General features: G+C 42.9%; 51 protein-coding genes, 2 tRNA genes and 1 pseudogene (2 of these 54 only partly in view). 36 read left to right on the forward strand and 18 right to left on the reverse strand.

The genetic code is table 11. The features are described 5' to 3' along the window. The 16 genes and pseudogenes from BGP76_RS02775 to BGP76_RS20120 all read left to right on the forward strand — a co-directional run. Window positions 1–1,848 carry the 3' portion of a PD-(D/E)XK nuclease family protein gene (locus BGP76_RS02775; protein ID WP_139280882.1) on the forward strand. It extends 993 nt beyond the left edge of the window, so 1,848 of the gene's 2,841 nt are visible here — the last part of the coding sequence; the start codon falls outside the window, past its left edge; its stop codon occupies window positions 1,846–1,848. A gap of 280 nt (window positions 1,849–2,128) precedes the next feature. Further along, window positions 2,129–2,698, forward strand: coding sequence for a hypothetical protein (locus BGP76_RS02780; protein ID WP_147407352.1), 570 nt, complete (start codon window positions 2,129–2,131; stop codon window positions 2,696–2,698). Window positions 2,699–2,905: 207 nt separating this feature from the next. Then, window positions 2,906–3,745 (forward strand): helix-turn-helix transcriptional regulator, encoded by an 840-nt coding sequence (locus BGP76_RS02785; protein ID WP_073120572.1) that lies wholly within the window; start codon window positions 2,906–2,908, stop codon window positions 3,743–3,745. Window positions 3,746–3,833: 88 nt separating this feature from the next. After that, a complete protein-coding gene (locus BGP76_RS02790; RefSeq protein ID WP_099597734.1) occupies window positions 3,834–4,388 on the forward strand; it encodes a YbhB/YbcL family Raf kinase inhibitor-like protein in 555 nt (184 codons plus the stop codon). 25 nt (window positions 4,389–4,413) lie between these two features. Further along, the gene (locus BGP76_RS02795) at window positions 4,414–4,605 is read left to right on the forward strand and encodes a hypothetical protein (RefSeq protein WP_119843515.1); all 192 of its coding nucleotides are present in this window, start codon (window positions 4,414–4,416) and stop codon (window positions 4,603–4,605) included. Window positions 4,606–4,607: 2 nt separating this feature from the next. Continuing rightward, complete coding sequence (locus tag BGP76_RS02800) at window positions 4,608–5,054, forward strand: acetyltransferase (RefSeq protein ID WP_119843516.1); 447 nt, start codon at window positions 4,608–4,610, stop codon at window positions 5,052–5,054. A 705-nt stretch (window positions 5,055–5,759) separates the two neighbouring features. Beyond that, complete coding sequence (locus tag BGP76_RS02805) at window positions 5,760–7,460, forward strand: DUF262 domain-containing protein (protein WP_119843517.1); 1,701 nt, start codon at window positions 5,760–5,762, stop codon at window positions 7,458–7,460. A gap of 389 nt (window positions 7,461–7,849) precedes the next feature. After that, the gene (locus BGP76_RS02815; RefSeq protein ID WP_073119510.1) at window positions 7,850–8,206 is read left to right on the forward strand and encodes a type II toxin-antitoxin system RelE/ParE family toxin; all 357 of its coding nucleotides are present in this window, start codon (window positions 7,850–7,852) and stop codon (window positions 8,204–8,206) included. Next, window positions 8,196–8,486: a helix-turn-helix domain-containing protein gene (locus BGP76_RS02820; RefSeq protein WP_073119508.1), complete on the forward strand. Its 291-nt coding sequence runs from the start codon at window positions 8,196–8,198 to the stop codon at window positions 8,484–8,486. The genes BGP76_RS02815 and BGP76_RS02820 overlap by 11 nt, the downstream gene beginning before the upstream one ends. Before the next feature lie 342 nt (window positions 8,487–8,828). Continuing rightward, a complete protein-coding gene (locus BGP76_RS02825; RefSeq protein ID WP_119843518.1) occupies window positions 8,829–9,731 on the forward strand; it encodes an NAD(P)H-binding protein in 903 nt (300 codons plus the stop codon). After that, window positions 9,728–9,931, forward strand: coding sequence for an SDR family NAD(P)-dependent oxidoreductase (locus BGP76_RS20465; protein ID WP_255416041.1), 204 nt, complete (start codon window positions 9,728–9,730; stop codon window positions 9,929–9,931). The genes BGP76_RS02825 and BGP76_RS20465 overlap by 4 nt, the downstream gene beginning before the upstream one ends. 324 nt (window positions 9,932–10,255) lie before the next feature. After that, window positions 10,256–11,167 (forward strand): AraC family transcriptional regulator, encoded by a 912-nt coding sequence (locus BGP76_RS02835; RefSeq protein ID WP_119843519.1) that lies wholly within the window; start codon window positions 10,256–10,258, stop codon window positions 11,165–11,167. Window positions 11,168–11,404: 237 nt separating this feature from the next. After that, window positions 11,405–11,971 carry a Crp/Fnr family transcriptional regulator gene (locus tag BGP76_RS02840; protein ID WP_185146833.1) on the forward strand — a complete coding sequence of 189 codons (567 nt, stop codon included), beginning with the start codon at window positions 11,405–11,407 and terminating at the stop codon, window positions 11,969–11,971. Between the two features lie 148 nt (window positions 11,972–12,119). After that, on the forward strand, window positions 12,120–13,037 hold the full coding sequence (locus tag BGP76_RS02845; protein WP_119843521.1) for an SDR family NAD(P)-dependent oxidoreductase: 918 nt from the start codon (window positions 12,120–12,122) through the stop codon (window positions 13,035–13,037). A gap of 126 nt (window positions 13,038–13,163) precedes the next feature. Continuing rightward, window positions 13,164–13,406, forward strand: a pseudogene (locus tag BGP76_RS20420) (type II toxin-antitoxin system PemK/MazF family toxin). A 228-nt stretch (window positions 13,407–13,634) separates the two neighbouring features. Beyond that, a complete protein-coding gene (locus BGP76_RS20120; RefSeq protein WP_147407353.1) occupies window positions 13,635–13,841 on the forward strand; it encodes a hypothetical protein in 207 nt (68 codons plus the stop codon). 94 nt (window positions 13,842–13,935) lie between these two features. Here the strand turns inward: BGP76_RS20120 and BGP76_RS02860 are convergent, their stop codons facing one another. Then, window positions 13,936–15,732, reverse strand: coding sequence for an acyl-CoA dehydrogenase family protein (locus tag BGP76_RS02860; protein WP_119843523.1), 1,797 nt, complete (start codon window positions 15,730–15,732; stop codon window positions 13,936–13,938). Window positions 15,733–16,135: 403 nt separating this feature from the next. On the opposite strand from BGP76_RS02860, the gene BGP76_RS02865 reads away from it, so the two are divergent. Next, window positions 16,136–17,353 carry a multidrug effflux MFS transporter gene (locus BGP76_RS02865; protein WP_119843524.1) on the forward strand — a complete coding sequence of 406 codons (1,218 nt, stop codon included), beginning with the start codon at window positions 16,136–16,138 and terminating at the stop codon, window positions 17,351–17,353. A gap of 127 nt (window positions 17,354–17,480) precedes the next feature. Here BGP76_RS02865 and BGP76_RS02870 read toward each other — a convergent pair whose 3' ends face one another. Genes BGP76_RS02870 through BGP76_RS02890 form a run of 5 tightly spaced genes read right to left on the reverse strand, consistent with a single transcriptional unit; the run spans window position 17,481 to window position 20,833 of the window. Then, window positions 17,481–18,215 carry an SDR family oxidoreductase gene (locus BGP76_RS02870; RefSeq protein ID WP_119843525.1) on the reverse strand — a complete coding sequence of 245 codons (735 nt, stop codon included), beginning with the start codon at window positions 18,213–18,215 and terminating at the stop codon, window positions 17,481–17,483. A 9-nt stretch (window positions 18,216–18,224) separates the two neighbouring features. Next, window positions 18,225–18,602 (reverse strand): DoxX family protein, encoded by a 378-nt coding sequence (locus BGP76_RS02875; RefSeq protein ID WP_119843526.1) that lies wholly within the window; start codon window positions 18,600–18,602, stop codon window positions 18,225–18,227. Next, window positions 18,599–19,354: a peroxiredoxin family protein gene (locus BGP76_RS02880; RefSeq protein WP_255416043.1), complete on the reverse strand. Its 756-nt coding sequence runs from the start codon at window positions 19,352–19,354 to the stop codon at window positions 18,599–18,601. The genes BGP76_RS02875 and BGP76_RS02880 overlap by 4 nt, the downstream gene beginning before the upstream one ends. A gap of 25 nt (window positions 19,355–19,379) precedes the next feature. After that, complete coding sequence (locus tag BGP76_RS02885; protein WP_119843527.1) at window positions 19,380–20,183, reverse strand: haloacid dehalogenase type II; 804 nt, start codon at window positions 20,181–20,183, stop codon at window positions 19,380–19,382. Between the two features lie 47 nt (window positions 20,184–20,230). Next, window positions 20,231–20,833 (reverse strand): TetR/AcrR family transcriptional regulator, encoded by a 603-nt coding sequence (locus BGP76_RS02890; protein WP_119843528.1) that lies wholly within the window; start codon window positions 20,831–20,833, stop codon window positions 20,231–20,233. Window positions 20,834–20,985: 152 nt separating this feature from the next. On the opposite strand from BGP76_RS02890, the gene BGP76_RS02895 reads away from it, so the two are divergent. Then, window positions 20,986–21,540 (forward strand): DUF2911 domain-containing protein, encoded by a 555-nt coding sequence (locus BGP76_RS02895; RefSeq protein WP_119843529.1) that lies wholly within the window; start codon window positions 20,986–20,988, stop codon window positions 21,538–21,540. A gap of 1,123 nt (window positions 21,541–22,663) precedes the next feature. Here BGP76_RS02895 and BGP76_RS02900 read toward each other — a convergent pair. Further along, a complete protein-coding gene (locus tag BGP76_RS02900) occupies window positions 22,664–23,650 on the reverse strand; it encodes a YheT family hydrolase (RefSeq protein ID WP_119843530.1) in 987 nt (328 codons plus the stop codon). Window positions 23,651–23,739: 89 nt separating this feature from the next. Here BGP76_RS02900 and BGP76_RS02905 point away from each other — a divergent pair, with 89 nt between their 5' ends. The 3 genes from BGP76_RS02905 (at window position 23,740) to BGP76_RS02915 (ending at window position 29,032) form a co-directional block, all read left to right on the forward strand. Beyond that, entirely contained in the window at window positions 23,740–24,696 is a 957-nt protein-coding gene (locus tag BGP76_RS02905) for an ROK family protein (protein ID WP_073119472.1), read from the forward strand. Between the two features lie 40 nt (window positions 24,697–24,736). Then, complete coding sequence (locus BGP76_RS02910) at window positions 24,737–27,154, forward strand: TonB-dependent siderophore receptor (protein WP_119843531.1); 2,418 nt, start codon at window positions 24,737–24,739, stop codon at window positions 27,152–27,154. Between the two features lie 357 nt (window positions 27,155–27,511). Further along, complete coding sequence (locus BGP76_RS02915; RefSeq protein WP_119843532.1) at window positions 27,512–29,032, forward strand: T9SS type A sorting domain-containing protein; 1,521 nt, start codon at window positions 27,512–27,514, stop codon at window positions 29,030–29,032. Window positions 29,033–29,158: 126 nt separating this feature from the next. Here the strand turns inward: BGP76_RS02915 and BGP76_RS02920 are convergent, their stop codons facing one another. The 3 genes from BGP76_RS02920 to pta all read right to left on the reverse strand — a co-directional run bounded on the left by BGP76_RS02920 (window position 29,159) and on the right by pta (window position 33,505). Further along, complete coding sequence (locus tag BGP76_RS02920) at window positions 29,159–30,127, reverse strand: GSCFA domain-containing protein (RefSeq protein WP_119843533.1); 969 nt, start codon at window positions 30,125–30,127, stop codon at window positions 29,159–29,161. 66 nt (window positions 30,128–30,193) lie between these two features. Next, window positions 30,194–31,390, reverse strand: coding sequence for an acetate/propionate family kinase (locus tag BGP76_RS02925; protein ID WP_119843534.1), 1,197 nt, complete (start codon window positions 31,388–31,390; stop codon window positions 30,194–30,196). 9 nt (window positions 31,391–31,399) lie between these two features. After that, window positions 31,400–33,505, reverse strand: a complete 2,106-nt coding sequence (gene pta / locus BGP76_RS02930; protein WP_119843535.1) for a phosphate acetyltransferase — start codon at window positions 33,503–33,505, stop codon at window positions 31,400–31,402. Window positions 33,506–33,632: 127 nt separating this feature from the next. Between pta and BGP76_RS02935 the strand changes: the two genes are divergently transcribed. Together BGP76_RS02935 and BGP76_RS02940 are read left to right on the forward strand one after the other, a co-directional pair. Next, window positions 33,633–34,325 carry an NAD-dependent deacylase gene (locus BGP76_RS02935; protein WP_119843536.1) on the forward strand — a complete coding sequence of 231 codons (693 nt, stop codon included), beginning with the start codon at window positions 33,633–33,635 and terminating at the stop codon, window positions 34,323–34,325. 210 nt (window positions 34,326–34,535) lie between these two features. Next, window positions 34,536–35,273: a hypothetical protein gene (locus tag BGP76_RS02940; RefSeq protein ID WP_119843537.1), complete on the forward strand. Its 738-nt coding sequence runs from the start codon at window positions 34,536–34,538 to the stop codon at window positions 35,271–35,273. 6 nt (window positions 35,274–35,279) lie between these two features. Here the strand turns inward: BGP76_RS02940 and moaA are convergent, their stop codons facing one another. Together moaA and BGP76_RS02950 are read right to left on the reverse strand one after the other, a co-directional pair. After that, on the reverse strand, window positions 35,280–36,287 hold the full coding sequence (gene moaA, locus BGP76_RS02945; RefSeq protein WP_255416045.1) for a GTP 3',8-cyclase MoaA: 1,008 nt from the start codon (window positions 36,285–36,287) through the stop codon (window positions 35,280–35,282). Next, window positions 36,284–36,655 (reverse strand): hypothetical protein, encoded by a 372-nt coding sequence (locus BGP76_RS02950; protein WP_119843538.1) that lies wholly within the window; start codon window positions 36,653–36,655, stop codon window positions 36,284–36,286. The genes moaA and BGP76_RS02950 overlap by 4 nt, the downstream gene beginning before the upstream one ends. Window positions 36,656–36,775: 120 nt before the next feature. Here BGP76_RS02950 and BGP76_RS02955 point away from each other — a divergent pair, with 120 nt between their 5' ends. Both BGP76_RS02955 and BGP76_RS02960 read left to right on the forward strand, forming a co-directional pair. Then, window positions 36,776–37,018, forward strand: a complete 243-nt coding sequence (locus BGP76_RS02955) for a MoaD/ThiS family protein (RefSeq protein ID WP_073119456.1) — start codon at window positions 36,776–36,778, stop codon at window positions 37,016–37,018. Between the two features lies 1 nt (window position 37,019). Further along, window positions 37,020–37,430 (forward strand): molybdenum cofactor biosynthesis protein MoaE, encoded by a 411-nt coding sequence (locus BGP76_RS02960; protein WP_073119453.1) that lies wholly within the window; start codon window positions 37,020–37,022, stop codon window positions 37,428–37,430. Window positions 37,431–37,434: 4 nt separating this feature from the next. Here BGP76_RS02960 and BGP76_RS02965 read toward each other — a convergent pair whose 3' ends face one another. Next, complete coding sequence (locus BGP76_RS02965; protein ID WP_119843539.1) at window positions 37,435–38,568, reverse strand: NTP transferase domain-containing protein; 1,134 nt, start codon at window positions 38,566–38,568, stop codon at window positions 37,435–37,437. Further along, window positions 38,561–39,040: a cyclic pyranopterin monophosphate synthase MoaC gene (gene moaC / locus BGP76_RS02970; RefSeq protein WP_073119450.1), complete on the reverse strand. Its 480-nt coding sequence runs from the start codon at window positions 39,038–39,040 to the stop codon at window positions 38,561–38,563. Before moaC ends, BGP76_RS02965 begins: the two co-directional genes overlap by 8 nt. A gap of 55 nt (window positions 39,041–39,095) precedes the next feature. Between moaC and BGP76_RS02975 the strand changes: the two genes are divergently transcribed. After that, the gene (locus BGP76_RS02975) at window positions 39,096–40,298 is read left to right on the forward strand and encodes a molybdopterin molybdotransferase MoeA (protein ID WP_119843540.1); all 1,203 of its coding nucleotides are present in this window, start codon (window positions 39,096–39,098) and stop codon (window positions 40,296–40,298) included. A gap of 49 nt (window positions 40,299–40,347) precedes the next feature. Further along, window positions 40,348–41,271 (forward strand): mechanosensitive ion channel family protein, encoded by a 924-nt coding sequence (locus BGP76_RS02980; RefSeq protein ID WP_119843541.1) that lies wholly within the window; start codon window positions 40,348–40,350, stop codon window positions 41,269–41,271. A gap of 105 nt (window positions 41,272–41,376) precedes the next feature. Here BGP76_RS02980 and BGP76_RS02985 read toward each other — a convergent pair whose 3' ends face one another. Then, entirely contained in the window at window positions 41,377–42,789 is a 1,413-nt protein-coding gene (locus BGP76_RS02985; RefSeq protein ID WP_119843542.1) for an aldehyde dehydrogenase family protein, read from the reverse strand. Window positions 42,790–43,008: 219 nt separating this feature from the next. On the opposite strand from BGP76_RS02985, the gene BGP76_RS02990 reads away from it, so the two are divergent. Then, window positions 43,009–43,803, forward strand: coding sequence for a hypothetical protein (locus BGP76_RS02990; RefSeq protein ID WP_073119443.1), 795 nt, complete (start codon window positions 43,009–43,011; stop codon window positions 43,801–43,803). A 122-nt stretch (window positions 43,804–43,925) separates the two neighbouring features. Here the strand turns inward: BGP76_RS02990 and BGP76_RS02995 are convergent, their stop codons facing one another. Continuing rightward, entirely contained in the window at window positions 43,926–46,862 is a 2,937-nt protein-coding gene (locus BGP76_RS02995; RefSeq protein ID WP_119843543.1) for a DEAD/DEAH box helicase, read from the reverse strand. A 177-nt stretch (window positions 46,863–47,039) separates the two neighbouring features. On the opposite strand from BGP76_RS02995, the gene BGP76_RS03000 reads away from it, so the two are divergent. Next, window positions 47,040–49,448: a bifunctional UDP-N-acetylmuramoyl-tripeptide:D-alanyl-D-alanine ligase/alanine racemase gene (locus BGP76_RS03000; RefSeq protein ID WP_119843544.1), complete on the forward strand. Its 2,409-nt coding sequence runs from the start codon at window positions 47,040–47,042 to the stop codon at window positions 49,446–49,448. Here the strand turns inward: BGP76_RS03000 and BGP76_RS03005 are convergent, their stop codons facing one another. Continuing rightward, complete coding sequence (locus BGP76_RS03005) at window positions 49,449–49,631, reverse strand: hypothetical protein (protein WP_119843545.1); 183 nt, start codon at window positions 49,629–49,631, stop codon at window positions 49,449–49,451. It abuts the gene before it with no gap. Further along, window positions 49,628–50,293: a tetratricopeptide repeat protein gene (locus BGP76_RS03010; RefSeq protein WP_158584022.1), complete on the reverse strand. Its 666-nt coding sequence runs from the start codon at window positions 50,291–50,293 to the stop codon at window positions 49,628–49,630. Before BGP76_RS03010 ends, BGP76_RS03005 begins: the two co-directional genes overlap by 4 nt. A gap of 58 nt (window positions 50,294–50,351) precedes the next feature. Here BGP76_RS03010 and BGP76_RS03015 point away from each other — a divergent pair, with 58 nt between their 5' ends. The 7 genes from BGP76_RS03015 to BGP76_RS03045 all read left to right on the forward strand — a co-directional run. Beyond that, window positions 50,352–50,849 (forward strand): PaaI family thioesterase, encoded by a 498-nt coding sequence (locus BGP76_RS03015; RefSeq protein ID WP_255416046.1) that lies wholly within the window; start codon window positions 50,352–50,354, stop codon window positions 50,847–50,849. 196 nt (window positions 50,850–51,045) lie between these two features. Beyond that, a tRNA-Gly gene (locus BGP76_RS03020) sits at window positions 51,046–51,118 on the forward strand. Between the two features lie 117 nt (window positions 51,119–51,235). Next, window positions 51,236–51,319, forward strand: a tRNA-Leu gene (locus BGP76_RS03025). A 392-nt stretch (window positions 51,320–51,711) separates the two neighbouring features. After that, window positions 51,712–52,731: a DNA polymerase III subunit delta gene (holA, locus tag BGP76_RS03030; protein ID WP_119843548.1), complete on the forward strand. Its 1,020-nt coding sequence runs from the start codon at window positions 51,712–51,714 to the stop codon at window positions 52,729–52,731. Between the two features lie 66 nt (window positions 52,732–52,797). After that, complete coding sequence (locus BGP76_RS03035; protein WP_119843549.1) at window positions 52,798–55,764, forward strand: tetratricopeptide repeat protein; 2,967 nt, start codon at window positions 52,798–52,800, stop codon at window positions 55,762–55,764. A 7-nt stretch (window positions 55,765–55,771) separates the two neighbouring features. After that, window positions 55,772–57,409 (forward strand): hypothetical protein, encoded by a 1,638-nt coding sequence (locus tag BGP76_RS03040; RefSeq protein WP_147407354.1) that lies wholly within the window; start codon window positions 55,772–55,774, stop codon window positions 57,407–57,409. Window positions 57,410–57,494: 85 nt separating this feature from the next. Beyond that, window positions 57,495–57,671, forward strand: the start of a protein-coding gene (locus BGP76_RS03045) for a hypothetical protein (protein WP_147407355.1). The gene runs 366 nt beyond the window's last position; the window shows 177 of its 543 coding nt (coding positions 1–177); the start codon lies at window positions 57,495–57,497; its stop codon lies beyond the right edge, outside the window.

The following is a 57,671-nucleotide window of genomic DNA, read 5'->3' on the forward strand; positions in this document are numbered from 1 at the left end:
GATAAGCTGCCAGCGTCTGTGAGCAAGGTCAATGTGACCATGGGCTGGTCTATCGGTCATGCGCGCTTCTATATCTTGATGCAAAAGATCATAGCACTAAAACTAAGTCTGACCCACCATCAGAACCGACAGCTCAACTACAAAGAAATCCTGTCGATCTTGGCATTCAATGACCTGCTGGGGATAGACAAGGCCTCAGTAGATGCTTTCGTAGCGCACAGTACAGAGAACAACCGCTTCTATTTCAGCCTTCAGGAGGTGGAGGTATTGCTGCCCGTACTGAGCCAACTGCTTCGGCCTACCGATGAGACCAATGAGTTCTTACAGATACTGGTGGATTATATCCATGGCTTAGACATGAGCCAACTACAGGAGTTGGACAAGTCTGTGGCAGTGGCACTGCATGCGACATTCAAGCGACTGGCGCAGGCCTCTGAGCAGTATCAGGTAGCACTACAGATGGTGTCTCTCCTGCGTTTGTTCAAGAAGCTCGGCAACACGATCAAGCTCCCCTTCACGGGAGAGATCGATGGGGGCTTGCAGGTCATGGGGATACTGGAGACGCGTAACCTGAGCTTTACCAACGTACTCATACTGGGCATGAACGAGGGCTCTTGGCCCAAGGATTCGAGCCAGTCGTCCTTTGTGCCCTACAACATCCGAAAGGCATTTGACCTCCCGACGACCGAGCATCAGGACGCCATGCAGGCCTATTTGTTTTACCGCTTGCTACACAGTACAGAGAACCTATGGGTGACCTACAACAACATCACGGAGTTCAACAAAAATGGAGAACTCAGTCGGTACATCCAGCAGTTGAAACATGAGTCAGCGATCCAGTTCGCCGAAGCATCCGTGATGACACATGTGCAGGCCGAACCTGCGCACGAGATTACCAAAACCAAGGAAGGTGAAGCACTGGTGCAGCTCAAGAGGTATCTATTGGGGAGTGAAAACCCAAGGCGACTTTCACCCTCTGCGCTGAACACCTACATCGATTGCAGTTTAAAGTTTTATTTCAAATACATCGAGGAGATCTACGAGCCTAAGGAGATCAAAGAGGATATAGATCCGTCACTCCTGGGCAACCTGCTGCATACCGCCATGGAGTACCTCTATGAGGGTACAACGGAGCTCACGACCGATACCATCGCGACATTGGAGAATGAAATAGAGACAGCTGTCAAAAGTTCTTTTGTGTTTCATAAACTGGAAGTCGGAGAGGGGCAGCGTACCATAGGAAGACAGTTGATTGTACTCGAAGTAGTCAAGAAATTCGTCGTGGAGATATTGCGAGCAGATGGACGCTATGCGCCATTCGATATATTGGCACTGGAGTCCACAGACTACCTAGTCGACTACCCGATAGAGACCATGGAGGGCAGTGCCAAAGTAGCCCTCAAAGGTGTGATCGATCGGGTGGATCAAAAGAACCAGCACATCCGAATCGTGGATTATAAATCGGGTCGGGACGAGCGAGACTTTAGTGGCATCCCTGAGCTGATAGATGGCGACTCTGCCAATAGAAACAAGGCAGTTTTTCAGCTATTCTACTATGCCATGCTCTACAAGGAGAATCATCCAGATTCGCAGTTGCCGATACAGCCGCTGATGTACAACAGCAAGGACCTCTATCAGCGGGATTTTGATGGACAGATCCGACAAAAGAAAGGCACAGATCGCAAAGCACGAACAATCATGAACTACCAGGAGGTAGAGGAGGAGTTTCGTGAGGTCTTAGAAGGCCTGCTAACCGAGATTTTCAATACCTCCGTCAATTTTACCCAAACCGATGACACGAAGAAGTGCCAATATTGCCCCTACATCCAAATCTGTAGACGAGCCTAGCATCGTCAGGAAATACACGGTCAAGGGAAGCGCGAGATAAGCATCTATTCACCTGACGCACTACTCGAAACCCGAATAGCTCCTCCGTCAGGTTTTTGGAGCGATCAGCGCCTTGTTCGCCTTGTCACTTTCGATCTATTACCTTATTTTACTTTCTAGTATAGTTCAAAGCATTCTCGATCAAGTTCATTGATGGAGAATGCTTTGAGAAGAAAATAATTATATAATGCGGATATGTGACATGGTGTCACATATCCGGTTGTTGGCGATAATTGACTGCATGAAGAAACTGTTTCAACTTCTTATTCTAACACTTCCATTTATTGCCTCTGGACAAGCGAACGAACAAACGAAATGGGTCAACAGAGGTTCGATATCAATTGGCGAACTAACTCTATTTGCTGCTTCGAAATACATTGTTCCAGAAGGAGAATTGAAGCATGATAGCTCATTCTATTACGAAGGTGAATTCGTCATATTGGCTGAACGTTTCGAACAAGAACTCCTGAACAGCAAAGCTTACATTGATATTTATGAATTTGATGACGAAAAGTGCATTCATGAGGCTAGATTAACGTTTATCGACCTAACTAACCAACTTGAATACAGTAACGACAACAGAATAATTCTCCTCCCGATCCACGTTTGCTCTGACTACATTACCGGTTTAACATTCCATGTCACAACAACTGAAATCAATAAGCTGTTTGATTTAGACATGTGGGGTGAACCTGAGATTTCCATTTCACCGATCAACTCCAACATTTACAAGATCAACTACAGAACTGACGAAGGAACCAACAGCGTAGAGTTCAACAAGGAAACGAAAACTATCGCCAACAGACGCTGATCGGGCATATGTCTTGGTGCAACTCGACCGTGAATCTGCCGCTGAGAAACGGCAGTGCTTTCTGCCATCTTTTGCTCGCAGGATTTTTCTCTTTCTTTTCGCAGTGGTTATCTGATACTTTGAGAGCACCGGCAGATTCACTAGTTTAGTGCTGTCCACAGAGTGAGAGCACACGCCTCATACATGGTCGTTAGAGACAATTGCACCTTGAAAACAATCTCCCTTCCAGAACAATTAATTATCAATAAAGGCTCAAGCGTTGTAGCCTTCGATTACCAAGTGGAGCAAGAATCGACCAAACAGCAAGTAAACCTATCTATGAATACCTTCAGTTTCCTGACCGAAGGGAATAAAGAGGTTTACTCAGATACGAAATTTAGTGCCATTTCGAATAGCGAATTCCTTTTAATGAAGTCAGGTAAGTGCCTTATGACGGAGAAATTTACCGATACGCTGAAAAGGTATAGAAGCATTCTTTTCTTTTTCACGGATGAAGCTCTGCTACGCTTTATAAGGAAATACTCAATTGTGCTATCCAAGATGACAGAAAGGAAATCAGTTCAATCCATTAAATATGATGATTACCTACGATCTTTTGCTAAGAGTCTTGCTCACCTAGTCAACCTATCTTCTGTTCACAGGGATAAAGTTCTACAAGTGAAGTTTGAGGAGCTCATGCTGTATCTGATTGATAAGGAGGGGGTGGAATTACTCTCTTCATTCGTAATTAGTACAAACGAACATGAACATCACTTTCAGGAAATAGTAGAAAACAACAAACTCAACCGACTAACAATCAATGAACTCGCCTTCTTGTGCAACATGAGTATATCTACTTTTAAGCGAACATTTGAGAGACAATTTCATACTTCTCCAAGTAAATGGTTTCAGGAAAGAAGGTTAGAATATGCCGCCTTGTTACTTAAAAGCGAGGGAAAAAGACCCACCGATATTTATTTACAAGTTGGCTATGATTCACTGACCAACTTTATTCAAGCCTTCAAATCCAAGTACGGAATGACTCCAAAGCAATATCAATTGGATTGAGCTTTTAGCAATACTTTTTGAGCCAGCTCAACTAACGGCACTGTTGAATTAGAAATGATATTTGTCCACGAATTTAAAATATACAATTATGAAAAAGATAATCTTATCGGTTGCCTTTGGCATCATCACTCAAGTGTCATTTAGCCAATCAACATTTACTTTGTCAAGTCAGAATCTTGGAGGACAAGCAACTTTAACAGAAGAGTTTAATGGTTTTGGTTGTGTAGGCAAGAACGAGTCGCCTCAATTAACATGGAAGAATGCTCCTGCAGGAACTCAAAGCTTTGCCGTGACGATGTATGATCCAGATGCTCCAACAGGAAGTGGGTGGTGGCATTGGGTAATGTTTGATATCCCGTCGGATATAAACGAATTAGTTAGTAATGCTGGAAATGTCTCGGCCGACCTTGCGCCAAAAAATGCTATTCAAAGTATCACCAATTATGGAGCTAAAGGATATGGCGGTCCTTGCCCACCCGAAGGTCATGGACTACATAAATATGTAATTACCGTATATGCCTTAAAAACAGCAAAGCTAGGCTTAGATGAAAACACAAATCCGGCAATAGTAGGATACTATCTATGGAGCAATACTATAGCGAAAGCAAGCATAATCACCTACTATCAAAGAGAGAAAAAGTAAAAGTCTCTAACAAACGATAGGGCACATGGTAGACACTCAGGCTAAATGCCCTCTAACGAAAAACGGTCTCACAGCAGTGAGACCGTTTCATGGTCTGATACTAAACATTGCTGATGATACCGGCCAGTTCCTCAAAACTGACATCATCGCCATTGATGATTTGTGCATAACACTTCTTGGGGAGGGACCCAACACCAACAAAATAGAAGGAGAATAAAAATGATACAATACAAAATTGATAACATCAGAAAAGAAGAATATCAGGAAGTTGTAAATGTTTGGGAAGCCTCAGTTAGAGCAACTCATGATTTTTTGAAAGAGGAGGATATTGAATATTTCAAACCCTTGATTTTAAACACATACCTTGATGCGGTTGACTTGAGATGTGTCAGGAACGAAAAAGAAGAAATAATAGGGTTTAGTGGCGTTGCTGATGGTAATCTTGAAATGCTATTTATACACCCAGATGTAAGAGCAAATGGTATCGGGAAAGTACTTTTAGAATATTCAATCAAAGAACATAAAGTCACAAAAGTTGACGTGAATGAAGATAATAAACAGGCTGTTGGATTTTATGAGAAATTTGGATTTAAAACATATGAACGTTCAGAGTTAGATTCATCAGGAAAACCTTATCCGACTTTACATATGAAACTAGAGAAATAAGAAAATACGAAATACTAACAACTCAAAAACCTTCTAAAAAGGCATTTGAGCAGGGTTTATGTGCTTTGAGCAAAAACTAAGCTTACCTGAGCCTGAAGGTAAGCTTACCAGAGCCCCAACCTAAGCTTACTACAGGGTGAAACTAAGCTTACCTCGACCCTGAGGTAAGGCAACATGGGAGCCGAACTAAGCTTAGTTCGGACAGCTCAGGTCTCATCCCCCTCCCAATCCAAAATATAGCACCCACCTCATTGCATGAGGTAATATTCGAAGGGGTTTGCCTGTAGCCTTGGGAAATATCGACAGGAAATACTAGTTTGGCCTCACCAAGCCGATCAGCAGTCGGCTTCCTGCAGCATAAGTTCGAGAAATAAGTACACGATCAAGGGAAGCGCGAAATAAGCCTTGAACTCTTCGCCTGAGGCATTACTCGGAATCCGAATAGCCCTTCTGTAGGTTTTTGGAGCAAGTAGGTATCAACCTAGGATTGTTGTTTGGTCACTAGACTATCACTATCTTCGAAGTGTGCAGCTATCTCTACCCTGTGGGCTATTCGCCCTATTGAGAGCTGTCACTACGTAGAAAAATAAAGAACAGTATAAAAGACATAGCAGATATATAGTGCACTGTGCACTTTACACAAATGTTGGAGCACATAGCTGCAACTAATTAGCACTTGAGTACTTGGGTGCGTAACTTTACTCCATGAACTTAGATACATCAAATCGAACATATAGACAATTGGTCGGAAACGGTCTCATTTATTCTGTTCCGAGATTTCAAAGAGACTATAGTTGGACACCAACAGAATGGGATGATCTTTGGCAAGATATTGAAGGACTATTCGAAGAAGGTGGAGAAGAGGAACACTACATGGGATATCTTGTATTGCAATCGAAGGATAGTAAGAATTTTGATGTAATTGATGGTCAACAACGACTTACTACTTTAAGTATTTTAGTTTTAGCATTTTTAGGAAATCTAAAGAAACTAATAGAAGATGGCTTAGAACCAGAAAAGAATCAACAGCGACTCGATCAACTTCGCGGTACTTTTATAGGTTATTTGGATCCTGTAACCCTAATTCCAAAAAGTAAACTCAACCTGAATAGGAATAATAACAATCTTTATCAAACATACCTAGTGCCTTTGGAGGCTGCTCCAAAAAGAAACCTTAAGGCAACAGAACATTTGATGAGAAAAGCCTACGATTGGTTTTTTAATGCTGTAAAACATAAATTTTCTAGCAATAGAAGAGGTGATGTGCTCGCCCAATATATTGACTCACTTTCTGATAAATTATTCTTCACAGTGATTACCGTCAATGATGAGTTGAATGCGTATAAAGTATTCGAAACACTGAATGCCAGAGGAGTAAAACTCTCATCAACAGATTTATTGAAAAACTACTTATTTGCAGTTGTTCATAATAACGGTTCTGATGAACGTGAGATGACTGAACTTGATAATCGTTGGGAGAGACTTGTTGGCTTAATTGGTAGCGATAGCCTACCAGACTTTCTGAGAACTTATTGGAATAGTCAGAATAAGTTTGTTAGGCATTCAGAGTTGTTTAAACGAATAAGAGAAAGTATTTCATCCAAAGGTGAAGTGTTTAGTTTGATGCGAGATCTTGAAAGTAGTGCTCACATTTTTGCTGCATTACCGAGTGGTGAGGATGCATTGTGGACTAATGAACAAAAGAAATATATCAAAACACTTCGGATGTTTAATGTTCGTCAACTTTATCCACTTCTTCTATCTGGGTATAAGAAATTTTCCGAAGCAGATTTTACATCCTTATTGAGATCATGTTGTGTTATTTCATTTAGATATAATATCATAGGTAATCTTGCTACAAACGAGCAAGAAAGAGTTTATAACAGATTGGCCGTTGAACTTTCAACTAATTCAAAAAACACTTTACAAGATTTAATAATCGCTCTAGGAACATTGTATGTTTCTGATGATAGATTCAGGGCTGATTTTTCAGAAAAAGAACTTAGAACTACTCAAGCTAGAAATAAACGAGTTGTTAGATATATTTTATTTGAAATTGAAAAACATGTTTCAAATAATGCCTACGATTTTGAGAGTGATTCATATAATCTGGAACATATAATGCCAGAATCAATCCAAGAAGGTTGGGATAACATTGAAGACAGAGATCATGATCAATTTGTTTATAGACTTGGCAATATGACCATCTTAAATAAAAGTGTCAATCGTGACCTGGGGAATGCTGACTTCTTGACCAAGAGAGCTAAATATCAAGAAAGTGAATTTTTCCTTACACTGAGAGTCGCAAACGAGAATAGTGAGTGGAATCCAGAAAGAATTGCCGAACATCAAAAATGGATGGCAAGACAAGCAACTTCTATTTGGAGAATCGCACAACTCAATTAGAAATAACGTGCTCCAATCGAGTAGACGGCTGACGGTCAAATGACCGCCAGTGCGCCTCTCACACCACCCAGCGTACGGTTCTCGTACTGGGCGGTTCATCCTTCATTTACCTCTGACATGGCACTCCAAAAGTTGGTTTACTTGGCCACTAGAAACATTGAAAAGAAATGGACATCACCATTACAAAACTGGAGTTTGACAGTACAACAACTAGCGATTAAATTTGGGGATAGATTACCATTAGATTTAGACCATAAACCTAATGAATAAAAAAAACAGACAGAGTTTACTTTACACTACCTAATTTAACCCGTAACTGACGGTTATACTAAACCGTTACAGTTCATGACTATTTTGCTGATTAGTAACTTTTAAGTTACATTTGTCGTGTGAACAAAATCAGAGAAGTAATAGCATACAAACATTACTTTGAGGACTTTCTTAAGAGCCAGCCAATTAAGGTTCAAGATAAAGTCTTCAAAATAATTGAGGCTATTGAAACTCTGGAACGAATACCAAACCAATACCTCAAGTATCTTGAAAATACAGACGGTCTTTACGAAGCAAGAATTAAGCTGGGCTCAAACATTTGGCGAGTATTTTGCTTCTTCGACAAGGGAAAATTGGTGATTCTATTAAATGGATTTCAGAAGAAGACCCAAAAGACACCTAAGAACGAAATACAAAAAGCACTTAAATTGAAGTCAGACTATTACAACGATAAACCGAAGAATCATGGAAACTAAATCGTGGAAATCAATCAAAGATGACGTCTATGGAGTCGAAGGAACAACAAGACGTGACCAGTTGGAACGAGAAGCCTCAAGTTTCTCTGTTGGACTGCTTTTAAGAAAAGCCCGAGAAGACAAACATCTGACTCAAGAACAACTAGGAGAACTCGTTGACAAGAAAAGAACCTACATTTCAAGAGTTGAAAACGACGGAAGTAACTTAACACTCAAGACTCTCTATGATATTGTTGAAAAAGGTCTTGGCGGCAAAGTGACGATCAGTATTGACGTATAAAAAAGAACTGTAACATGGTCTATATCCCATGGCGACTTAGCGGTGAGGTAAACTTTGCTGCTTTCTGCTAGCCCGGGAAAATCTCCTATTTTCCACATGAGGGTGAAAAGGATATGCGGAAAATCTCCGATTTTCCCTACTTTGTATCCGAAACATTAAATCACTTAAGCGCCACGTGACATAGACAGGCGTTACCTGTAATGGCAACAAAAACAACCCGAATTCAATAACCTATATAAATATTTGATTCCATTCTCATTTTGACTACACAAATCCTCATTTAGAACACATTTCGCAAAACCAGCCATACGACTTTTGTATTTCAAAATTTAAAAGAGAGATATGAAAATAGTATTGACAGGCTCATTGGGCCGTATTGGGAAACCACTAACAAAAAGTTTAGTAAAAATCGGGCATTCGGTAACCGTTATTAGCAGTAAAACCGATAGACAAAAAGAAATCGAAACTCTTGGGGCAAAAGCAGCAATCGGCAGTATGCAGGATGTTGATTTTTTAAGTACAACATTTAAAGATGCTGATGTTGTTTACTTGATGATAGCCTGGGATGCCATAGGTAACATCTTTGACAAAAACATAGACTTCCCTACTGAATTCAGCAAAATTGCCAGCAAGTATAAGCAAGCCGTCAAACAGGCAGGTGTAAAAAAAGTGGTGCATTTGAGTAGTGTCGGGGCACATACTAACCAAGGTATTGGCAGCCTTTCTGTTTATAATGGTGTTGAGGACATAATGAATCAATTGCCTACTGATGTGTCCATCAAATTTATGCGACCTGTTGCATTTTATCCTAATCTTTTCAGGTTTATGGAAAGTATCAAGACCGATGGAGCTATTATGCAAAGTTATGGTGGCGACAAAAAAGAGCCATGGGTTTCACCATTAGATATTGCAGATGCTATTGTAGAAGAAATGGAGAAACCTTTTGATGGCAGAAACTCTCGCTATATAGCAAGTGATGAAGTTTCACCCAATGAGGTAGCTACAATTTTAGGAGAAGCTATAGGAAACCCAGATTTGAAATGGCAAACTGTACCGGCTGAAGAGTTACTGCGTGGTGTACTGGCGTCAGGGATGAATGAGTGGGTTGCTAAAGGTTTTATAGAAATGCAAGCCGCACAAGGAAGTGGCACATTATACGAAGATTTTTATAAAAACAAACCAAACTTAGGCAAGGTGAAAATGACAGATTTTGTCAAGGAATTCGCAGCAGTTTATAAGCAATGACAAAAGCACTAATTACAGGAGCCAATAAAAGTATTGGATTTGAAACAGCTGGACAACAATTGCAACAAGGGTATTATGTTTATATAGGTAGTCGTAGCATTGAAAGAGGAAATCTTGCCATAGAAAAACGGAAAAATGAAGGGGTAACAAATGCCGAATCTATTCATTTAGATGTAAACGATACCGCTTCGGTGGATTAAGCAAGAATCGAATTAGGTAAAAAGACAGATGTGTAGGACGCACTTATAAACAATGCAGGTATTAATGGCGGAATGCCACAACAAGCATTGAGTACAACCATTGACCAATTGCAAACTGTGTTCGACACCAAGCTTGTATGGCGTGGTGAGAGTTACCCAAGCATTTGGAGGTTTATTAGGTAAATCAGAACAGCCTCGCATTGCAAAATATGCCACAATTGACGAAGATGGGCCGACAGGGAAATTCATTAGTGAAGAATATAATCCACAGACAGGCGAATGTCCTTGGTAGAATGCCAGCCAAATACTTTGTAAATTCATAATATGAAAAAAGGGAAAAACAATTTTCAAGTATTTCAATCTTTATCCGACTTGCATCGGGTGCTTGGCTTACCAAAGCCGTTGCACCCGATGATAAGTTTTACAGACATTAAGGATATCAAAATTTTACCAGAAGAATTAGGAAATACTTATATCCTTAACTTCTACAAAATATCCTATAAATCAACCCTTTGCGGACAAGCTAAATATGGACAACATTATTATGACTTTGGCGAAGGCGGATTGATATACACCGCACCAAATCAAGTTTTTGAATTGAATCACCAACCGAGTACAGGTTTTTTATTACTCATTCATCCTGACTTTTTGTTAAGCTATCCATTGGCAAATAAAATCAAGCAATTTGGTTTTTTTGGATATGCGACCAACGAGGCATTACATATTTCAGACAAGGAGAAAGAGACTATATTTTCAATATTCAAAATAATTGATGAGGAATTACGAAGTAGAATTGATGATTTTAGCCAAGATGTAATCATCTCACAGATAGAACTATTATTGAATTATAGCAACCGCTATTACAAAAGACAATTCATCACCCGAAAAGTAGTAAACAACGACTTGCTACAGAAGTTGGAAGAAATTTTAGATGATTACTTCAACAATAATAAAACCTTAACTCAAGGGATTCCGACCGTACAGTCTCTTGCTGAACAGCTCAATATTTCATCAAGTTATTTAAGCGACCTTTTACGTTCTTTGATTGGGCAAAGTACCCAGCACTACATACACAGTAAACTCATTGAAAAGGCCAAAGAAAAGCTGTCTACGACAAATTTTACGGTGAGCGAAATTGCCTATGAACTGGGGTTTGAACACGCTCAATCATTTAGCAAGCTTTTCAAGTCAAAAACAAACCTTTCCCCTCTGGAATTCAGGCAATCCTTTAACTAAACCAACAGCGAACCGAAAACCACTACAGCTAACAATGTATATAAAAAATCAGGCTATAGGCTCGTGTAAAACTCTGTACTTAATCGAAAGTTAAGTGCTTCGAAATCGCCTACTTCTCATGTACTAAACGTTATCGGTAACCAGAAAACCCATCCAAATGGAGCAAAACCAAAATCAATCAACCCTTTTTGCCATTTGACAAATTCCGAATAAAATGCAATGACAATCTTTGTGACTATGGACAAATTAATAAACTATCTGTTGGAATTTGGGCAGCTAAATCAACAGCAACTTGACTTGATAAAGAGAAAAGCACAGGTATTGGAGTTGAAAAAAGGCAATTACTTTTCTGAAGCAGGGAAAATTCCAAGACAAGTAGCATTCATAGAAGAAGGCATCTTTCGAGTTTGTTACTACAACAGCGAAGGAGATGAAATCACCAAATACTTTGTTGATGAAAACAATTTTGCAGTGGACATATACAGCTTCAATCAAAAAATCCCATCTTCGGAATATGTACAGGCTGTAACAGATTGTACACTGCTTGTATTTTCTACAGAATCACTTAATGATTTATCAGCTACTATCATTCAATGGGACAGTATTATCAATAAAATAACCGAAAAAGCATTGGTTGATAAAGTAAATAAACTAAGCCCAATGTTAGCCGAGGATGCCACTACACGGTATCTAAATTTTCTTGAAAAGTTTCCGAATTTAGCTAATAGAGTTCCGCTTTCCTATCTTGCATCCTACTTGGGGATCACACAATCATCACTAAGTAGAATTAGAAAAAGCATCTGAAATGAGCACCGAAGGCTTTCGGTACGAATTCCATGTAACCTTTAAAATGAATTAAATATACATGAATTCATTATTTGCCAAATGGCAAAAGTTTTTGCTTTTGAAGCGCTGAACTTTGCTTCATCATTTAAATAAAAAGCAAAAAAATATGGATTCAATAATTATTACAGGAGCAACCAGCGGAATTGGTTATGAGTGTGCCTTACAAATGGCTCGAATGGCCAAAAACGAACAAATTATCATTCCTGCCAGAAATATAAAAGCAGGAAAAGAAGTGATTGAAAAGATAAGGGACAAAACAGGTCATAAAAACCTAACGTCTTTGGAATTGGATTTGGCTTCATTACAATCTATCCGTGAATTCTCGGAGAAATTATCAAGAGAAAAAGAACTATCCATTTCTATTTTGATAAACAATGCAGGCGTACAGAATATTGGCGAAACGCAATATACCACAGACGGATTTGAACAGACATTTGGTGTAAATCATTTAGGTGCATTTGCCTTGACAATGCAATTACTGCCCTTCATGAAAAATAACGGCCATATAACATTCACATCTAGTGAGACTCACGACCCAGCATTAAAAACACCCATAGAACCTCCTATTTATACAAGTGCCCAAGAACTTGCTTACCCAAAAGAAACTTCCGAAAAACCCAACATAGTTGGACAAAGAAGGTATTCCACGTCAAAATTGTGCAACATAATGACGACATACGAATTACAAGAGCGATTAAAAAAAACAAACATTAGGGTAAATGCTTACGATCCAGGATTAACACCAGGTACAGGACTTGCAAGAACTTACACACCTGTCATGCGATTTTTATGGAAAAATATCTTCCCTGTTTTGACCTTATTCAAAAGCAATATCCATACACCAGCGCAAGCAGGAAAAAATTTAGCAACCCTTGCGTATTCTGAAAAGTACAAAGACTTAAAAGGAATTTATTTCTCAGACAGTAAAGTGGTTAAAACATCTGTTGATTCTTACAACAAGCATTTTCAAAAAGACCTGTGGAATGGCAGCCTAGAACTGACAAAAACCACATTTACAGAATAATATAAAGATATTTTAAAAAAAAATGGCAGCAGGTAACAATGTATAAAAGCAATAGCGGTTCTTGTGTGAACTCGAACCGTTTTTGTGTTTAGTTAAGTATTCTGCTTTCTGAAGACAAGGCCATAAGTGATAATATCTCCAAACGAACTAAACTTCAACATCAAAACAGTTACGGTTGCTCCGATGACTACTAAGTTGCATAATTACCCAACAAGAATCCAAGTTTACCAAAACAAGAAATAAGGTTGGGTTGTACTCGATCAAATCAGAACGATCGACAAGCAAAGAATTATCAAATTCTATGACAAGCTTTCTGATAAAGAAATCTCAGAAGTCAAACAAGCAATCAAAGAAACATTTGTTGATTGAAAAGAAGGATAACAATGCCCATAGCTGTGTGACCCCATCAATGCCATAACATGCTCCGCCGATTCACTCGGGAAGCGGTAGAATACCACAGAGTCACATCGCCATATCTGATCGTTCCCCGCAATGTCATCTGCTTGCCATGAAAACATGCCAATCCTCCTTTTGGGCTGCCTAGGCAATGCAACTGCAGGGGTCTGAGGTCTTCCTCGTTTAGAGCACAGAGCCTCTTTGGGGGGAGCTAACGGTTATTCTGAGATATTCCCTACGGTTTTGGATGTAGACCCGCTGGACTTCCCTCTCAACTCCCGGCAGGTTTGGAGTCATTTATTTCCTGCTCCTGAGACCATTTTTTTGGTGTTGTTTGATTGCGGTAGGTTGACTTCATCGTTTTACCTAGTCAAACGCTATCAGTCATTGTACACCAACTTTGGGTAAAGGAAGGTTTCGGCGGGACATAAAAAAGCCCTTCGCATCGTAGACGCAAAGGGCTAAACCAAACAATCAATTTTGGGTTAATTAATTGGTTTAATCAAAGAGTGTATTTGTTTTCGGCGATCATTTGATCGGTAATCTCACGTCGGAGTGCTTTCACGTTGACGGGGTTCGTCTTGGTGAATCGTTTCAATCCCATCAGCATGACCTTTTGTTCGTCTCCAGCGGTGAACGATGCGATGGCATCCTTGCCTGCTTTGTTGATTTTGTCTGCTGCATCGTAGAGGTACACTTTGGCGGCATTGATTTGCAGTTTGCTCGCTTCGGCGCCTTGGATAGACACGAGCTTCTCCGCGCGTAGTACAGCGGACTCAGCAGCGTAGATCTGAATCATCATATCCGCTACATCCATCATGATCTCTTGCTCCGTCTCAAATGCCGGGCCGAAAGTCTGTGCAGCCTTACCCGCTACCATGAGCACGGATTTTTTGAGTCGCTTGAGGACTTCTTTTTCTTCGGCAAAGGGCTTGGACATATCCGGCATGTCGAATGACGGCACTGCAGTCAATTCTTTGGCGACTGCCATGGCAGGTTCCATGATGTTGAGCTCGCCTTTCATCGCGCGCTTGAGGATCATACCGACCATGAGCATGCGGTTGATCTCGTTGGTGCCTTCGTAGATGCGTGTGATCCGTGCATCTCGGTAGGCACGTGCCATAGGGGCGTCTTCTGAGAACCCCATGCCACCGTAGATCTGTACGCCTTGATCGACTACATAGTCGAGGGCTTCTGATCCGATGATTTTGATGATGGCGCACTCGATAGAGAACTGCTCAAAACTCTTGAGTTTGGCCTGTCCGTCTTCCATGCCGTCGGCAATCAGATCTGCGATGCAATCGTCGATGTTTTGACCCGCACGGTAGGAGGCCGCTTCGGTGACCCAAGTTTGGATGGCCATCTCTGCGAGCTTGTGCTTGATAGCGCCAAAGCTAGAGATCGCCGTGTTGAACTGCTTTCTTTCGTTGGCATAGTTGACCGAGTAGTTTGCTACTTCCTTGCACCCTCCGAGTACACCCGCACCGAGTTTGATTCGGCCGATGTTGAGGATGTTTACCGCGATTTTGAAACCGTTTTCTCGATCAGAGAGCATGTTTTCTACGGGGACTTTGCAGTCGTTGAAAAAAACTTGGCGGGTCGATGACCCCTTGATTCCCAACTTCACTTCTTCGTCGTTCATCGTGATCCCACCAAATGTCTTTTCGACTATGAAAGCCGTGAGTTTTTTGTCATCATCGATCTTCGCAAAGACGATGAATAGATCTGCAAATCCCGCATTGGAGATCCACATTTTTTGTCCGTTGATGAGGTAGTGCTTGCCGTCATCAGATAGTGTTGCTTTGGTTTTGCCAGAGTTGGCATCTGACCCAGCGTCTGGTTCCGTGAGGCAGTAGCAGGATTTCCATTCGCCCGATGAGATGAGGGGGAGGTACTTTTTCTTTTGTTCTTCGGTACCATAGTAGAGTATAGGGAGTGTACCGATCCCTGTGTGAGCTCCGTAGGTCGTCGAAAACGAACCCGTCTCGCCGATGATGTCTGCGATCAGCATGGAGGTGTTGAAGTTCATGCCCAGCCCGCCGTACGCTTCGGGGATGGATACACCCAGTAGGCCGAGCTCACCCGCTTTGGTCATCAGGTCAGGTACGATGTTGCCTTCTTGCTTTTCGATCTTCTCACGAACTGGCTGAATTTCTTTGTCGATAAAATCCTTGGTGGCCTGCGCCATCATCTTTTGCTCTTCGGTGAACTCCGAAGGAATGAAAATATCTGCAGCGGCAGTTTCTCTGATGAGGAACTCTCCGCCTTTGATAGATCTTTTTGCTGTTTGGGCTTCCATATGCTTTAACTTTATGATGTTCGGTTTTTTGTGGTCTGTTATGCATGCATAACAATATCAAATATATATGAAATATATTATGCGTGCATACTAAATTGAGAAAATTATTTGTGAAGGGATTCGCTCAGATGAAAAAAGAAATAGAGATTTATATTGCTCAATAGCAGGTATTTCTTATGGGGATAGTATCCACTATTTATCATCGAAAGAGCAGGTAGCATATGTGACCAAACCTTCTGATCTGTATAGAGTATAACGATAAGGAGTGATACCTGTATTGCCACTGGTGGAAAAGTGGTTTGACCTAGTGTCTAAATGCGATATCATTGCGACCTGCACGATGAGAGAGACGAACAACAACCCCTATGGTCTGTACAGACCGATTTGAACCCGTCGAATAAGAATGAGAAGTTGGAAAATACCTAAGGAGTCATTCCTGATTACGATTTTGTTGGCCAGTCTGGTGACACTATCGCCGTTTGCTATAGATACTTACCTAGCCGCTATGCCGATGATGGCAGAGGTGTTTGGCGTGCATCTCAGCGTCATTGAGCTTACGATTACGCTGTATTTTCTAGGGTTTGCCATCGGGAACTTTATAGGAGGGCCGCTGTCTGATTCGTTTGGTCGCAAGACCGTGGCTCTGCTAGGGATAGGGCTCTATGGGCTTTCGTCTTTGCTGATCTCTGTCAGTACTTCGATTGAGGTGATCTTGGTGCTGCGGGTCTTGCAGGCATTTGGTGGAGGTTTTGCCACAGTCACCTCCAATGTCTTCATCAGTGACTGGTACGAAGGCAAGCATGTCGCTCGGCTGGTGACCATCACCAGTATGATGATGATGCTTGCACCATTGATTGCTCCTGTGTTAGGCGCTGTTTTGATCAGTCATTTTGGTTGGGAGTCGGTCTTTTACTTTCTGTTTGGTTTTTCATGTGTGCTGTTTCTGGTCTTCTCGGTTTTTGTGTCCGAATCTAGGGATCAAGCCTTGATCACGCGGAGACTCACGACACGACAGTTGTTTGACAAGTACAAGACCTTCTTTGAAGACCGCCAATCGATTATATTCTTGTTCTCGATTAGCCTGTCCATGTCTGGGATGTATGTTTTCATCACTAGTGCATCCTTTATCTATTTGGATTTCTTCGCGGTTGATCCGGATTACTTTCCGTATTTGTTTGCCGCCAACATCATTTTGAATGTCATGTTGTCCTTCGTCAATACGCAGTTGCTCAAATACTATCGTCCGAGATACATTCTGCGTGCGGGGATGCTGTTGCAGTTGGTGGCGGGCGTGATTCTATTCGTGTCTGTCCGCCTAGACGAACCTTCGTTTTGGGGAGTGTTCGGAGGTGTCGTGCTCTTTATCGGTAGTCTTGGGTTGGTGTTTGGCAATGGCACAGCGGTCATCTTGAATCACAACCCCAAGGTGAGTTCGTCGGCCAACGCTGCGATAGGGATTTCTAGGTTTGTTTTGGGGTTTCTAGTAGGTAGTGTTATCGCACTGTTCCACGCCGATGACTTGGTGCCAGTCGGTACGGCGATGTTTCTCTGTACCCTTGCGGGGAATGTGATGTACAACATCGGAATGAGGCAGAAAGCACATGATGTTATAAATATGTAAGTGGCTGTTGAACGGCGGTCAATTAGGGAATTGAAGTGGGGAATGAATGGAACGATAAAGAGTCGATATGGGGATCCATCGAATCTTTATCGTTTAAAAAAGGGAATGGAGATTACCGATGTAAGAACTAAATCAAAGCACCATTTGCACCTACGACTTGTCCAGAAATCCATTTGGAATCATCACTGGCTAAAAAGAGAATGACTTTGGCTATATCTATGGGTTTTGCCAGTCGATTGAAGGCATTCATTGCGCTGAGTTTGTCTATCGTTTCTTGTGATTTACCTTCCAGAAATAGATCGGTCTCTGTTGCACCTGGTGCTAGGGCATTTACCGATATTCCTCTTCCTATTTCTTTTGAAAAAACACGAGTCATTTGTTCTACTGCTGCTTTGGATGCGGAATACAAGGCATAGGTGGGGAACATTAGCTTGACCGTGCTCGATGATATGTTGATAATGTTTCCATTGTCTGCAAGTTTATTGTTAGCCTCTTGCAGCATATTAAAGATACCTCGTACATTGACATCAAACTGTCTTGTGAAGTCTTCTTGCGAATTGTCTTTCAGTAGCTTGGAAACCATGACGCCAGCGTTGTTTACCAATACATCTACTTTGTCATAGGCAGCTATCGCTTCATCAAACAGGCGGGTCGTCTCTTTTCTCTGACTCACATCTGCTTTGATTGCCAGTGCTTTGCCTCCTTTTTTCGTGATTTCATCTACTGTTTTTTGTGCGTCAGCAGCACTGTTCGAATGATTTATGATCACTTTGGCACCTTCGTTTGCTAGAAGGAGTGCCGTTTCTTTGCCTATTCCTCTGGAGGCACCTGTTACGATTATTACTTTGTCTTTTAGTTTCATGGTGATTTTTTATTGGGTCTTAGCGTTCAACTTGTAAATAGAGATTGCAGCCAACAGGGTTGCGATGATCACAAGTATCATTTTGGGTTCTGGCCTGGCAAAGAATTCCAAGCCTAGTGCTGTGATCATCGTGATCAGTAAAAAAGAGAAGGCTAGCTTACCAACAGTCTTATTTCCTTGTATGGCAAAAACTAATATCATAGCAGCCATCGCCAACTCTGATACTCCTGTGAATAATCTAAAAAAGTCAGCGTCTACGCCTATGGCTTTCTCAAATTGTTGAAAACCAGCTATGCTTTGTGGTTTTGCTAGCAATTTGGGTATGGCAAAAAACGCCATGGCAAAGATTGCCATGGCGTTCAATATTTGATCTAAGATCTTTTTCATTTCAATGTTTTTAACACTTCGATGAGATCGACTGGTTCTGCTCTGTTTCTATAATCAGGGTCTAGAAAAGCATGTTTAATGACTCTGTCTTGTCCTATTATATAAGTAGCAGCTATGGGCAATTCTCCCTTGTCATTCCCATTGTAATTGCTCAGTCCAAATCCATTTTGATATTTTTTGATCAAGTCGTCGGTGAGTTTGTATGCTACTCTGTACTGGTGTGCAACCCTGTTGTCCAAATCACTTAGTACCTCAAATTCCAATTCGTTTTTTTCCTTGGTGGAAATAGAGCTATCGGGGAGTTGAGGTGATACAGCCAGTAGGTTTGCACCATACTTTTTGAAATCAGGGAGCGACTCTTGCATGTGTCGGAGTGTCAAATTGCAGTATGGACACCACCCCCCGCGGTACCACATCAAAATAACTGGGCCATTTTCTAGTTCATCATAAAGCGTGATGGTTTTATCCGTTGCGTTTGGAAGAGAAAAGTTTATCGCTGTATCACCTACTTGAAGTGCATTCTCTTGGATTTTATTTTGTCTTATAGACTCTATTCCTGCAGCACTCTGTTGTTTTTTTTCTTCTGATGCATTTTCTAGGAAATTCATCTTGCGTTCATTCAAAACAGTTTCTAAGGGCCTCTGTGTAATCTCTTTTTCAGAATTCATGGACGTTTTGTTTTGCTTTGAGTCTCCACAGCCCGCAACTATTAGGATGACTGCACTGAGAAGGAGGTATTTTGTTTTCATCATTTTTATTTTATTTAGAACGTATTGGTTATTTCAATGCGATTAGTTTTTCTGCTACTAATTTTAAGTTTTGTTCAGAAATTTCTGGGTTGGGAGCGAGAGGGTACAGTTGTGCCCCTGGTCTACTGATGAATGCCCCTCTCCAGTTGGCCCATAGTGCGCCTGCTATATCCCAGCCGTGAGCAGCTACCAAGAGGCATTCGTGAGGTTGTACGCCCATTTTTCTAGCGGCCCAGTCATAGGCATCTGTGTGTGGTTTGAATTTTCCAATATCCTCTACGCTTAATCTCTCTTCGAAGAATTCCGTCAATCCTGCATTTTCAAATTGTGTCGCTACGCCTTTGTTGGAAGAGTTGGTGAAGGAAACCAGCTTATAGCCTGCGTCTTTTAGTTGCTGCAGTGCTGCTTTTACTTCTGGGTGTGCTGGTAGTGATCGAATGGGGCCGAGAATGGCTTTTTTGGCTTGGTCTTCTGAGATTTTGATGTCGTGATTAGCGGCGACCATTTGTAAAGCAGCCGCACCAATGACGCCAAAGTCATTGTACTGTCTCCCTACTGTGGTGACCAGCGAATATTGTAGCATTGTTGTAAACCATAGTGGCAATAGATCACGTCTACCTCCAAGTGCTTTCTCTACACTCTCTCTCATTGCTGTGAGGTCTAATAGAGTTTCGTTTACATCAAAAAATAGAACCTTTGGTCTAGTATCCGAGTTCTGCACGGCGCTGCTCTTGGTTTCGTTGGATGTTGCAAAACCTAATGTAGGCATCACTGAACCTGCTAGTCCAAATAGCACTGTTTTTTTAGCGAAATCTCTTCTGTTACTCTTCATATAAGCGTAGTTTTAAAACATTCTACATAGAATGTTTTGGTAAAAAATTATTTATTTAATTGTCTTATATACATGCTTAATCCTGACATGTATTCTTCAAGTATGACGTCATCATTGTATAGTTTTCTAATGCCTCGAACCCCTTCGAATGCACTGATCAAATACGTGGCTACTGCTTGACTATGGATATTTTGCTTGATGGTGTTTTCTGTTTTCCCTCTTTCTATCAATGAGGTCAATGCAGATTTCCATTGTTCTATTATATTCTTTAAAGCTATTTGATAGGCTGTTTCATAGTCGCCAATTTCATTGATGAGATTGTTGATAGGGCATCCGTGCTGTTTTTCATAGGGGGCAAAGGATTTGATACGTTGCAAAAAGGTTGATTCTAGTATCTCTATGGCGTTTCCTGTTTCGTACAAAGGGCGGATCATTCCTTCGTACACGCGTTTTTGGAGTTTTATTCCAATCACTTCTACCCCTAGTTCTTTTTTGTTTTTGTAGTGATGATAGAATGCTCCCTTCGAAAGTTTTGCATTCGCCATGATTTTTTCTATGCTGGTAGTTTTAAAACCACTTTCATAAAAAAGAGTGAATGCACTGTCCAAAATGATTTGTCTGGTGACTTCTGACTTTAGCTGTTGTTGCATGGTGCTGTACACGAAAAGACTGCATAGAATGTTTTATTTTGTTATGAGATGTATAATTCAGACGTTTTTGGAAATACTAGGACATAAGTGCTGTCATAATTGAGGCTATATTCGCAGTAGATGAATAGTTTTCACATATAACAATCAAAAAAATGAAAAACGTATTATTTACACTGATACTTCTATCAGGTGTGGTGACAGTGACTTTTGCTCAAACTTTCAGATCAATTGATAAGAGCCCAATGGATGTGGCTTATTTGCCTGATAATTTTGCCCATGACCGTTCGGGAAGTGACAAAGCGATTGCCAAAATTTACTACAGTAGACCTCAAAAGAAAGGGAGAGAGATTTTCGGTAATGTAGTCGCGTATGATAAACTATGGAGAACAGGAGCCAATGAAGCACCTGAACTGAAGGTTTATCAAGAGATAAAGATGGGAGGAAAGACCCTAGCTGCAGGTACCTATTCCCTATTTAGCATCCCTGGAGAAAAAGAATGGACAATCATCGTGAGTACAGATCTAGATTATTGGGGTACGGCAGGCTATCAAGAGAAGTATGAGGTTTTACGCGTAAAGGCGCCATCAAGTAAATTGTCTAAGGAAGTAGAAGCGTTTTCTATTCAGTTCAAAGAATTAGGGGACAATTCAGCAGAAATGAACTTGGCATGGGATAAAACAGTCGTTGCTGTTCCTGTACAGTATTAAAACCATCTCTAGGTGTAGTTGATAACTACACCTAGTTATCACATCTTATTTTCAAAATCCTTGCGTTCCTCAAAAGTAGTTGTGTTTTCTTCGGCGATGTTTCTCTGTACCCTTGCGGGGAATGTGATGTACAACATCGGGATGAGACGGTCACCGACATCAGCCTGATGTCGATAGGAGGAGCTGTAGCCATACGTAGCATTGGAGCCATGGGTCGGCTATGCCGACTAGGAGCGCTGTGGATTTCATGCAATTGTCCCCAGTATCAACAACCCCGCAGGAGACGATACCAAAGTCCAGAACGACAACACCTACCTCAATGCAACCTATCAAGGAGCGATTTGTCGTCAAGGATGGATAGCACATCAAGACGCACTGAGATGACAGTGAACTCATCGTGTCTCGCGAGCGCGTCGCAGCATTCAAAGCATGGCTAAACACAAGTATGCCCAAAAGCATGACGGGAACGGGGAATCTCCAAAAATACAGCCTTCCTGAGTGCTAGGAATGCAGAAAACGGTAGAAAAAGATCTTCCAGAACGCTAGGAATGCAGAAAACTGTAGAAAACAGCCTTCCAGAATGCTAGGATGATAGAAAACTGTAGGAAACGACTTTCCAGAATGCTAGGAATGCAGAAAACTGTAGGAAACGGCTTTCCAGAATGCTAGGAAGGTAGAAAACTGTAGGGAACGACCATTCAGACAATGATTATTGAAAAAACGTGCGCTTACACCCAATGTCATTAAGGTTAGATTTCTGTCATTTCGACGATAGGTGAAATCTATACACTAAAGCACAAATCCTTTCAGAATGGCAAAGATCCCTCCCCCGTCGGGATGACCCAACGAAGCGTATGCGTTTAACTTAACGACATTGAGTTCGCACCAGCGGAGGCGTTGAGTCATTCTACTCTAGAGAACCGACGTTATCCAATCAGATGATGCTTGGTGTGACCTTGGTGCCTTTATATACTCAATAAACTTTTGGAGTTAAAACCCTAGTTTTTTGGCTGGCTTGTCAAGGTTCGAATAATCTAGAATCTTGACGTTGGTAGCGTAGAGAATTTTAATCATTGCTGCAATCCAATGGTATTGAAGTCTATAGAGGCGTAGTGATCACTGATCAGTGTAGTGACCACTCTTGCATGTAGCGGTCGATGTACTCGAAGGCTCTTTGATCCATCCAACTATAATTTTTTCCTCTCAGGCCAAACCCTACATGTCCTCCGCATCGGGGTGTTTCTAGGGTCAGTGTTTTGCTGTTTTGACAAATTTCGTAGGGATAACATTTTTCGCCTAGCAGCGGATCATTGAGCGCATTGACGATTAGAGACGGGACGGTAATGCTGTGGTAGTGTAGATCCGAAGAGGAGGTGCTGTAGAAGTGGCGTGCATTGCGAAACCCATGCAAGGGAGCCGTGTAGCGTTCATCGAATAGCCCAAATGACCTAATCCTATCAATCGCAGAAATATTTACTGCGTCAGGGAACTGTGCATGCTTTTGTTTTACTTTTTGAATGAGTTTTTTGAGGAATCGCTTACGGTAGAAGGTGTTCTTTCTGAATGTTAACTGGTGGGCACTATCCCAGAGATTGCAGGGGACAGAAAATACTGCCGCTGCTACGATGTGTTTGGGGACGTTGACACCGTTTTCTCCCAAGTATTTGAGGGTAGTGCTGCCTCCCATGGAGTAGCCGACGAGTCCTATTCTTTTGTAGCGTCGTGTGGAGATGGTATGCTGGATGACCGTCTCCAGATCATCGGTGACGCCATGATGGTAGAGGCGTAGTGTGCGGTTGATCTCTCCGCTACAGGATCGGTAGTTCCATGCGAGCACATCGTATCCTTTCTGATGAAAATACCTGACGCAGCTCTTGATGTAGTGCCGGGTAGTGTTGCCTTCTAGTCCGTGCGATACGATGATGAGTTTGTTAGAGCCCGTCTGTACCCAGTCCAAATCCAGAAAGTCACCATCTGGCGTGTCGATGCGCTCTCTTTCGTAGGGTAGCCCTTTGATTTTTCTGAATACACTGGGGTATATCGTCTCTAGGTGGCCATTTCTGAACCATGAAAAAAAGTTGCCGTATGGAGATCGTGATATGACAGGCATTATTTTAAAGATAGGGATTTAAAAAGTAGCACCATAGTTCCTTTTGTCTTGTTGGTGTTCTATTTTTGGCGGCTAAAAATAGGGATAAAATGGCTGAATACGTACTAGGAATTGATATTGGAGGCACAAATACCAAATTTGGGTTAGTGGATAGAGAAGGGAATGTAAAAGATGAAGGACACTTTCCTACCCAAGCTGACGCTGATATCAATGCTTTTTTGTCTCTATTGGAAACCCATATCAGTCATTTGATTGCCGATAACCAGGTGATCGGAGCGGGCGTAGGGGCACCCAATGGCAACTACTACAAGGGAACGATCGAGCATGCGCCTAATCTCAACTGGGGCGAGATCGTCGAGTTTAGAGAGTTGTTTCAAGAGAAATTCAAGATTCCAGTAGCCTTGACCAATGATGCCAATGCGGCAGCACTGGGAGAGATGCTGTTTGGTGGAGCAAAGGGAATGAAAGATTTCGTTCTCTTTACACTCGGTACTGGACTGGGTAGTGGGATCGTAGTAGATGGTAAACTCGTCTATGGCTACTCTGGAATGGCAGGTGAGATTGGTCACGTCAGTGTCAACCCTGATGGTCGTCACTGTGCATGTGGTCGCAAAGGGTGTTTGGAGACCTATGTCTCCGCTACGGGTATCAAGCGTACCGTGTCTAAACTCATGGCTGACTACACACGACCTAGTGTACTGCGTGATGTGCCTTATAACCAAATCGATGGGAAGGTAATCACCGATGCAGCCAAGAATCATGATTATATCGCTATCAAGGCATTTGAATATACAGGGAAAATTCTCGGACAAAAATTGGCAGATACCGTTTTGCATACGAGTCCAAAGACAATCTTCTTGTTCGGAGGATTGGTGAAGGCGGGAGAGTATCTCCTAGACCCTGCAAAGCACTACATGGAAGAGAAGATGTTCAAGCCCTTCAAAAACATGGTTGATTTGCGCCCATCGTCTTTGATGGATAAAAATGCTGCCGTGCTAGGTGCTGCTGCGCTTGGCTGGACAGAATTCGACAAAGTAGCCCCATAGTAGGGGGATTGCTCTGGGGAATATTGGTTTAATTTGCTTCATGAATAAAGCATTTTCCCAAATCAAATTTTTTATTCTTGTTATAGGCTTGTCATGGGTATCTATCTACACATACGGGCAAGAGCTCATTATCAAGGATGCTCATACGCTATTGCCTATCGAAGGAGCCATTGCTATGCAAGGGGAAGTACTTCTAGGCGTCAGTAGTACTGACGGGGTGATTAGGTTACCTACAGGGACGGCTGGTCAGCTTGTTCTCCAACATACGCAGTTTTATGGGAAGACCATTGATTTGCCTGGAGGTGAGGGTGAATCTATTCATGTCCTGATGGATGAAAAAATCCGACAGATCAATGAAGTCGTCATATCAGCCAACCGGTGGGGAGAGGGTCGCAATCAGGTGCCCAATGAAATCTTATCTATATCTCACCAAGAAGTTGAATTTGCCAACCCTCAGACTGCGGCAGATATGCTGGATCAGAGTGGTCAGGTTTTCGTGCAAAAGAGTCAGTTAGGAGGGGGCAGTCCCATGATTCGAGGCTTTGCGGCCAATTCTCTATTGATTGTACTCGACGGTATTCGTCTGAACAATGCCATCTATCGTAGTGGCAACCTGCAAAACGTGATCATGTTAGACCCGAATATGATGGCTTCTACGGAGGTGATCTATGGGCCTAGTTCATCCATGTATGGGAGTGATGCACTGGGCGGGGTGATGTCATTTTATACCAAAAAAGCAGGGTTCGCTAAGGATGATGGCTGGAAGGTGTCTGGCGGCAGTATGTTGCGCTATTCGACAGCTAATCATGAAAAAACAGCCCACCTTAATGTTTCCATCCGAAACAAACGATTTTCGAATTTTACAGGAGTGACGGTGAGCGATTTTGATGACCTCAGAGCAGGAGCAGTATACCCTAAGGATCATCCTGATTTTGGTAAGCGAGAAAGCTATGTCGTCCGAAAAGAAGGAGTGGATGAGGAGGTGAAGAATGATGACGTAAACCTCCAGCGATTCTCAGGATATAGTCAGTTCAATGTCATGAATAAGGCTGCTTTGAGAATCAATAAATCTTCTGAGCTAGTTTACAGCTTTTATCTCACAGGGTCTACAGACATCCCTAGGTATGATCGACTGATACAGCCACAGTCTGATGGCTCACTCAAGAATGCTGAATGGTACTATGGCCCTCAGGACTTTATGCTCCATGCGTTGACCTTTAGCAATGATACAGAGAACTGGTTCTACAGCCATGCCAAATTAACTTTGTCCACACAGCGTGTGGAAGAGTCTCGTCACAACCGTAGCGTAGGCTCGAATGGATTAAATCACAGGACGGAGCGCGTAAAGACCTACGCTGCTAACCTAGATCTGGAGAAAAGAATATCTGACTATAGTAACTTATACTATGGTCTCGAATGGGTGTACAATGATGCCGAGTCTACGGCTCAAAAAGAGGATATTGTAACTGGGGAAATGAGTCCGCTTTCGACACGCTATCCTGACGGTGGAGGCAGTATGAATACCTGGGCGGCATATCTGTCCTACAAATATGCCTTGCGCGATTGGGTGCATTTGACAGTGGGAGGACGCTATTCTGATGTGGGTTTGAGAGCAAAATTTAACTCTACTTCCTTTTTTAGTCTGCCATTCGAGGATATCGATCAGCGCAATGCTGCGTTGAGTGGTACAGCGGGATTAGCGATTCAGGTCACGCCACAGCTCAAGTGGGACGTGTTATTTTCTACGGGGTTCAGGGCGCCTAACCTTGATGATGCTGGAAAGGTATTTGATTCGGGTGATGTGGTCGTAGTGCCCAACGAAGACCTAAAACCAGAATATACCTACAACTACGAAACGAATGTGACCTGGAACCTAGGAGATAAGTTGACGCTCATGGGAGGGCTGTTTTATACCCAATTAAGGGATGCGATGGTCAGGCGTGATTATTCATACAACGGCATGGACTCTGTCTACTATGATGGAGATACCTACCGAATGGCTGCCTTGGTCAATGTGGGTAAAGCTTATATATGGGGCTTCTCGGCAGGGCTAGACTATGCGGTGACACAGCATTTCTTATTATCGGCGAGACTCAGTGAGAGTTTTGGTGAAGATCAAGTGGAACGTATTCCGCTACGTCACACGACACCATTGTTTGGAAATGTATCACTGACCTACCAGAGAGAGCGACTTAGGCTTGAGTTTTATACCAAGTTTCAGGGTAATAGAGCATGGGATGACTTAGCGCCTTCGGAGCAGGACAAGGATTACTTGTACACGAGCGATGGAGCTTTGGGATGGTACACGCTTAATTTGCGATCGTCCTATCACCTGACGCCAAAACTAGTCTTGACTGCTGCCTTAGAGAATATTCTTGATCACCATTACCGTACTTATTCGTCGGGTATCAGTGCACCAGGTATCAATGGCATTTTCAGTGCACGGTTTGATTTTTAACCCAGATCATGCAATAGCATCAACAGAGGGATAAAAAAAGGCTTTGAAATTTTTCAAAGCCTTTTTTGTGAAGTTCCTGTTTTCGTTCGTTAAGCGATGCGGCTTTTTAGGTCTGTCATGAGTTCGGATAAGTCCATCTTCTCCGTGAGACCATCGATTCTGCTCATGGCTTCTCTTAGACTTTTTTAACCCCTTCCTGAGATGAGGAGAAAGCTCCTGACTTTTAGGTGGAGACGATAGTTCTTCCCCTAAAAGAGGTAACAAAATGGGGTATGAGTTGATCTACAAGTGAAATCAAGGAGGAAGTCGAAAATCCGCGATAAAAATAGAGTAGACAGTAAATAAATCACTTGTATTATGAAAAAGATCAACTTAACAATGAGAAGTCTTATGGTGGTCCTATTACTGGCCATCGTGAGGCATCAGGTAGATGCACAGTCGTGTACAGTTCCTGATTACATTCCTGTTTTTGCACAGGAGCTGAACCTGGTCAACTTGACAGAATTTGACTCTTTTGCTCGCCCTGATGAGTCAAACCGTTATTTTTATCGTCCTCAATGCGGTGTGAGTCAAGCTCAGTTTCGCTATAGTACTACCAAGGGTAGTCTCAAGCTACAGATGTATCTAGAGGTGTATCGTCAGAGTTATGACTGTATGGGTAACCTCGTAGGGACTAAAACGCAAATCATGACTACTCCTACCATCGAATACGGTAGTGGTGGCGGAGAAATATTTGCCTATTTTGATCTTGTCATAGAGCCAGGTGCCTACTATCAGGTAGTGGCTAAGAGAAGAAGCAAGTTTATAGTTTGGGGGGCTTGGAATACTGATGCTTATAGCAACAACGTACGCTTTATAGAGGGCATAGACCAGCCAACTCCCGATGGACAATTTGTAGACATGCTCAGTAGTAGGTCTGCAACTTCTACAGGTACTGGTTGGACGATCGATATAGCTCAGTTGGACGTGAATGATCCAGTGCTTTTTGATGCGAACGCTAGCTCCTGTGAGAGTATTTGGTCTTATGAGATATCGGAATTTGACCTTGATAATTGGGTCAGTAGTAGTACCTATAGTTCGCCCTGGTTATCCGGTCAGGCCAATACAATCAATCTGACGGGATCTTATGGACCAGGATTTCAGAGAGGAAAACTCTATTTGCTTAAACTGGTCGTGGGTACTGGGTACCATCCAGAATACTGGTGGTTCGAAATCAAAGATGCTGCCATTGACGCCAGTCTTGATCATACTACGACTGTAATTGAGAGTGTAGGCATATTGGGCGGAGGTATAAAGTTTTATACCCTGCATGAGCGCTGTCAGTATAACAGCCTCCTCCTCAATACGAGTGGTACCCAGTCTGCGAATCAATACCGCGTAAGTGTACAGGAGGTCAACGCTAGCTATACAACTACAGGTTTATTGGCTAGTACTGGTTGGCAGGTGGGGGCTCCACCTACGAGTATATCTCTCAATAGTCTGTTCGGTGGTTTTGCATTGGGTCAGCGCTATAAACTCACATTTGAAGTGGGAGATCCGGTACAAACGCGCGTGTTATATTTCCGATACAAGCAGTGCAAAGTGTACCCAGAAGACCCTGTAGAACTGGGAAGGTCAAAACAAGCGGAAGAGGAGGAGCTCGAAATGATAACGTATCCTAACCCTACTAGTGGACAACTCACTATTGAACTCAAACAAGAGACGGAAGAATCAGTAAGCCTCCGAGTGGTCGATCTGATGGGGAAAATAGTCTATGCTACGGAGCAGTACGGCATGCGTCAGGTTAGTATAGACCTGTCAGGTAACCCTCCAGGAGTTTATCTTATTGAATTAAGAGCTGCTGAGACGAAATCGGTTCATCGTGTGATCTTGAGATAGTCTATTGTTATAATTAACTGAATGAAATAGAAGCGAGGTGAGTTTTTAGGTCACCTCGTTTTGGCACAAGAAAGGGCTTTGAGAACAATCTCAAAGCCCTTTCTTGTGCAGCAGTAATTTGTATTCCTAAGCAATTCGGCTTTTTAGGTCTGTCATGAGTTCGGATAAGTCCATCTTCTCTGTAAGACCATCGATTCTGCTCATGGCTTCTCTTAGACTTTTTTGGTAGTCTTTGCTTTGCGGGTTGTAGGGCGCATGATGCGTCTCGCTTAGTAGGTTCTCGATACAAAGAATATCATCTTTGAGCGATGGGTCTAAGTAGCTTTCTACGAATTTTTTGAAGATGTAATCCGTCGCAAGTTCATTCGGATGGATGAGATCTTTTTCATAGAACTGATAGTCTCTCAGGTCACTCAATAGGAATTCATAAGCAGGGAAATATTTGACATAGGCAAACTCACTCATGATCATGTGACAGGCCAAGCGTAGTACCGATTTGCTCACAGCATTGAGCGTCAACGAATCACGGGTGTGCTGCACTGGACTCACGACAAGGATGATGTTTTTGACATGGTTTAGCGAGCTATAGATTCGTCTGAAACCATCTACAATTGCCTGAGGTGTCAGTAGGTCTTTGGTGAATAAATTGGATTCTGCACGGTGGCAGTTGGCGATCACCTTGTTGGTACTGTCTAGTTTGTACACGAATGCTGATCCAAGGGTGATGACTAGATAGTCTGTCTTTTTTAGATACTCATGGGTAGTTTCTACACGTTCTTGTAGGCTGTTAATTAACTCGGACTTGGATGAAAAGTTAGCCTTAGGGTGAAAATTGAAATGATTCCAATAACCTTCGTTTTCGGTGATTAAATCTTCGTTGATCTCTCCATTTTTTGTCGTTTGTTCTATGAGGTTAAAAATAGAGATAGGGTTATATATAGTACCGTATGGGTTATTAGTGATGTTAAAGTTGTATTTGGAAAGTGGATCCGCTAGCGCTTTGGTAAACCCAGACCCAATAGACAAGATTTGCGAATTGTATTTGATTTTATCTGGGTTCTCGTCTATGAATAATTCAGTCCTAAAATGTGTCATAGCTTTTTTATATGAATATAAAAAGAAACTGTTTGATGCAGTGTGAAATGCTGATAAAAATAAGATTTAATTCGGGTTGTTTCCTTGGGTTAAATGGTAACTCTGTCTAGCAATTTCGTACTCCTCGTCAGTAGGGATGATGAGTATTTTTACTTTTCCTTTTTGAATTTCACGTAAGCCAGGTTTTCTAGTTTCATTGAGGGTATCATCTATGTCGATACCAAAGTGTTCTAGATTACTACAGCTCATCTTTCGCGTTACAGCATCATTTTCTCCAACCCCTGCAGTGAACACGATGGCATCCAATCCTCCGAGGATGGTCATGTAAGAACCGATGTATTTCTTGATTCGGTAGGCATACATTTTTAGTGCTAGTAGAGCTGCTTCATCACCATCTTTGGCTCTGGTGTTGATGTTGCGGAGGTCATTGTCTCCTGTGAGTCCCTTCATGCCGCTTTGCTTGTTGAGCAGTGTTTTGATTTGTTCGATTTCGTACCCCTGCTCTAGCAAATAGAAGATTACCGATGGGTCAATGTCACCAGAGCGCGTACCCATGATCAGCCCAGATAATGGGCCAAGTCCCATAGATGTGTCTATGCTTTTTCCGTTTTTGATGGCCGATATGCTACATCCATTTCCGAGATGAATGGTGATGATTTTGCTGTCTTTGTTTTTCAATCCCAAGTAATCGATCGCTTGGTTGGAGACATACCGGTGTGATGTGCCATGAAAACCATAGACGCGCGTACCGTATTTTTGATAGAGCTCTTCTGGGATGGCAAAACGGTAGGCTTCTTCGGGCAAGGTAGTGTGAAATGCCGTGTCGAAAATAGCATACTGCTTGGCGGAGCTAAATACTGTTTCGGCAACTTCTATCCCCTGAAGGTTAGCAGGGTTGTGAAGGGGAGCGAGAGAAAAGAGTTCTTTGATCTCAGCTTTGACTGATTCGTCGATGAGGGTACTGGCGGTGAAATGCTCCCCCCCATGCACAACTCTATGACCGACCGCAGCGATCTCATCTGAAGATTGGATGAGTTTATAGTCGGGGTTCATGAGAAGTTCTGAGACTTTGTTGAGTGCTACTTTGTGATCTTCGAAAGGCATGTTCACGGTTACGGTTTGCGTGCCATATTCAAAGCTAAGGTTCCCTTCTGTTTCACCTATTTTTTCTACCAAACCTGCACAAAGGACAGTGCCTGCTGGCATGTCAAACAACTGATACTTGAGCGAAGAACTACCCGAATTTAAAACCAATATTTTCATCTCTATGTGTTATTTCTTTTGTGATTGAATCGCTGTAATGACCACTGTATTGACGATGTCTTCTACCGTACAACCTCTACTGAGGTCATTGACGGGCTTATTGAGGCCTTGTAGAACTGGTCCAATGGCGATGGCTCCTGTTTCGCGCTGTACAGCTTTGTATGTATTGTTTCCGGTGTTGAGGTCTGGGAAGATCAAAACGGTGGCTTGTCCAGCGACCTGAGAGTCGGGCATTTTCTTCTTACCCACTTCTGGATCAACAGCTGCATCATATTGTATAGGACCTTCTATCATGAGTTCGGGTGCAAGTTCCTTAGCTAGTGCAGTGGCTTTTCGGACTTTCTCCACTTCTTCTCCTTTGCCTGATGCGCCAGACGAGTAGGAGAGCATTGCTACACGTGCTTCTACCCCGAATGCCATGGCTGTATAGGCAGAGGAGACGGCGATCTCTGCGAGTTGCTCGGCTGTGGGGTTAGGGTTGACCGCACAGTCGCCATAGACGAGTACGCGGTTATCCAGACACATGAAGAACACCGAAGAGACGACTTTAATCCCAGGCTTGGTTTTGACAAATTGTAAGGCTGGGCGTATCGTATGCTGTGTGGTGTTGACCGCACCGGATACCATACCGTCTGCGTCTCCTTGCTGAACCATCATGGTGCCGAAATAGGAAACGTCATTCATCAAGTCTTCGGCGATTTCCATGGTGATACCTTTTTCTTTGCGGTATTCATAGAGTTGCGAGACGTATTTGTTGAAGTTTGGTGATTGGGCGGGTGCCACGATGTTGATTTCATCTAGGTCGATATCTAGTCCTAAGTCTTGGATTTTTTGGGTGACCTCATCTGGGTTTCTGTAGAGTAGTGTGAGGTTGACTAGCTTCATCGCCTGGAGTTGTTCGGCTGCCTTGAGGATACGGTCGTCATTGCCTTCGGGCAGGACGATATGCATCTTTTGAGCGAGCGCAGTTTGGTTCAGGTTGTATTTAAACATTTTTGGCGTCATGCCTCTTGGTTTCACCCCTATGATTTTGTTTTCAAGGTTGGTCGTGTCGATCTGCTGGTCAAAATACTTGAGTGCCAATGCTATCTTGTTGGGGTTGTCCATCGATAGGTTGGACTTGACGTTGTTTAGGTTGATGGTTGTTTGGAACGTGTTTGGAGTGACCTTGAGTATAGGGATGGTTGCTGTCAGCCCTTTCAGTAGTTTGTATATCGGTTCGGGTAGATCGAATCCCCCCGTGAGTATGATTGCGGATAGGTTAGGGTATGTCGTCGACTGATGAGCCTGTAGTGACCCCATGATGATCTCGGCTCTATCGGCAGAGGCTACTACGGCACAGTTTTCTGTCAAGAATGTCAAGTAATTGGCCAAGGTCATGCCAGCAACTGAGTAGCGATGGACGATCTTTTGGTGGAGGAGTTCCTCTCCGAAGAGTACTTTGGCGTTCAATTCCTCGGTGATTTCGGCTACACTAGGGCTACTCAGAATGTCATTGTTGGGGATGACAGCTAATTCTTTGTTTTTACCCGTACCTCCCAGTTTTTTCTTTAGGTTCGTTTTATAGTCTTGAATTTTTTCTTCCTCGACTCTATTGAGAATTGCACCTATGACCTCTGTCTCTTCTTCCTCGAAGGAGTCTAGTGCAAATTTGAGCGTGCTGGCGGCCTCTTCAGGTGTTTTGTTTTGTCCTGTAGCGACGATCAAGATGGGACTACCCAAGTTTTTAGCGATGGCGGCATTGAGTTCAAACTCAAAAGCGATGTTCTCTCCCACGAAATCAGTTCCTTCTATCAAGATGAAATCGTACTGTTTTTCGAGCTTTTTGTAGTGATCTAGGATTTGGTCTATGACTAGATCGAACTGGCTATCCCCGAGCATCTTGTTGACCTGATTGCCCGTGAAAACGTAAGTGTCTTCATAATTTTGATTCAACGCAAAATAGTCTAGAATTAGTTGGGTATGATGATCTTTTCGATTTGGATTCCCTTTGATGATGGGTTTGAAATAGCCTATTTTCTGTGTTTTCTTTAGCAGGAGCTCCATTAACCCTAGTGAAATGAGGGATTTACCCGAATTAGCTTCGATGGTGGAGATGAATACGGCGTTGGACATGTGGTTCTTTGGTTGTGGTGAAACGTCTAATGCAAGACTAAAATAAAACGGAGATGAATAGCATGATGCACATCATTAAAAATACTAATGAATATCTTTATTTTCTATCAACGTAAAGTTTTAAAATATGAAACGAGTAGTGGTATTGACAGGTGCAGGGATTAGTGCGGAGAGCGGTATTCGTACTTTTCGAGATTCGGATGGATTGTGGGAAGGGCATGACGTAATGGAGGTGGCATCTCCACAAGGATGGGCAGCTAATCAGGAGTTAGTTATGGATTTTTATAACCAGAGAAGGAAGCAGGCAATGGCTGTACAGCCCAATCTGGGCCATTTCGCATTGGCGGAGTTGGAGAAGGATTTTGAGGTGACGATCGTGACACAAAATGTAGATGGCTTACATGAGCGTGCAGGGTCGTCTCGGGTCATTCATCTCCACGGTGAACTGTCCAAGGTTAGGAGTAGTGTCGATGAAAGTATCGTGTTCGAGCTAGAGGGATGGGAGCTTAAGTCTGGAGACCTTTGTCCCAAAGGGTCACAGTTGAGGCCACACATCGTTTGGTTTGGGGAGATGGTGCCGATGATGGATGTGGCGATAGCAGAGGTGCGGAGGGCAGATATTCTTCTGGTGGTGGGTACTTCGTTGGTGGTGTATCCAGCAGCCAGTTTGATGAGCTACACGAGGGCAGGAATCCCCAAGTATGTCATAGATCCTAAAATGCCTGAGTTACCCAAGGATTCTATGCTCTATTGTGTGGAAGAGAAGGCAAGTACAGGTGTGGCTAAGGTGGCTGATGAGTTGAGAAAGCGGTATCAGTAATGTGGTTAAGTGACAATTATCGAATTGCTGTTTCGCAGTTAGAAAATTGTGCGTAGTGTTTTCTCGTAAATTGCTAAGTGTAAATGCGTATAAGGTGCTGATATTAAGGTGTTTCGTTGTGTGTTGTTGAATTAATTTTTTATATTCACCATGATTTTAAAATTCAATGTCTGAAATAACGAATCAGTATCAATTTTTATATCCACAGCTATGGCAACAAACTTAGAACTACGAAGTACTTATTTTTATACCGAAGGCATGGGCAGTATACCTACTGCCACCAGTCCCAAACCACTCAACACCGCTTCAGAGATAAGTTCAATTTTTAAAAATAAGTTTGCCGTAGCGACACACATTAGCGAATCGATACACCGTGGGATAGGTAAGGAGTTAGCTTCTATGACCACTAACCTTAGTGCGAAACGTTTGGCATCTAAAATCAATTCTTCTCTAGACAATACCAGTAAGTATTCGCTTGCTGACATTGTGGATGATTTGAGAGGTTATGATTTCAATGAGGAATCTAGTTTTGATGCTTTGGTGAAAACCAAGTTCTGTGTCAAATCAGGAGCACACAAAGGTCATGCGATTTTTCATGTACCTGCTTTTATTCCTATCGATGACATCAAAGTACCTAAGCAGGCCACTAATTTTAAGATATCGGCTCGTCTGGTATCTGTATCCGATTTTTTGATCAAAACAGATAGTATAGAGATGCTTTCTCCCAAAGCAGATAGTAAAAAGGGGAGTTTTCAGTCGCCTATGTTGCCGATATTGCAGACATCTACCGAGCCTATGACTGCCCAGTTGCGGTTATTAGAGACGGGGCCTATCGCACAAAATGCCTCTACCGTTCTTGTGATCGGGGTTATGTTTTATCGATACGAAGACAAGAAATTTGTTGCACTCGATGAAGAAGGGATTATCTCTATTAGAAACGTTTTTTAAGCTGAATCACCCACCAATCGTAGACATGGACTCAGTGATTTGAGTGTTTTTTTGTCGGTTTATTTCTGCTACGAATCCATTGACCTCCTTGCGTTGCACGGTCTGAATGAAAGTCTCTTTGAGTGCTTCGTCAGAGATGCCAGTTCTCAATATACCTTTTACATCTAACACACCTTCGTCATATAGACAGTTTTTGATGCTGCCAGTGGCGGTAAGTCTGATACGATTGCATGTACCGCAGAAGCTACGGGTATATGCCGCTATGATACCTAAACTCCCAGCATAGTCAGGGATTTGATAAGCAGTAGAGGGTGCATTTGGTTCTTGCGCGATCTTCTGTAGAGCAGGGTAGTGGTGTTTTAGTTCGTCCAGTATGTCTTGAGCAGAGAATATTTTAGCATTTTGATCGTCAGACCCGTTGAAGGGCATCTCTTCGATAAAGCGTACCGAGATATTTTTGTTCTTGGTTAGTTTGGCCATGGCTTGGATTTCATGTTCATTGCGTCCATTCATGACCACCATGTTGATTTTGGTTTTGATCCCATGATCTAGCAAGCCATCTAGCGTTTGCATCACTTTGTTATACTCGTCACGTCTCGTGATAGCAAAGAAATTCTGCTTGTCCAAGCTGTCCAAACTTAGGTTGATGTGATCGATTCCGATCTCTTTGAGTTCTTTGAGATGAGGGTAGGTTAGTACTCCGTTGGTGGTGAGATTGAGTGAGGTGATGCCATCTATTTCTGTGATTTTTCGGAGCAACTGCATGAGGTCCTTTCGGAGGAAAGGTTCTCCGCCAGTGATTCTGATCTTTTTGACACCCAGTTCTGCTAGATTTTGTGTGACACGAAGGATTTCTTCGTAGCTCATGAGTTCTTTTTTTGGGAGGTATTGTATCCCTTCGGCAGGCATGCAGTAGAAGCATCTCAGATTGCAGCGATCGGTCACGGCGATGCGGAGGTAGTCCATTTGCCTACCCCATTTGTCTGTCAATATCGTTTGCTTGTCTTGGTTCACTTCGTTTTGTTGTGGGTTGCTTGAGGGTTGGGGAAACTGTCCGATTCATCCTCACCCGGTCTTTTGTGCAGGCATTGAAAATCCTTCTCTACCAAAATGCGCATTTGGCTTTGGTCTTTGTTTTCAAACCCAACCTCTGTAGGATCCATCCATTTGTCTGCCATCTCGCTAGGAATGCCTACGATGATTTCGTTGTTGGCAAAGTTAGCGGTGACATCTTTTGTGTCTGCCAGTGCAGCTACGGTGTATTTTAATCGATTGGTACCAAAGGCGATTTCAGCCGATACACATCCTTTCTCTCCGAAAATGTCAACCTCTGTTTGGCTTAACCTGAGCCGGATTGAATCATTCAATATTCTCAATTTCATCTTCAAAACTACTGCTTCTTTGGCCTTGATAGAACAGATGGGTGCTTTTTCTTGACTTTATGTAATGTCTGTGATATATCTCCTGTCAGAGCGTTTATCTTTGGGTTTAAAATCAATAGGATGGAAATATCAGTTTTAGCTTTTGGGATAGCACGTGATATCATCAAGGCTCGGTCTGTCGTGCTAGAAGTGACTGATGGAGAGTCAGTCGCAGGCGTAGTAGCTCGTCTCAAACAGCAGTATGACGGATTGGAAAAGCTACCGTCGGTACTCCTGGCAGTCAATGAAGAATATGTGGAAGATAGCTATGTCGTATCACAGGGTGATGAATTGGCGATAATACCTCCTGTAAGCGGTGGATGATATGATAGAGATAACTTCTAAAACCATAAGAACAAGTGAGCTTATAGACTATGTCAAAGAGAGTGGTGCGGGTGCGATCAATGTGTTTATCGGGACGACACGTAACCAGACGGCTGGTAAAAAGGTTATAAAGTTGGATTTTGAAGCCTACGAGCCCATGGCGGTCAAAGAACTACAGAAGATCGCTGATCGAGCCGTTGAGCAATGGGATATCCTCAGCTATGCGATAGTGCATCGCGTCGGTATCGTAGAGATCGGCGAGGAGGCTGTCGTGATCGCTGTATCTACTCCACACCGAAAGGATGCATTTCAAGCCTGCGAGTTCATCATCGACGAACTCAAAAAAACCGTCCCCATTTGGAAACGCGAAGTGTTCGAAGATGGGGATGTCTGGGTAGCTGCACACCCTTAGTTCGTTACTTTATCTCTTTAATTGCTGCCTCGTACTCGTCAGGGGTATTTACATTTCTAAGTACAGAAGGATCATCCAGATGCACGAGTTCAATGTCCGTATTGATGAGGACTTTTCTGGGGCATGAATATCCCTGACTCAGGAACTGCAGTAAGTAAGGGTAAGATTTGGGCTCCCAGATGGTGATGAGGGGTTCAGGAAAATCCGTATCAGGGTTATAAAATGCAGTAGCGACCTTTGACGGATTTCTTTTTTTGATCAATAGATCGATGACTTCATGAGTGAGAAAGGGTTGGTCACATGCTGTCACGAGCCATGCAGCATTCGGGTCATGTCTAAATGCCGATAAAATGGCTCCATAAGGCCCTAGTCCTGTAAAAGTATCCTTGATACTGTCCTTCTCTTCTGCTTGATCTTCTCGGATCGCGAAAAATGCTTTTTGCGTAGCATCGGAAAGTAGGTCGAGCATGTGTGTTTTTTGACTTTTCCCGTGGTAGTTGATTTGGGATTTATCTTTTTGCATGCGCTCACTTTTTCCTCCAGCGAGGACTAACCCATTGAGAGGAGCGATCGACTGTTTTAGTTGTTGGTCTATCCACTGTGTCAGCTGACTCAGGTCGTTGATGAGGTAGGTTGGGATTTGGTCGATGTTTTCTATATGATGACGGAGGTAATCAGGAATGATAGATTCTCCTTCCGGCAGCAGAATGAGTACGACGTTCGTTAGCTTGTGTAGCTTTTTTTCGAGCGATTTTCGGGAGTCGATTACGACGATTTGTTGTGATGCTTCGAAGTGATTGCCGTTGACGATTACTAACTCTTGGTCATTGAAGTAGGGACGGAAAAGCCACGGGTTCATGGCAGATCGTGTGTCAAATCTATGGAAATTGATCTTGTCAACGTACTCTAGTTCATTGCCATGGTCAAGCGATGTGCCAGTGAGAGTACTGTCATCTGCGCTCTTGTGATCTGCATCGACATAGGCAATGCTGTATTGATCTGCGAGAGCTTCGCTGATGGTTTGGCTTATTTTTTTGATTTCTTCGCATGGAGTGCCCAATATAGCTAACTCCTGTCGCGCAAACTGACCGTAGTTTGGTTTGGTGATTTTGGCGTGCTTTTGGTGTTTTTTACTCATGATGAAAATCCTTTTTGCCTCCTGTTTTGGCGATTAATCGCGTCTCGCGGATGACTATGTCGTGTGACATGGCCTTACACATGTCATAGATGGTGAGGGCTGCTATACTCGCTCCAGTTAATGCTTCCATCTCTATGCCTGTTTTGGCAGTGACGCTGCAGGTACACCGTATGACGATCTCTTTGTGATCAACTTTGATTTCTATGTCACAGCCATCCATGCCGATAGGGTGACATAGGGGGATCAATTCTCCTGTTTTTTTGGCAGCCATCGTGCCTGCAATAATGGCAGTATGAAACACTGGGCCTTTTTTGGACTGGATGTCACCGTCCTCGATGAGTGCTAGGATTTCGTCTGATACTACGACGATGGATCGCGCGGTAGCGCTGCGGCGGGTCACTTTTTTTTCTCCCACATTGACCATAGCGGGAGCATTGTTGTCATCGATATGTGAAAGTCCTGACTTTTCCATGATTGCAATGTGTTCAGATGTGTTAATTTTAAATTCAAAATTATAAGATCATTGGATGATTAGTGTCGAAGAAGCTAGAAATATTATCCACGCACAAGCTCCAGAGTGGGGCGAAGAGCGTGTGCTATTGCATGAGAGTATCGGTCGCGTATTGGCTCAGCCGGTGGTAGCAGATAGAGATTTTCCTCCTTTTCATCGCGTGACGATGGATGGGGTTGCGATACGTTATGAGGATTTCAAGCGAGGAGAAAGAAACTTTAAGGTCGTCGGTACCCAATATGCTGGTGAAGAGAGTCGGGCTGTTTCTAACCCTGGAGAATGTTTGGAGATCATGACAGGAGCAATGCTGGATGCGAGTTGTGATGTGATCGTACGCTACGAGGACGTAATGTTTGAAGATAAGAGCGACGGGAAGTGGGCGCATATCAGTGACGAAGAAGTGTTTCGATTTAAAAATGTACACCAGCAGGGTTCGGATCAGCAGACAGGAGAGGTTCTCGTAGAGTCAGGGACTCAAATTCATACAGGTATCGTAGCGATTCTAGCCACTGTAGGGCAGGAGCAGGTGACAGTGAGACGTTTGCCCAAAATAGCTGTTGTATCCACAGGAGATGAATTGGTAGAAGTTGGTGATACGCCTCAAGCTTATCAAATACGAAAGTCTAATGTGACGATGATCGTGGCGAGCTTGATGCGTCAAGGAATAGCCTGTCAGGCATTTCATCTCAATGATCGTGTGGAGGAACTGGAAAGAGAACTGCCGGGTCTTTTAGAGGCGTATGATGTGCTGCTGCTGAGTGGTGGGGTATCGAAAGGGAAAGCGGATTATTTGCCCGAAGTACTGGAGTCACTGGGTGTGCAGAAGGCATTTCATCGTGTGGCGCAGAGACCTGGGAAACCGTTTTGGTTTGGTAGTTATGGAGAGAAAGCTGTATTTGCTTTTCCAGGCAATCCGATATCTACGTTGATGTGTTTTCAGGTCTATTGTCTGCCATGGATTCATCAACACGCGGGAGTACCTAATTTAGGACTAACCGCAGTGTTAATGGAAGATTTTGTGTTCAAGCCTGATTTGGGATATTTTTTACAAGTATCGGTAAGCCATGAGGGAGGACAGTGTCGCGCGACTCCTGTGCAGGGTAATGGCTCGGGAGATTTGGCTACCTTGGCGAAGGTAGATGGTTTTATATACCTACCAGCAGGTCAAATGGTGTACGGAAAAGGAGACGTCTTTCCTTACTATCCGTTAGGACTTTGACAGGAGTCTTACTAATTTCAATTCCATATCAACTACAAACTATCTCGTCATGGAAGAAATTAAACTCGATAAACCGCTCGAAACAATAATAGGAAAGTTAGAGTCATGGTACGATGCATTTATCTCGATGTTGCCTAATATGGCAATGGCACTAATTGTCTTTTTATTCTTCTTGGTACTGGCACGATTGGCCAGAAAAGTATTCTCTAGATTGTTTGAGAAAACTTCTACGAACAAGGCATTGGAGAGCTTGTTTTCGACTATCATATATTATACTGTGATGGGGCTGGGGTTGTTTATTATCCTCGGGATATTAAAATTGCAAACGGCGGTGACCTCACTGCTCGCTGGGGTAGGGGTGATTGGTCTGGCGTTAGGGTTTGCCTTTCAAGACATAGCTGCCAATTTTGTGTCAGGGATTATATTGGCATTTCGTACGCCCTATCTTATTGGAGACATTGTGGAGATTAATGGTATCACTGGGACTGTCAAGGGGACAAATTTGAGGGTGACGATCATTGAGTCTTTTACTGGGCAAGAGACCTATGTACCTAACAAAGAAGTTCTGGCTAACCCGATTACGAATTTTTCTGTAATGAAGAAAAGAAGAATTGATTTATCTGTGGGAGTGTCTTACGCAGAGGATTTGGATAAAGTGGAAGAGATTGTACTCGAAGTGTTCAATTCGATGGACGGAGTTATTCATAAGGATCAAATGTTCTTTGACTATGAAGAGTTTGGGGGCAGCTCTATCAATTTCAATATTCGATTTTGGATCGAGTTTCCAGCTGGTCCAGGTTATTTGGTGATGAAGACTAGAGCCATCAAGGCCATCAAAGTAGCTTTTGATAAAAACGATATTTCTATTCCATTCCCTATCCGAACTTTGGATTTTGGTATCAAAGGAGGGAAAACCTTGTCAGAGATGAGAGTAGCAACTGAGGGTGATGAAAAAGCGGATACAGGAGCTTAACTAAACGGCATTGAATTCAGGTCAAAACCTGTAGTAGTTGTTTTATGGGTTTAGATTTCTTTTTCGGTTGTGATTCGCCTGGGTTACATGTTGCTTTTGAGGATTCTAGAAATACCTGGTCATAAAATCCAGCACCTTTTTTTTGAAATTCCCGATTGGTGGATAGAAGAGCATGGCGTTGGTGAAGCCTACACGTTGTTTGAGCACGGACTTTTGGTTGGTGAATTCCAGGAAACCATAGTGTCCATGAGCTTTGCCTATACCGCTTTGATTGACCCCTCCGAAGGGGAGGTTGGGATGAGCGTACTGGAGTACTACATCATTGATGACCATAGAGCCAGCGGTGGTCTCTTGCGTGACTCGCTCTTGCGCGCGTCGATCCTTGGAGAACAAATAGAGGGACAGCGGTTTGTCATTTGCACGGATGTGTTCGATGACGTTTTCTAGACTATCATAGGTTTGTATAGGCATGATTGGCCCGAATATTTCTTCTTTCCAGATCGATGAGTCAGTAGGTATGTCGATCAGTAGAGTGGGTTCTATAAAGCGACTTTCTAGATCATATGTGCCGCCTATAGCGATTTTAGCTCCTTCTTGTAGTGCTGATTCCATGAGGTCTATGATGCGCTGTGTATGTCGTGGATTGACGATACGGGCATAGCCAGAGGATTGACGCATTCCCACGGAAGAGGGATCAAAGAGTTTTCTGATGTGTTTTTTGGCAGAAGCTAAGAAATTTTCCAACTGAGTGTGATGTACAAATAGGTAATCGGGGGCGATGCAGGTTTGTCCGTTGTTGGTGAAGCGTCCCCAGATGATTTTTTTTGCTGCATCGTCTACGTTGGCCGACTCATCGATGATTACGGGAGATTTCCCGCCTAATTCTAGGGTCACTGAGGTGAGGTGCTTTGCAGCTGCTGCCATCACGATCTTCCCTACAGGTGTGCTGCCCGTAAAAAATATGTGATCAAAGGGTAGCGATAGCAAGGTCTGTGTTTCGTCAATCGCTCCTTCCACGACGGTGACCCAGCTAGGGTCAAAGAGCTCACGTACCATTTCGGAGATGAACCGCGAGGTGGTAGGGGTGTTTTCGGAGGGTTTTAGGATGGCGGTATTGCCCGCAGCTAGACAGCTCACCAAGGGACCTACCGTTAACTGAAAGGGGTAGTTCCATGGTGCGATGATTAAGCAGCGTCCCTTAGGTTCATATTTGATTTTTCCTTGCGTGCCGATGTAGGTTAGTCCTGAGCTGACTCGTCGCTCTCTTGTCCATTCGCTAAGGTGCTGGAGCGTATGGCTGATTTCAGCCATGACGGGAAATATTTCGGAAATATCTGCTTCTAGTTGTGGTTTGTGCAGGTCTTGGTATAGTGCCTCATAGATGCGTGACTTGTTGTCTAGTATCCACCTTTTGAGTTTGGAGAGTTGTGCTTTTCGTTCGCTGATGGGAGCGCTTCGTAGTGCCGTAGCTTTGTTTTTTTGGGAATCAAAAAGAGTTTGGATGGAGCTAGATGTCATGTTGTTTTGGGATTGAAACGTTGCAAAATCTGTAAGCAGAAGTTAATGTATCTTGAAGAATTAGCAAGTTGGATATAGGGTTTTGCAGTGCGTTTTGGTTAAAAAGCTCATTTTTTAACTCCAATTAGGTGTTTTGCGTATAGATTTAGTGTGTTAATACGGTTAACATTGTGATAACATTAAATTAACTATATTGAGATAGATTCCACTCGAAAACAGATGAAAACAGTTTTTAAAACCATACCGATACTATTAGTCTTTTTGCTCCTGAGAGTAGAAATGATGATGGCTGTAGTCCCGACGGGTGATACGAAGCTGGCACTATTTATACGTGACGATTTTGATAGCTTTTCTCATGAAGAGTTCGTGAGTTTCGAAGCGACCTATCTTGATATGTTGAGCAAACTAAGAGAGAAGGATGAGTCGATGAAGTCTGATGAGGCTTTTTTGAAATTCATGTTTTACAAAGTGCACCGTAAGTTTTTGAAAAGCTATGAGCAGCAGGTGTTGTTCAGTGAGATATTTCGCCCGTCTGGTAAGTATGATTGTGTGACGGGATCTGCGCTGTTGGCGTTGTTTCTTGATGATCTCGGTTATCATTACCGTGTGGTCGAGACGGACTATCATGTGTACTTGATGGTAGAATCTGGGGGTAGGGAGTTTATGATGGAGGCCACCGATCCGTTGAATGGTTTTGCTTCGGATAAAGAGGAGATCAAGGAAAGAAAGCAAATCGTACTAAGCGATGCACAGCGAATTAATGAAAAGTTGGCCATGTCTGGTGTATCAAGCGATTTCAGCATGGGGTCACCCAAACAAGTAACTGTGATAGATAATGAAGTAGGTATGAAGGAACTTGCTGGTCTGCATTATTACAACCAAAGCCTTCGGGCTTACAATAACGAAGATTTACGTAAAGCCTATAAATATATCACGGTAGCGCAGGGTATTTATCCTTCTAAGCGTATCAAGAACGCCAGTTCTTTCATTTTTGCAATGGCTTTTTCTAATTAATAGTCTACATTTTTTAATGAGGTCTGGCTACTAGGTCATTTTGTCTAGAATATTTCGTCCTTTGGTCACGGTTTTATTGATTCAATTTCAATCCATAATTAGGCGTTGAATTAGAGAGTTGTTTAATCTAATAAGCCTACTAAGTCGTCTTTGGATAGGTTCTTTACGAAACTCTCTTCTGTTGTGATCAAGTCTGCTGCCAGTTGTTTTTTGGACTGCTGGAGGTGCATTATTTTCTCTTCTACGGTGTTTTTGGTGATGAATCGGTAAGTGAATACTTTGTTTTTCTGACCGATGCGGTGCGCACGGTCTATGGCTTGTGCTTCGATGGCAGGATTCCACCAGGGGTCTAATAGGAATACATACTCGGCCTGTGTTAGATTGAGGCCTAGCCCGCCTGCTTTGAGGGAGATCAGGAATACCTGTATCGTAGGGTCGTTTTGGAACTTCTCCACTTGGCCTTGTCTATCCTTGGTCGTACCATCTAGGTAGGTATATTGTATTTTTTGTCCATCTAGGTACTTGGATACGATTTTGAGATGCTTCACAAACTGTGAGAATACCAGTATCTTTTGATCTTTCTTTATGGCATTTTCTAGCATGTAGCTGATGTCTTCTAGTTTGCCAGATTCCCCCTCGTAGGTTTCATCTGCTAGGAGCGGGTGATTGGCGATTTGCCTTAGTTTGGTAAGTCCCTGCAGGATCATAAACTGAGACTTGCCCAGACCACCTGCATCGATCTCCTTCATGATTTTGTCACGGTAGGCAGATTTTACTTTTTCATAGGCTTCTTCTTGTTCTGCACTCATGGTGCTGTAGCGTACGTTTTCAATTTTTTCGGGTAGGTCAGTGGCGACTTGAGATTTGTTTCGTCTTAGCAGAAACGGTTTGATGATCGAATACAGCTTTTTGGTACTCGCTTCGTCTTTCTTCTTTTCGATAGGAAGTTGATACTGTTTTTTGAAGAATGATTTGGTTCCCAGTAGGCCTGGATTGACAAAGGACAGTTGAGACCAAAGATCCATGGTGGTGTTCTCTATCGGTGTACCTGTCAGGATCAGTTTGTTAGACGAGTAGAGCTCTCTGATGCTCTTAGATATGATCGAATCAGGGTTTTTGATGACTTGAGATTCGTCCAATATGATGTAGTTGAAATGAAACTCTTTGAGGAGATCGATATCTTGCCGAATGATTCCATAAGAGGTCAGTACCAGGTCATACTTAGAAAAACCCTTGATGTTTTTTTCTCTTTTTCCTCCAGTATAGTTGAGGATTTTAAGTTTAGGAGTGAATTTCTCGGCTTCTTTCTCCCAGTTGTATATCAGAGAGGTAGGCATCACCAGAAGGCTGGTGCCAGCCTCTTCTTCACTGTGCACTGACTGTAGGAGAGCTAGTGTCTGTACGGTTTTACCTAAACCCATATCATCGGCTAGACAACCTCCCAGACTATAAGATCGTAAGAAGCGCATCCAGTTGTATCCGGCTTTTTGATAAGGTCTCAGATCTCCCATGAACCCCTGTGGAATCTCAAAGTCATCGATCTTATCAAAGTCCTGTAATTTTAATAGTTTGCCTTTAAGGTTGATCTGAGCTAGATTGGATTCAGTCAGCTCTTTGACTAGAGAGATGTGATGCTTTTGTAGTTGTAGCTCTTCGGCATTTCCTTCATCACTGAAGGCCATGAGCTCTGCATATTGTTCGAACCATGCATCGGGGATCACCGCAATCTCACCGTTAGGTAGTTCGATTTCCTTGATATTCTTTAGTATGTAGTTTCGGATGACTTTGAATGGGATTTCAAATTCACCGAATTTGACTATCGCGTGGATGTCAAACCAGTCGATATTCTCTTTGATTTCCAGTGTCATCTCCGACTTGCCTATGAAATATCGCTTGATGCTTTTTCCATTTTGTACCAGCGAGATGCCAGCATCTTGTAGGAATTTTTTGGTGTCTTCTATCCATGAGAAAGCTTTACCCAGAGGAACTGTCACTTGAGAGGATCTTAGTGCTAGCCCTGATTCTTCGAGGAACTTGAGGTATTTCTTTTCTTGCGTGATATTTCGGCGGATACGGTAGAAGGTATAGTCGTCATCTTCACTCTCCACATGCACATTGACTTCTTTGAAGTGATCTGCTTTGTAACTGTGGTTCCCATATTTGAACTTGAGTTCAAATAGGATTTTACTCTCTTGGAGCAGATCGGTATTGGCGTTTCCATTAGAGCCGAAGAGCTCCATAGATTGGCCATTTGTACTGGCGAGTTCGGAGAAGTATAGCGTCGGCTTCAAGTCATGATGCTCTGTTTTGATGTCAAACCCCTTGGCATAGACATCAAAAGATGCAACCAACGGTGCGACGAATTTTCGATAGTAGCTATCCTCTATTTTTTTAGGGACGGCTATGAATTTCTTGTTGAGGAAAGGCTTTAGCTTGTTGGCATCTACGTTTTTTTGAAAACTATATAGCTTGTTTTCAATGACGATAAACGCAGGGTCATTGCAGAGGATGTATGCTCCTTTGTACTGAAACTCTATCTTTTCGTCTCGATGTTTTATTGTCGGGAAGTAATGCGTGTTCTCCTCGTTTCGTCTGAAGTGAAACAATACGGAAGCCTCATCCTCAAGTACCTCGATTTCTTTCCAAGCTGGCTCACCATCATTTCCCATCTCAAAGAGTCTCTTGCCCTTTATGAGCGGCATGATTTTCGCCCTTCTCCTCTCTACATAAGCCCGTATCTCATCTTGTTTGGTTTGGTCTCCATTCTTTGGGTCAAAGACTTTGAGGAAGTAATCGTCAGGTTTTATTCTCTTCTTTTCAAAGTGTTTGACGACAGTGTCGGCTTGCATAGAGTCCATTTGTTTGATGAGCTCATAGTCTGCCTCGTCTAGTCCATCAGCGAACTCCGCAGCGTTCATAGCAGAGATGTTCTGATGAGCAAAAGTCAAGCGTCCCTCCGCATCCTTCTGAATCACAAAGGATTCGAAAAGATAGCCTAGATACTGGTGATCAAATAGGGTGTATATAAGTTGAAAAGGTTTGTTAGGAGAGACTTTCATCTACCGACAATCACATTAAATTGATACTGGATTCATATCGAATCAATCTTGCAATTTACTCCAAAATGCGAAACGGGAAACAAAAACATTGTGAAATTTTGGTCGTCAGATATTGAATAATTACAATTAAATTGGGACGGTAAATAACGTCATTCAGATCATCAATTAGCAGTGTATATGAAGTTCACAGAGTTAGAAAAAATAGGGAAGGGTAAAATCACTAAACTGTCCAGAGATGCCGAAATTAAGGAGCTCGTGACCGATACCCGTAATATTTCTATTCGCTCTGGTGTGTTGTTTTTTGCGATTGAGGGGATCAACCATGATGGACATGAGTTTGTGCAAGAAGCCTACGACAAAGGGGTACGTTGCTTTGTGGTAGAGAAGGAAATCAAATTACCCGATGATGTGAACATACTGGAGGTGCGCCATTCGCTCAGTGTGATGCAATGGATCGTGACGTATCATAGGTTGCTTTTTACCTATCCTGTGATAGGAATCACAGGCAGCAATGGCAAGACGATCGTCAAGGAATGGCTGGCGCAGCTGCTGGATTATAAATTTAAGATCGTTAAAAGCCCAAAGAGTTATAACTCACAGCTCGGAGTGCCTCTGTCGGTGTGGCAGATGTCGGATCAGCACAATCTGGGAATCTTCGAGGCGGGAATATCTGAGCGTGGAGAGATGGCTCGTTTAGAACCGATGATCAAACCCACACTAGGCGTATTTACCAATATAGGTGAGGCGCATAATGCTGGTTTTGAATCTCTCCAGCAGAAGGCCAATGAAAAGGCGCAGCTCTTCGCTGGTTGTCAAAAGGTGATTTACAGTGCTGCGTATCCTGAAATCGAACAAGCACTTGAATCCGTAGTTTCGGCTGATACAGAGTTGATTCCATGGACCGTTGAGCGTCAAGAAAAAGGAGTGGTTGTGATGATTATAGGAGAGCAAATACTCTCCTTACGTCTTAAATTCTCTGATCCAGCCTCGATAGAGAATTCACTCCAATGTGCAGCAGTACTACATGTGATGGGGTTCGGGGTGGAGATGATACAGACGCGACTCGATACCTTGTCGTCGGTGAAAATGAGGCTTGAGATGAAACAAGCAGTGAACAGATCCTATGTGATCGATGACACTTACAACAATGACCTGTATGGACTAGAAGTTGCGTTAGATTTTCTCCATCGCCAAAACCAAAAAAGTAAGAAAACTGTGATCCTGTCAGACCTTTATCAAACGGGTCTATCATCAGATGCACTGTACCAACGCATCGATGACCTGATGCGCAATTTGAACATTCATCGTTTGATTGGTGTGGGAACAGAAATCTCCGAGGCGAGAGGGTTGTTTCATACGCAGGCAGAGTTTTTTGCGAGTACAGATGCGTTTTTGTCATCTGATTTTCAGGTGCAGGATGAGATTGTACTGGTGAAAGGAGCAAGGGATTTTCAGTTTGAGCGAGTGGTAGAGAGACTAGAGTACAAAGCCCATGGCACGATCATGGAGATCAATATGGAGTCTCTCACCAATAACTTGAACTACTACCGGGCGAGGCTGAGACCAGAGGTCAAGTTGATGGTGATGGTAAAGGCATTTGCTTACGGTGGAGGTAATTTTGAGATTGCTAACCTGTTACAGTTTCACAAGGTAGATTATCTCGGTGTGGCGTATACGGACGAGGCTGTGGAGCTTCGTAAGAGTGGGATTCATCTTCCGATTATGATCATGAATGCATCACCTGATTCATTTCGGTTTTTGAAGGAGTATAATCTAGAGCCTGAGATTTATTCCTTAGAGCAGTTGTTTGATTTTAATGACTTCTTCGAAGGGGAGGAGCAAGTCCCGGCTATTCACATCAAGCTGGAAACAGGGATGAATCGCTTAGGTTTTAAATCTGAAGAGCTCAAGCGTCTCGTCGAGGTACTGAAACTGCACAAGAGGATCAAAGTAAAGAGTATCTTTAGCCATTTGGCTGGGAGTGAAGATCCACGCCATCGCGACTTTACCTTGAAGCAGGGACGAGTCTTTGAGGAGATGAGTGACCTGGTGATGAAAGCACTTTGGTACAAACCGCTGCGGCATTTGGTCAACACGGCTGGGATAGACAATTACAAAGCTTTTCATTTTGATATGGTGCGCTTAGGGATAGGATTGTATGGATTTGATCCTGTGATGTCGGAGGAGCAAAAGCTAAGTATAGTGAGTACGCTCAAAGCACACGTATCTCAGGTGAAGCACATCAAAGAAGGGGAATCTGTCGGCTATGGACGGCTTGGGTTTGCGAAGCGGGACATGAAAATAGCGATTGTGCCTATAGGTTATGCGGATGGCTATGCACGTGCCTTTGGTAACGGGGTAGGTAAGATGTCCATCGCAGGGCAGTGGGTGCCTACGATTGGGAATGTATGCATGGATATGACCATGCTAGATGTATCTGCCGTAGAGATCAAGACTGGAGACGAAGTAGTCGTCTTCGGCGAGAGTCCTACCATTCAGGACTTGGCCAGTTGGATAGGTACCATTCCTTATGAGATTCTGACCAGTATCAGTCAGCGTGTCAAAAGAACCTATGTTTCGGGTTAGTTAGCCACCACAGCCCATAATTTTTTTTAGATCTATATCAGGGAGTCCTAATTGTGTCGTTTCATCATCCTTGTCAGAGGGGTTGTCTGCTTTTTTTGTTTCGGAAGCGTCCTTTGATTTGGGGACATGACTGTCTTTCTTGCTTTGCTTTTTCTTCTCGCTATTCTCTTTTTTAGTGGTCATGGGCAGTATCTGTCTATGTATTTTTGGGACATTTTGCTACCGAGTTCTTGCGCTTTGTAGAAGTCTTGGCAAGCCATGTCGTATTCCTCCCTGTTCTTATACGCAAGTGCGCGGTTGTGGTAGGCGATAAAGCTATCTTCATTCGCATCAATGACCCGAGAAAAGTCGTTGATAGCAGAGCGATACATGCCCGCCGAGAAGTAGGCATTGCCACGGTTGTAGTAGCAGTTGATCAGATCAACAGGTATGTCAGAGGTGTCGTTGGCACGGATGGCACTACTATAGTTGCGTGCGGCTAGTTCGAAATACTCCATCTTGAAATAGATATTTCCTGCTAAATAGAACATGTCTGCTTGATCTGGTGCCAGCAATAGTGCGGTCTCTATGTCTTTTTGCGCCTCGCTGAATCGGTCGATTCGCAGTAGTGCATTGGCACGACCAACGAAACTGTCAGCATTGCCATCGTAGCTATCTATCGCTAGATTAAACTGCGAGAGCGCATCTTCGAATTGCTCTTGGCCAATCAGGTCCCAGCCATTAGAAGTGTGCTGCTGGTTGGAATTGTAGTCATCCTCATCTATGACAGTATCCTGTGCTGTACTGCTACTAACTGCCAATAGGACAATGCAACCCGTCATCCATCCAATGTATCTCCTTCTCATAGCCATTTGTTTTGTATGGATGCTTAAATTAGCAAAAACTGATAACCCAACATTAATAATGAGTGAACTAATTGAAAAAAAATACTTTCAGGATTACATGCCCGAAAATGTATGCTTCGGCTGTGGGATCAACAACGACCAAGGGCTGCATGTCAAGAGCTATTGGGAGGGAGAAGAATCCGTTTGTAGGTGGGATTCGGAGGAGAAATATCACGGGTGGTCTGAATTGATGAACGGAGGAGTGATAGCCACGCTCGTTGATTGTCACTGTATGTGCACGGCCATGGCGTATGCGTATCGCCAAGAGGGGAGAGCGCTCGGTTCCTTGCCAGAGTATCGTTACGCTACAGGAACCTTATCTGTCAAGTATCTGAAGCCTACCTCCAACAATGATACCGTGGAGCTGCGTGCTCGTGTGGTAGAGGTCAAAGGCAAGAAGACGGTCTTGAAGTGCGATTTTTATTGTCTCGGAGAGAAAACCGCTGAGGCGGATGTTGTCGCAATCCGAGTCTTTGATAGTAGTCAAGATGGGGGAGGCAATGTTTTTAAATCCTGAGACCATGAGTAGTGTGGTGAGTGCTGGTTTTGGGGGCAATCCAAAGGTGCTATTGGAGAGGGTGAAAAAAGTTTCAATCGGAAAAATCAGATAATCAATAGCTTAGAAAATTCTTTTCTTTTTTTGCAAGTCAAGACTTGAATATGTCGAATTGCTTTCTATCTTTGCACTCGAATTTAGTCAAACGGACTAACAAGTGAAAGTAGCTCAGCTGGTAGAGCGCCACCTTGCCAAGGTGGAGGTCGCGGGTTCGAACCCCGTCTTTCGCTCAATTGAGTGTGAGAGTGTATGTGAGTGAGAAGGTGCAATAGCATCGCGCATACACTTTTTTTGTATCCAAGCAGTTCTTAACTTTAGTCTCTGGTACAGCACTACATCATGATCCTGCCGGAGTGGTGGAATCGGTAGACACGCAAGACTTAAAATCTTGTGACCTTCTGGTCGTGCGGGTTCAAGTCCCGCCTCTGGTACAAAAACCTCTGTTAATCTATTGATTTTCAGAGGTTTTTTGTTTTTAGGTGGTGGAGTTGGCGGTAATTTCGGATCAGTCGGTAAAGTTAGGATCAATCCGTGTTTCTGGGGAGAGATCGAGGGTTACTTCGTGATTCAAGATTCATTGTTCGAAATTCATTATTGTTTTTCGTGAATAACCATCTCTTATAGGTCCTTGAAGTTAATTTGAATGATTGGAATAAAAATATTGAACCTGTCTACCGAGTTTATCCCCCAAGTTAACAGACTGACCCTAATGTTAGGGTGAGATGTCGCCCTAGTGTTAGTTGATCGAAATCTGATGCTTCTTTTCTGCGATAAGTAAGCCAAAATTCATTTATTTGTGCTGTTTTAATCCTAACACATCGAAGTGGCACAATTCCCAGAAATATTAAAGAATCTAAAAGCTGGACAATACGCTCCTGTGTACCTTCTGCAGGGCGAAGAGTCTTTTTTTATCGATCAAATCGTAGACTATATAGAGGCCAACGCGATGGATGAAAGCATGCGAGGGTTCAACCAAATAGTGGTCTACGGCAAGGACTCTGATATCCCCAATATCATCAATCATGCGAAAGGCTATCCGATGATGGCAGAACGAAAGGTGGTCATCGTCAAGGAGGCGCAAGAGTTGGCGGGATTGGATAAGGAGATGGGGGAGAAGTTCTTTACCAACTATCTCGAAAATCCACAGCCGTCGACCATATTGGTGTTGGCCTATAAATATAAGTCCCTTGACAAGCGCAAGAAGATCACCAAAGCTTTCGTGAAGCACGCTGTGGTGATGGACTCATCCAAAATGTATGACAATCAATTGCCTGCCTGGATAGAAGGTTATGTCAAGGACAAAGGCAAGAAGATAGATCAAAAGGCACTTTTTCTGATCACAGAGAACATAGGTAACAATCTCACCAGAATCTCCAACGAGATAGACAAGATGCTGATCAATATTCCGAATGAGGCGTTGATCACGGCAGATCATGTCTATAAGAATATTGGAATCAGTAAGGAATATAATGTGTTTGAACTCCAAAAAGCACTGTCCTACCGAAACGTGATGAAGGCCAATGAAATTATACATTATTTCAAGTCCGACCCGAAATCAAATCCGTTGATTCCGATCATTGCTAATGTATTTGCGTTTTTTAATAAGTTGCTGTTGATTCATCATTCACAGAATAAGTCGGACAAACATTTGGCATCTTTATTGGGTGTTCATCCATTTTTCGTGAAAGAGTACATTATGGCAGCTAAGAACTATCCGTTATCTAAGGTGATCGACAATATCAAATATGTCAAGATCGCTGATATGAAATCGAAAGGAATCGACTATCCTTCACAGTCCGAAGGGGAGATCATGAAAGAATTGGTTTTTTCGCTCTTACATTGATTCCTAGGGCTTAAATTTATTGTATTATTCATACTGCTAGTTAGTATCCTAAATTACTATTGAGACTTGAGGACCATCATACATACTCCACATATTCTATTCAAAGGTTTTATAATCACGCTGTTGCTCCTGACACAGGTAGGGGCACAGGCGCAAGAGCTAGATCAGGACGCACGTTTTCGGCATGCTAAGCTGCTTTACCAAAAAAATGCCTATGTAGCGGCACGCTTGGAGTTTGCCAAAATCACGGCGAAGGTTTATCGAGAGGATGTGGACTATTTTATCGCATCGTGTGCCGTACGTGCAGGGCAGGACGATGGAGAATACCTGATCCAAAAATTCGTAGAAGACTACCCATATAACCACTATGCGAAGAGTGCCTATGTCGATCTAGGTAACTACTACTTTGATCGAGGAGAATACCAAGAGGCGATTCGCAGCTATGAAAAGAATCAAAATAATACCTCTCCCGAACTCATGTTCAAGAAAGGCTATGCATTCTTCAGTACAGGAGAGAATGACAAAGCGATGGCTTCATTTGCGCAGTTGGATAATAGCTTTACTAGCTATGAAAAGGATGCAGCCTATTTTCAGGGCTATATTTTGTATCACGGAGGAAAAATCAAACAATCGTATGAGTACCTCGAAAGAGGATTCGAGTCAGAGGAGTTTGGCGTATCTGCTTTCGAGCTGTATATGTCAGCACTCTATAGCACCAAGCAGTACAAGGAACTGATCCGTATGGTGGATGATCGTGGTACGGCCAAAACGAGCCAAATGATCGTGAATTTCTATGCGGATGCACATTATGCATTAGGCAAATACAACAAAGCATCTGACGAATACACCAAGTTGTTTAACGCCTATAGCCGTTCTCGCAATGAGGTGAACTACTACAAAGCGGGCTACTCCAACTACAAGCTGGGTAATACGAAGTTGGCCGAGGAGCAACTCAAGAGATCAGCGGTCGCAGATGATACTGTAGGTGCTTATGCTTCTTATTATTTGGGGGTGTTGTATTTGCAGACGGCCAATATACCGTTTACCATCACGTCTTTTGAGAATACGACCAAATACGACACAAGACTGAAAGAAGATGCCTACTACCAACTAACGAAGGCACTGATGCAGGTGCCCAATTATTCAAGAGTCATAGAGGTCGTCGATGAATATGCGGATCAATTCCCGAACGGAAAGTACAAAGATTTGTCAGGAGAGATGCTGAGTATGGCCTATGCGTTAACTGATAACTATGACCTAGCGATCAACTACATCGAAAGCCGAGATGTATTGACTACCCAGATGAAAAGAACCTATCAGCGTGTTTCTTTCCTGAAGGCAATGTCGTTGTTTAATGATAAGAAGTTCGAACTAGCGATTGAGGTATTCAAAAAGTCATTGATTCATAATTTGGATCGATCTATTACTCAAAATGCTTACTACTGGACAGGGGAGAGCTTGGCGGTATTGGAGCGAGATGAGGAGGCATTGTTTTACTATCGTAGTGTCACCAATGACGGATCAGAGATTTACAAAAAATCACTATACGGTAAGGGTTATGCCTATTTTAACATGAAAGAATACGAGGATGCAAAGGTGTCCTTCGAAGCATTCGAGAAGAATTATACCAAGGATCTGAATGCGAAATACATCTCGGATGTTTACATGCGTTTGGGTGACTGTAATTTCGCTTTGAAGAATTACTCGAAAGGCATAACCTATTATAAGCAAGCCGAGCAAGCGGGAGACAAACGATTAGGGGAAATCTATTTTCAGATCGGGTTGTTGAACCGATACATTGATAAAGATGCCGAAGCGACGCGATATTTTAAGAAGCTGATCGCCGAAGTGCCTAACTCTCCTAAACTCGATCATGCGCATTTTCAAATTGCCAAAATAGAATTTGAACAAGGAGATATGACCGAAGCTATCGAGTCTTACCGAAAATTCATGTTTAAGTTCCCGAATAGTCCTCATGTGCCTTTTGCGCTGCTAGATCAGGCAGTAGCCTATGACAACAAAGGCAATACTGCTTCTAGTATTACGAATTATAAGGAGATTCTAGATCGGTTTCCAAGACACGAGACGGCCAATAGCGCCCTCTTGGGACTGCAGCAGAAAAGCAACCAAGGGGAGTTTAAGGATTTCGAGACTTACTTGTCCCGCTACAAATCGGCTAATCCGAATAGTGAAGCTTTGGAGAATATTGAGTTTGAGACAGCTCAGGCACATTACTACAACCAGCAGTACACGTTAGCGATTAGTGGCTTGCAAGATTTTATCAAGGCATACAAGAAGAGTTCACTCGTGGTAACGGCTAAATATCTGATCGCAGACTCCTACTACAGAATAGACGAATATGATAAGTCACTCAGCCAGTTCTATGAAATAGAGCAGGAGAAGGATTTCTCGAAGTATAGCAAGGTGCTCCACCGCATCGCAACTATAGAAGCCGAGAAGGGGAATGTGGTCGTGTCAAATGTGTACTTCCATGAGATGATGAACGCATCTACTTCGTCTAAAAACATGATTCAGGCAGCAACTGGACTGATGGAGAATTTCTACAGAGTGGATCAGTATGATTCGGCGATCTACTATGGTACCGCCTTGCTGAGCAATGCAAGGACGAGCGTACTGGTAGAGGCTAATGCCAACTTGATCGTAGGAAAGTCCCAGTACCATCTCGAAAACTATGAAGATGCTCTCGTATATCTACTACCACTAGTGGGTAACTCACCTGACGAACGTGGAGCAGAAGCTTACCTTTATATCAGTAAGATTTATTATCTCTACCAGGATTATGAAAAGGCACTTGAGAGTCTGTTCATCTTGACGAATAATTTTAAGAATTATGAATATTGGCAGAGCGAAGCGTTCCTTTTGATGGCAGATATATACATCGATACCGATGAGGTGTTCCAGGCGAAAGCCACGCTGAATTCACTGATCACGCATTCTACCATAGATGAGATCAAATTCAGAGCGGAGAGCAAATTGAAGAAGATAAGTGAGGAGAATAATGAAAACAACTAATCAAATCATGAAGTCAAATTTGAAAAACATACTTTGGGTGACCTTGATGTTAGTTGCGGGTACTGCAGTGGCTCAAGACGAAGATGGCGATGTGCAGGATGCTGAAATTGTCATAGAGAAAGATAGACAGATAGAGTTGGAGAAGGAAACCAAGCTCTATGAGTTTATCAAATGGAAACCTGAGCCGCAGACGTACGAGCCTGTCAATCCAGGAGAGTTTACCGTGTTCGAGTATGATCTAGCAGACGAACCACAGACTTTCAAGTCCGCGAAAACCTCAGTCCAAAAGAAGGAATCAGAATACCATCAGTACCTCAAAGCGGGGATAGGAAACTACCTGTCTCCGTTGGTCGATCTGTCGCTAGTTTCCCCAGGTGATCCCAATCAAAATATAGGACTGAACTACAAACATTTGTCCTATAAGACAGGGGAGGTAGACAAGGAAAACAGTGCCTCGGCACTCAATGAAATCAGTGTGTATGGCACCAAAGTATGGAAACGAGTCAAGACCAACGCTATCGTGTCCTACAAGACAGACGCCAACTACTACTATGGGTACGCTGATGGGGCTGTGATTAGCCGCCAAGATATCAAGAAGAGAAATAGGTTCTTCAGTGCTACGCTGGGATTAGAGGACAACAATCTAAATGATGACTGGGAGTATAGTCTCAACGTAGGTTATCGAGGATTCTTCGACAACTATGACAATACCGAAAACACGATGGATGTAAGCGGTCATGCGATCTATTCGGAGCAGTTTCATTTGGATGCAGTGCTGAATATGTCTAGTTATAACACGGCGTCTCCTCAGGGTAGAAGTCACTTTCGCGCTAAACCTTACTATAATATTGAGTTTGGAGGGATTGATCTTGATGCAGGGCTAAGTGTCAACCTGCAGAGTGATGATGCGCAGGACATGAAGAATTTGAAAATATTTCCTTATGTCAGTGCTTCTTACCCATTGACGGATCAGTATGAAGCCTATGTTACACTGGATGGGGGATACAAATTCAATACGCTATATGATTTTTCTACAGATATTCCCTATCTCAATCCACAAACCATAGTGGGAAATACAGATAACAAAGTAGATGTCAATCTAGGTGTCAGGGGAGATGTGACTGATAAGTGGTATGCTAGACTGAACGTAGGGATCAAAAGCATGCGCAACCTCCCGATGTATGTCAACAACCAGATCGATCAGCAGTACATCGATGTAATCTATGATACAGGTGTGACTAAGCTGTTTTCGATTGGAGTGAGTTCGCAGTATTTTATCAATGACAAGCATAACATAGAGTTGGCTTATACTTTTAACAATTACGCTGGAGGGAAAATTGATACCCCCTATCATTTGCCCACCTCGGAGCTTTTTGTCAAGGGAGAGCATCTATTTGTAGATAAGTTGACCTTACAGTGGCAGTATGGATTGCTGGCTGGGATCACCGCTTACGATGGGATCAATGACGTAGATGTATCTTTGGACCCAATCAACCGTCTGGATATTAGTCTACACTACCAGATACAGAAGCGACTCGGGGCGTTCATCTCATCCGACAATACCATAGGCAAATCCTACTCTAGGTATCTGTACTATCCGCAGAGAGGAATTCAAATCAAAGGAGGTGTAACCTATAGATTTTAAGTTTTTTAGCTGCGAAGAAACATAAAAATAAGGCTTTACATCGGGTTGGTATTTCTCTAATTTGGGATGAGAAAAATAACCTATTATGAGAACAATCTTTTTATTATGTTTAAGTCTTTTGACTGTAGGGATAACCTATGGTCAGACAGACTATGAAAACAATGGTTATAACTTGAAAAACTACTGCGAGCCAGGTAACTGCTTGTACTTCAAGTTTAACAATGATATGAACTACCCCGTGGGCTCAACGGAGGTGGAGTGG

This window comes from Reichenbachiella sp. MSK19-1, assembly GCF_003590315.1.
In the GTDB taxonomy this organism is placed as follows: domain Bacteria; phylum Bacteroidota; class Bacteroidia; order Cytophagales; family Cyclobacteriaceae; genus Reichenbachiella; species Reichenbachiella agariperforans.

Bases quoted from the DNA above. Each gene is read 5' to 3' on its own strand.
- BGP76_RS02780 (WP_147407352.1), top strand. From the start codon at position 2,129: ATGAAGAAACTGTTTCAACTTCTTATTCTAACACTTCCATTTATTGCC.
- BGP76_RS02790 (WP_099597734.1), top strand. From the start codon at position 3,834: ATGAAAAAGATAATCTTATCGGTTGCCTTTGGCATCATCACTCAAGTG.
- BGP76_RS02795 (WP_119843515.1), top strand. From the start codon at position 4,414: ATGGTAGACACTCAGGCTAAATGCCCTCTAACGAAAAACGGTCTCACA.
- BGP76_RS02800 (WP_119843516.1), top strand. From the start codon at position 4,608: ATGATACAATACAAAATTGATAACATCAGAAAAGAAGAATATCAGGAA.
- BGP76_RS02805 (WP_119843517.1), top strand. From the start codon at position 5,760: ATGAACTTAGATACATCAAATCGAACATATAGACAATTGGTCGGAAAC.
- BGP76_RS02820 (WP_073119508.1), top strand. From the start codon at position 8,196: ATGGAAACTAAATCGTGGAAATCAATCAAAGATGACGTCTATGGAGTC.
- BGP76_RS02825 (WP_119843518.1), top strand. From the start codon at position 8,829: ATGAAAATAGTATTGACAGGCTCATTGGGCCGTATTGGGAAACCACTA.
- BGP76_RS20465 (WP_255416041.1), top strand. From the start codon at position 9,728: ATGACAAAAGCACTAATTACAGGAGCCAATAAAAGTATTGGATTTGAA.
- BGP76_RS02835 (WP_119843519.1), top strand. From the start codon at position 10,256: ATGAAAAAAGGGAAAAACAATTTTCAAGTATTTCAATCTTTATCCGAC.
- BGP76_RS02840 (WP_185146833.1), top strand. From the start codon at position 11,405: ATGGACAAATTAATAAACTATCTGTTGGAATTTGGGCAGCTAAATCAA.
- BGP76_RS02845 (WP_119843521.1), top strand. From the start codon at position 12,120: ATGGATTCAATAATTATTACAGGAGCAACCAGCGGAATTGGTTATGAG.
- BGP76_RS02860 (WP_119843523.1), bottom strand. From the start codon at position 15,732: ATGGAAGCCCAAACAGCAAAAAGATCTATCAAAGGCGGAGAGTTCCTC.
- BGP76_RS02865 (WP_119843524.1), top strand. From the start codon at position 16,136: ATGAGAAGTTGGAAAATACCTAAGGAGTCATTCCTGATTACGATTTTG.
- BGP76_RS02870 (WP_119843525.1), bottom strand. From the start codon at position 18,215: ATGAAACTAAAAGACAAAGTAATAATCGTAACAGGTGCCTCCAGAGGA.
- BGP76_RS02875 (WP_119843526.1), bottom strand. From the start codon at position 18,602: ATGAAAAAGATCTTAGATCAAATATTGAACGCCATGGCAATCTTTGCC.
- BGP76_RS02880 (WP_255416043.1), bottom strand. From the start codon at position 19,354: ATGATGAAAACAAAATACCTCCTTCTCAGTGCAGTCATCCTAATAGTT.
- BGP76_RS02885 (WP_119843527.1), bottom strand. From the start codon at position 20,183: ATGAAGAGTAACAGAAGAGATTTCGCTAAAAAAACAGTGCTATTTGGA.
- BGP76_RS02890 (WP_119843528.1), bottom strand. From the start codon at position 20,833: ATGCAACAACAGCTAAAGTCAGAAGTCACCAGACAAATCATTTTGGAC.
- BGP76_RS02895 (WP_119843529.1), top strand. From the start codon at position 20,986: ATGAAAAACGTATTATTTACACTGATACTTCTATCAGGTGTGGTGACA.
- BGP76_RS02900 (WP_119843530.1), bottom strand. From the start codon at position 23,650: ATGCCTGTCATATCACGATCTCCATACGGCAACTTTTTTTCATGGTTC.
- BGP76_RS02905 (WP_073119472.1), top strand. From the start codon at position 23,740: ATGGCTGAATACGTACTAGGAATTGATATTGGAGGCACAAATACCAAA.
- BGP76_RS02910 (WP_119843531.1), top strand. From the start codon at position 24,737: ATGAATAAAGCATTTTCCCAAATCAAATTTTTTATTCTTGTTATAGGC.
- BGP76_RS02915 (WP_119843532.1), top strand. From the start codon at position 27,512: ATGAAAAAGATCAACTTAACAATGAGAAGTCTTATGGTGGTCCTATTA.
- BGP76_RS02920 (WP_119843533.1), bottom strand. From the start codon at position 30,127: ATGACACATTTTAGGACTGAATTATTCATAGACGAGAACCCAGATAAA.
- BGP76_RS02925 (WP_119843534.1), bottom strand. From the start codon at position 31,390: ATGAAAATATTGGTTTTAAATTCGGGTAGTTCTTCGCTCAAGTATCAG.
- pta (WP_119843535.1), bottom strand. From the start codon at position 33,505: ATGTCCAACGCCGTATTCATCTCCACCATCGAAGCTAATTCGGGTAAA.
- BGP76_RS02935 (WP_119843536.1), top strand. From the start codon at position 33,633: ATGAAACGAGTAGTGGTATTGACAGGTGCAGGGATTAGTGCGGAGAGC.
- BGP76_RS02940 (WP_119843537.1), top strand. From the start codon at position 34,536: ATGGCAACAAACTTAGAACTACGAAGTACTTATTTTTATACCGAAGGC.
- BGP76_RS02950 (WP_119843538.1), bottom strand. From the start codon at position 36,655: ATGAAATTGAGAATATTGAATGATTCAATCCGGCTCAGGTTAAGCCAA.
- BGP76_RS02955 (WP_073119456.1), top strand. From the start codon at position 36,776: ATGGAAATATCAGTTTTAGCTTTTGGGATAGCACGTGATATCATCAAG.
- BGP76_RS02960 (WP_073119453.1), top strand. From the start codon at position 37,020: ATGATAGAGATAACTTCTAAAACCATAAGAACAAGTGAGCTTATAGAC.
- BGP76_RS02965 (WP_119843539.1), bottom strand. From the start codon at position 38,568: ATGAGTAAAAAACACCAAAAGCACGCCAAAATCACCAAACCAAACTAC.
- moaC (WP_073119450.1), bottom strand. From the start codon at position 39,040: ATGGAAAAGTCAGGACTTTCACATATCGATGACAACAATGCTCCCGCT.
- BGP76_RS02975 (WP_119843540.1), top strand. From the start codon at position 39,096: ATGATTAGTGTCGAAGAAGCTAGAAATATTATCCACGCACAAGCTCCA.
- BGP76_RS02980 (WP_119843541.1), top strand. From the start codon at position 40,348: ATGGAAGAAATTAAACTCGATAAACCGCTCGAAACAATAATAGGAAAG.
- BGP76_RS02985 (WP_119843542.1), bottom strand. From the start codon at position 42,789: ATGACATCTAGCTCCATCCAAACTCTTTTTGATTCCCAAAAAAACAAA.
- BGP76_RS02990 (WP_073119443.1), top strand. From the start codon at position 43,009: ATGAAAACAGTTTTTAAAACCATACCGATACTATTAGTCTTTTTGCTC.
- BGP76_RS02995 (WP_119843543.1), bottom strand. From the start codon at position 46,862: ATGAAAGTCTCTCCTAACAAACCTTTTCAACTTATATACACCCTATTT.
- BGP76_RS03000 (WP_119843544.1), top strand. From the start codon at position 47,040: ATGAAGTTCACAGAGTTAGAAAAAATAGGGAAGGGTAAAATCACTAAA.
- BGP76_RS03005 (WP_119843545.1), bottom strand. From the start codon at position 49,631: ATGACCACTAAAAAAGAGAATAGCGAGAAGAAAAAGCAAAGCAAGAAA.
- BGP76_RS03010 (WP_158584022.1), bottom strand. From the start codon at position 50,293: ATGAGAAGGAGATACATTGGATGGATGACGGGTTGCATTGTCCTATTG.
- BGP76_RS03015 (WP_255416046.1), top strand. From the start codon at position 50,352: ATGAGTGAACTAATTGAAAAAAAATACTTTCAGGATTACATGCCCGAA.
- BGP76_RS03040 (WP_147407354.1), top strand. From the start codon at position 55,772: ATGAAGTCAAATTTGAAAAACATACTTTGGGTGACCTTGATGTTAGTT.